This window comes from Micromonospora wenchangensis (assembly GCF_002210435.1).
GTDB lineage: Bacteria > Actinomycetota > Actinomycetes > Mycobacteriales > Micromonosporaceae > Micromonospora > Micromonospora wenchangensis.
The window spans coordinates 1-54,699 of sequence record NZ_MZMV01000048.1 but is presented as its reverse complement, the minus strand read 5'-3'; the positions used below and the strand labels follow the sequence as shown (position 1 = coordinate 54,699).

The 54,699-nt window shown below is 74.2% G+C and carries 51 protein-coding genes; 30 read left to right on the top strand and 21 right to left on the bottom strand.

The genetic code is table 11. From position 1 onward, the window contains the following. The first annotated feature begins 79 nt into the window (after positions 1–79). Entirely contained in the window at positions 80–1,351 is a 1,272-nt protein-coding gene (locus B5D80_RS24180; RefSeq protein ID WP_088646226.1) for a cupin domain-containing protein, read from the top strand. A gap of 59 nt (positions 1,352–1,410) precedes the next feature. On the opposite strand, the gene B5D80_RS24175 is transcribed toward B5D80_RS24180, so the two are convergent. The 5 genes from B5D80_RS24175 to B5D80_RS24155 form a co-directional block, all read right to left on the bottom strand. Then, positions 1,411–2,070, bottom strand: a complete 660-nt coding sequence (locus tag B5D80_RS24175) for a hypothetical protein (protein WP_088646225.1) — start codon at positions 2,068–2,070, stop codon at positions 1,411–1,413. Continuing rightward, positions 2,067–4,751, bottom strand: coding sequence for an FtsK/SpoIIIE domain-containing protein (locus B5D80_RS24170; RefSeq protein WP_088646229.1), 2,685 nt, complete (start codon positions 4,749–4,751; stop codon positions 2,067–2,069). The genes B5D80_RS24175 and B5D80_RS24170 overlap by 4 nt, the downstream gene beginning before the upstream one ends. Further along, positions 4,744–5,817, bottom strand: coding sequence for a hypothetical protein (locus tag B5D80_RS24165; RefSeq protein ID WP_245854944.1), 1,074 nt, complete (start codon positions 5,815–5,817; stop codon positions 4,744–4,746). Before B5D80_RS24165 ends, B5D80_RS24170 begins: the two co-directional genes overlap by 8 nt. A 9-nt stretch (positions 5,818–5,826) precedes the next feature. Further along, entirely contained in the window at positions 5,827–6,087 is a 261-nt protein-coding gene (locus tag B5D80_RS24160; RefSeq protein WP_088646224.1) for a hypothetical protein, read from the bottom strand. Positions 6,088–6,299: 212 nt separating this feature from the next. After that, a complete protein-coding gene (locus tag B5D80_RS24155; protein ID WP_088646223.1) occupies positions 6,300–6,677 on the bottom strand; it encodes a hypothetical protein in 378 nt (125 codons plus the stop codon). A 121-nt stretch (positions 6,678–6,798) separates the two neighbouring features. Here B5D80_RS24155 and B5D80_RS24150 point away from each other — a divergent pair, with 121 nt between their 5' ends. Genes B5D80_RS24150 through B5D80_RS24145 form a run of 3 tightly spaced genes read left to right on the top strand, consistent with a single transcriptional unit; the run spans position 6,799 to position 9,873 of the window. Next, positions 6,799–9,351 (top strand): ATP-dependent Clp protease ATP-binding subunit, encoded by a 2,553-nt coding sequence (locus B5D80_RS24150; protein ID WP_088646222.1) that lies wholly within the window; start codon positions 6,799–6,801, stop codon positions 9,349–9,351. A 13-nt stretch (positions 9,352–9,364) separates the two neighbouring features. Continuing rightward, positions 9,365–9,523, top strand: a complete 159-nt coding sequence (locus B5D80_RS33735; protein WP_169733098.1) for a hypothetical protein — start codon at positions 9,365–9,367, stop codon at positions 9,521–9,523. Then, the gene (locus B5D80_RS24145) at positions 9,523–9,873 is read left to right on the top strand and encodes a DUF3140 domain-containing protein (protein WP_088646221.1); all 351 of its coding nucleotides are present in this window, start codon (positions 9,523–9,525) and stop codon (positions 9,871–9,873) included. Before B5D80_RS33735 ends, B5D80_RS24145 begins: the two co-directional genes overlap by 1 nt. 91 nt (positions 9,874–9,964) lie before the next feature. Here the strand turns inward: B5D80_RS24145 and B5D80_RS24140 are convergent, their stop codons facing one another. From B5D80_RS24140 to B5D80_RS24130, 3 genes are all read right to left on the bottom strand, one after another. After that, the gene (locus B5D80_RS24140) at positions 9,965–10,201 is read right to left on the bottom strand and encodes a hypothetical protein (RefSeq protein WP_088646220.1); all 237 of its coding nucleotides are present in this window, start codon (positions 10,199–10,201) and stop codon (positions 9,965–9,967) included. A 19-nt stretch (positions 10,202–10,220) separates the two neighbouring features. Next, positions 10,221–11,219, bottom strand: coding sequence for a LysR family transcriptional regulator (locus B5D80_RS24135; protein WP_088646219.1), 999 nt, complete (start codon positions 11,217–11,219; stop codon positions 10,221–10,223). Positions 11,220–11,304: 85 nt separating this feature from the next. Continuing rightward, the gene (locus B5D80_RS24130; RefSeq protein WP_088646218.1) at positions 11,305–11,925 is read right to left on the bottom strand and encodes a hemerythrin domain-containing protein; all 621 of its coding nucleotides are present in this window, start codon (positions 11,923–11,925) and stop codon (positions 11,305–11,307) included. A 211-nt stretch (positions 11,926–12,136) separates the two neighbouring features. Here B5D80_RS24130 and B5D80_RS24125 point away from each other — a divergent pair, with 211 nt between their 5' ends. Both B5D80_RS24125 and B5D80_RS24120 read left to right on the top strand, forming a co-directional pair. Next, positions 12,137–13,465: a M20/M25/M40 family metallo-hydrolase gene (locus tag B5D80_RS24125; RefSeq protein ID WP_088646217.1), complete on the top strand. Its 1,329-nt coding sequence runs from the start codon at positions 12,137–12,139 to the stop codon at positions 13,463–13,465. Positions 13,466–13,511: 46 nt separating this feature from the next. Then, the gene (locus B5D80_RS24120; protein ID WP_088646216.1) at positions 13,512–14,174 is read left to right on the top strand and encodes a hypothetical protein; all 663 of its coding nucleotides are present in this window, start codon (positions 13,512–13,514) and stop codon (positions 14,172–14,174) included. Positions 14,175–14,286: 112 nt separating this feature from the next. Here the strand turns inward: B5D80_RS24120 and B5D80_RS24115 are convergent, their stop codons facing one another. The 6 genes from B5D80_RS24115 to B5D80_RS24095 all read right to left on the bottom strand — a co-directional run bounded on the left by B5D80_RS24115 (position 14,287) and on the right by B5D80_RS24095 (position 18,932). Continuing rightward, positions 14,287–14,478: a DUF5703 family protein gene (locus tag B5D80_RS24115; protein ID WP_088646215.1), complete on the bottom strand. Its 192-nt coding sequence runs from the start codon at positions 14,476–14,478 to the stop codon at positions 14,287–14,289. 75 nt (positions 14,479–14,553) lie between these two features. Next, positions 14,554–15,123: a thioredoxin-like domain-containing protein gene (locus B5D80_RS24110; protein WP_088646214.1), complete on the bottom strand. Its 570-nt coding sequence runs from the start codon at positions 15,121–15,123 to the stop codon at positions 14,554–14,556. After that, positions 15,120–16,334: a PqqD family protein gene (locus B5D80_RS24105; RefSeq protein WP_088646213.1), complete on the bottom strand. Its 1,215-nt coding sequence runs from the start codon at positions 16,332–16,334 to the stop codon at positions 15,120–15,122. The genes B5D80_RS24110 and B5D80_RS24105 overlap by 4 nt, the downstream gene beginning before the upstream one ends. Further along, entirely contained in the window at positions 16,331–17,434 is a 1,104-nt protein-coding gene (locus tag B5D80_RS24100; RefSeq protein ID WP_088646212.1) for a ThiF family adenylyltransferase, read from the bottom strand. Before B5D80_RS24100 ends, B5D80_RS24105 begins: the two co-directional genes overlap by 4 nt. Positions 17,435–17,503: 69 nt before the next feature. Continuing rightward, positions 17,504–17,626 carry a hypothetical protein gene (locus B5D80_RS34895; RefSeq protein WP_255470009.1) on the bottom strand — a complete coding sequence of 41 codons (123 nt, stop codon included), beginning with the start codon at positions 17,624–17,626 and terminating at the stop codon, positions 17,504–17,506. Positions 17,627–17,960: 334 nt separating this feature from the next. Then, positions 17,961–18,932, bottom strand: coding sequence for an aldo/keto reductase (locus tag B5D80_RS24095; RefSeq protein WP_088646211.1), 972 nt, complete (start codon positions 18,930–18,932; stop codon positions 17,961–17,963). A 278-nt stretch (positions 18,933–19,210) separates the two neighbouring features. On the opposite strand from B5D80_RS24095, the gene B5D80_RS24090 reads away from it, so the two are divergent. From B5D80_RS24090 to mshC, 6 genes are all read left to right on the top strand, one after another. Next, positions 19,211–20,263, top strand: coding sequence for an LLM class F420-dependent oxidoreductase (locus B5D80_RS24090; protein ID WP_088646210.1), 1,053 nt, complete (start codon positions 19,211–19,213; stop codon positions 20,261–20,263). Then, positions 20,260–21,096, top strand: a complete 837-nt coding sequence (locus B5D80_RS24085; RefSeq protein ID WP_088646209.1) for an undecaprenyl-diphosphate phosphatase — start codon at positions 20,260–20,262, stop codon at positions 21,094–21,096. Before B5D80_RS24090 ends, B5D80_RS24085 begins: the two co-directional genes overlap by 4 nt. 80 nt (positions 21,097–21,176) lie before the next feature. Then, the gene (locus B5D80_RS24080) at positions 21,177–21,881 is read left to right on the top strand and encodes a histidine phosphatase family protein (RefSeq protein ID WP_088646208.1); all 705 of its coding nucleotides are present in this window, start codon (positions 21,177–21,179) and stop codon (positions 21,879–21,881) included. A gap of 114 nt (positions 21,882–21,995) precedes the next feature. Further along, on the top strand, positions 21,996–22,574 hold the full coding sequence (locus tag B5D80_RS24075) for a DUF3090 domain-containing protein (protein ID WP_088646207.1): 579 nt from the start codon (positions 21,996–21,998) through the stop codon (positions 22,572–22,574). After that, positions 22,571–23,386, top strand: a complete 816-nt coding sequence (locus tag B5D80_RS24070) for an SCO1664 family protein (protein ID WP_088646206.1) — start codon at positions 22,571–22,573, stop codon at positions 23,384–23,386. Before B5D80_RS24075 ends, B5D80_RS24070 begins: the two co-directional genes overlap by 4 nt. Before the next feature lie 67 nt (positions 23,387–23,453). Then, positions 23,454–24,692, top strand: coding sequence for a cysteine--1-D-myo-inosityl 2-amino-2-deoxy-alpha-D-glucopyranoside ligase (mshC, locus tag B5D80_RS24065; protein WP_088646205.1), 1,239 nt, complete (start codon positions 23,454–23,456; stop codon positions 24,690–24,692). 167 nt (positions 24,693–24,859) lie between these two features. On the opposite strand, the gene B5D80_RS24060 is transcribed toward mshC, so the two are convergent. Then, positions 24,860–25,306, bottom strand: a complete 447-nt coding sequence (locus B5D80_RS24060; protein WP_088646204.1) for an Lrp/AsnC family transcriptional regulator — start codon at positions 25,304–25,306, stop codon at positions 24,860–24,862. 68 nt (positions 25,307–25,374) lie between these two features. Between B5D80_RS24060 and B5D80_RS24055 the strand changes: the two genes are divergently transcribed. Then, positions 25,375–26,091 carry a LysE family transporter gene (locus B5D80_RS24055; protein WP_088646203.1) on the top strand — a complete coding sequence of 239 codons (717 nt, stop codon included), beginning with the start codon at positions 25,375–25,377 and terminating at the stop codon, positions 26,089–26,091. 175 nt (positions 26,092–26,266) lie between these two features. Here the strand turns inward: B5D80_RS24055 and B5D80_RS24050 are convergent, their stop codons facing one another. Together B5D80_RS24050 and B5D80_RS24045 are read right to left on the bottom strand one after the other, a co-directional pair. Beyond that, positions 26,267–27,058 (bottom strand): GntR family transcriptional regulator, encoded by a 792-nt coding sequence (locus B5D80_RS24050; protein ID WP_088646202.1) that lies wholly within the window; start codon positions 27,056–27,058, stop codon positions 26,267–26,269. Between the two features lie 115 nt (positions 27,059–27,173). Beyond that, positions 27,174–28,043 carry a PAC2 family protein gene (locus tag B5D80_RS24045; protein WP_088646201.1) on the bottom strand — a complete coding sequence of 290 codons (870 nt, stop codon included), beginning with the start codon at positions 28,041–28,043 and terminating at the stop codon, positions 27,174–27,176. 271 nt (positions 28,044–28,314) lie between these two features. Here B5D80_RS24045 and metH point away from each other — a divergent pair, with 271 nt between their 5' ends. Together metH and B5D80_RS24035 are read left to right on the top strand one after the other, a co-directional pair. Next, positions 28,315–31,818, top strand: coding sequence for a methionine synthase (gene metH, locus B5D80_RS24040; protein WP_088646200.1), 3,504 nt, complete (start codon positions 28,315–28,317; stop codon positions 31,816–31,818). A 111-nt stretch (positions 31,819–31,929) separates the two neighbouring features. Continuing rightward, a complete protein-coding gene (locus B5D80_RS24035) occupies positions 31,930–32,238 on the top strand; it encodes a hypothetical protein (protein WP_088646199.1) in 309 nt (102 codons plus the stop codon). A gap of 26 nt (positions 32,239–32,264) precedes the next feature. Here B5D80_RS24035 and B5D80_RS24030 read toward each other — a convergent pair whose 3' ends face one another. Further along, entirely contained in the window at positions 32,265–32,639 is a 375-nt protein-coding gene (locus tag B5D80_RS24030) for a winged helix-turn-helix transcriptional regulator (protein WP_088646198.1), read from the bottom strand. 72 nt (positions 32,640–32,711) lie between these two features. On the opposite strand from B5D80_RS24030, the gene B5D80_RS24025 reads away from it, so the two are divergent. Then, positions 32,712–33,122 (top strand): RidA family protein, encoded by a 411-nt coding sequence (locus B5D80_RS24025; protein WP_088646197.1) that lies wholly within the window; start codon positions 32,712–32,714, stop codon positions 33,120–33,122. A gap of 135 nt (positions 33,123–33,257) precedes the next feature. Here the strand turns inward: B5D80_RS24025 and B5D80_RS24020 are convergent, their stop codons facing one another. Then, a complete protein-coding gene (locus tag B5D80_RS24020; protein ID WP_088646196.1) occupies positions 33,258–34,439 on the bottom strand; it encodes an ROK family protein in 1,182 nt (393 codons plus the stop codon). A gap of 80 nt (positions 34,440–34,519) precedes the next feature. On the opposite strand from B5D80_RS24020, the gene B5D80_RS24015 reads away from it, so the two are divergent. Continuing rightward, the gene (locus B5D80_RS24015; RefSeq protein ID WP_088646195.1) at positions 34,520–35,857 is read left to right on the top strand and encodes a glycoside hydrolase family 43 protein; all 1,338 of its coding nucleotides are present in this window, start codon (positions 34,520–34,522) and stop codon (positions 35,855–35,857) included. A 47-nt stretch (positions 35,858–35,904) separates the two neighbouring features. Here the strand turns inward: B5D80_RS24015 and B5D80_RS24010 are convergent, their stop codons facing one another. Beyond that, positions 35,905–36,942 carry a sigma-70 family RNA polymerase sigma factor gene (locus B5D80_RS24010; protein WP_088646194.1) on the bottom strand — a complete coding sequence of 346 codons (1,038 nt, stop codon included), beginning with the start codon at positions 36,940–36,942 and terminating at the stop codon, positions 35,905–35,907. A gap of 74 nt (positions 36,943–37,016) precedes the next feature. Here B5D80_RS24010 and B5D80_RS24005 point away from each other — a divergent pair, with 74 nt between their 5' ends. The 12 genes from B5D80_RS24005 to B5D80_RS23950 all read left to right on the top strand — a co-directional run bounded on the left by B5D80_RS24005 (position 37,017) and on the right by B5D80_RS23950 (position 52,706). Beyond that, on the top strand, positions 37,017–37,847 hold the full coding sequence (locus B5D80_RS24005; protein WP_088646193.1) for an alpha/beta fold hydrolase: 831 nt from the start codon (positions 37,017–37,019) through the stop codon (positions 37,845–37,847). A 116-nt stretch (positions 37,848–37,963) separates the two neighbouring features. Then, complete coding sequence (locus B5D80_RS24000; RefSeq protein WP_088646192.1) at positions 37,964–41,044, top strand: VWD domain-containing protein; 3,081 nt, start codon at positions 37,964–37,966, stop codon at positions 41,042–41,044. 317 nt (positions 41,045–41,361) lie between these two features. Further along, positions 41,362–41,901, top strand: a complete 540-nt coding sequence (locus tag B5D80_RS23995) for a flavin reductase family protein (protein ID WP_088646191.1) — start codon at positions 41,362–41,364, stop codon at positions 41,899–41,901. A 371-nt stretch (positions 41,902–42,272) separates the two neighbouring features. Next, positions 42,273–43,904 (top strand): ABC transporter substrate-binding protein, encoded by a 1,632-nt coding sequence (locus tag B5D80_RS23990; RefSeq protein WP_088646190.1) that lies wholly within the window; start codon positions 42,273–42,275, stop codon positions 43,902–43,904. Beyond that, a complete protein-coding gene (locus B5D80_RS23985; RefSeq protein ID WP_245854943.1) occupies positions 43,901–44,830 on the top strand; it encodes an ABC transporter permease in 930 nt (309 codons plus the stop codon). Before B5D80_RS23990 ends, B5D80_RS23985 begins: the two co-directional genes overlap by 4 nt. A gap of 2 nt (positions 44,831–44,832) precedes the next feature. Then, positions 44,833–45,726, top strand: a complete 894-nt coding sequence (locus B5D80_RS23980) for an ABC transporter permease (RefSeq protein WP_088646189.1) — start codon at positions 44,833–44,835, stop codon at positions 45,724–45,726. Continuing rightward, entirely contained in the window at positions 45,726–47,360 is a 1,635-nt protein-coding gene (locus B5D80_RS23975; protein WP_088646188.1) for a dipeptide ABC transporter ATP-binding protein, read from the top strand. The genes B5D80_RS23980 and B5D80_RS23975 overlap by 1 nt, the downstream gene beginning before the upstream one ends. A 16-nt stretch (positions 47,361–47,376) precedes the next feature. Next, the gene (locus tag B5D80_RS23970) at positions 47,377–48,585 is read left to right on the top strand and encodes an LLM class flavin-dependent oxidoreductase (RefSeq protein ID WP_088646187.1); all 1,209 of its coding nucleotides are present in this window, start codon (positions 47,377–47,379) and stop codon (positions 48,583–48,585) included. Positions 48,586–48,601: 16 nt separating this feature from the next. After that, complete coding sequence (locus B5D80_RS23965; RefSeq protein WP_088646186.1) at positions 48,602–49,957, top strand: NtaA/DmoA family FMN-dependent monooxygenase; 1,356 nt, start codon at positions 48,602–48,604, stop codon at positions 49,955–49,957. Continuing rightward, positions 49,954–50,475, top strand: coding sequence for a GNAT family N-acetyltransferase (locus B5D80_RS23960; RefSeq protein ID WP_211291626.1), 522 nt, complete (start codon positions 49,954–49,956; stop codon positions 50,473–50,475). The genes B5D80_RS23965 and B5D80_RS23960 overlap by 4 nt, the downstream gene beginning before the upstream one ends. Continuing rightward, the gene (locus B5D80_RS23955) at positions 50,472–51,539 is read left to right on the top strand and encodes an LLM class flavin-dependent oxidoreductase (RefSeq protein ID WP_088646185.1); all 1,068 of its coding nucleotides are present in this window, start codon (positions 50,472–50,474) and stop codon (positions 51,537–51,539) included. Before B5D80_RS23960 ends, B5D80_RS23955 begins: the two co-directional genes overlap by 4 nt. Before the next feature lie 18 nt (positions 51,540–51,557). Further along, entirely contained in the window at positions 51,558–52,706 is a 1,149-nt protein-coding gene (locus B5D80_RS23950) for an LLM class flavin-dependent oxidoreductase (protein WP_088646184.1), read from the top strand. Between the two features lie 67 nt (positions 52,707–52,773). Here B5D80_RS23950 and B5D80_RS23945 read toward each other — a convergent pair whose 3' ends face one another. Then, positions 52,774–53,340 (bottom strand): hypothetical protein, encoded by a 567-nt coding sequence (locus tag B5D80_RS23945; protein ID WP_088646183.1) that lies wholly within the window; start codon positions 53,338–53,340, stop codon positions 52,774–52,776. A 170-nt stretch (positions 53,341–53,510) separates the two neighbouring features. On the opposite strand from B5D80_RS23945, the gene B5D80_RS23940 reads away from it, so the two are divergent. Next, the coding region (locus B5D80_RS23940) for a PQQ-dependent sugar dehydrogenase (RefSeq protein ID WP_144081749.1) at positions 53,511–54,699 on the top strand (1,189 nt) is incomplete at its 3' end.

Here is a 54,699-nt window from a genome sequence, read left to right as displayed (position 1 = left end):
GGAGGGTCCGGCCGACGGTGGCGCGACGCCCGGTCAGCACGACGGTGGCGCCGACGGCAGCGCCCGCTGACCGACACCCATGACGACCATCGACCCGCCGGGCGGCCACGGCCGCCCGGCGGTCCCGTCGGCCGCGACGCGGGCGCTGGAGCGCTGCGTCAGCGTCGAACCGGCCAAGTTCGCCGCCGCCCACTGGGGCCGCGCGCCGCTGTTGTCGCGGGCCGCCGAGCTGCCCAACCCCGACGGGTTCACCGATCTGCTCAGCCCGGCCGACGCCGACGAGCTGCTCAGCCGGCGCGGGCTGCGTACCCCGTTCCTGCGGGTGGCCCGCGACGGCCAGTTGGTGCCGGCGGCCCGGTTCACCGGCGGCGGCGGCGCGGGCGCGGAGATCGGCGACCAGGTCCTCGACGAACGGGTCCTGGAGCTCTACGCCGGCGGCGCGACCCTGGTGCTGCAGGGGCTGCACCGGCTCTGGCCCGCCCTGATCGACTTCGCCCGTGACCTCGGCACCGCCCTGACGCAACCGTTGCAGGTCAACGCCTACCTCACCCCGCCGGGCAACCAGGGCTTCGCCACCCACTACGACACGCACGACGTCTTCGTGCTCCAGGTCGACGGCCGCAAGCACTGGCGGATCCACCCGCCGGTGCTCACCGACCCACTGGAGAGGCAGCCCTGGGGCGGCCGGGCCGACGAGGTGTCCGCCACCGCCGACGGGCCGGCGGCGCTGGACGTGGTCCTCGAACCGGGCGACGCGCTCTACCTGCCGCGCGGCTGGCTGCACAGCGCCCAGGCGCAGGAGACCAGCTCGCTGCACCTGACCGTCGGCATCCGCGCGTTGACCCGGTACGCCCTGGTGGAGGAGTTGCTGGCGCTGGCCGCCGAGGACCCCCGGCTGCGGGCCGGGCTGCCGTTCGGCACCGACGTCGCCGACCCGGACGCCATCGAGCCGGAGCTGACCGAGACGGTGGAGGCGCTGCGCGACTGGCTGCTGCGGGCCGACCCGGCCGCGGTGGCCGCCCGGCTGCGTGGCCGGGCCTGGCCGGCCGCCCGTCCGGCCCCGATCCGGCCGTTGGCGCAGGCCGCCGCGCTCACCGCGCTCACCGCCGACAGCCGGATCGCCCCCCGCCCGGGCCTGCGCTGGCAGCTCACCCCGACCACCGACGGCCGGATGGCGCTGCGGTTGGTCGACCGCACCGTCACCCTGCCCGAGCAGTGTGCGCCGGCCCTGCGCGCCCTGCTCGGCTCCACCGGGCTGCGGGTGGGCGACCTGCCCGGCCTGGACGACGACGCCGACCGGCTGGTGCTGGCCCGCCGGCTGCTGCGCGAGGCGGTCGCCGTACCGGCGTGATTCGCTGTGGCCGTACGGGCGTGAGCCAGGCTGACCGTCCCGGGCGACACCCGGGACGGTCAGCGGGCCGACACGAGCAGCAGCACCGTGGTCAGCACCCCGGCGGCCAGCACGATCGCCAGCGGGCGGGGGCCGAGCAGGGCGTGCCGGCGGTCCGCCAACCGTTTCGCCGGGGCCAGCCCGGCCACCGGGCCGAGCAACGTCACCACCAGCGCCAGCACCGGCATACCCACCGCCAGGTCACCGCCGTAGCGGTGGCCCACCGCGCGGGCGGCGGCCCCCAGGGCGTACGCGACGACCGCGCCGGCCACCCCGCACAGGGCGAGCAGCGGGTTCACCGATCCCGGCAGTTCACCGCGCTGGCCGGCCCGGTCCAGCAGTTCGCGTACCCCGCGCAGCAGCGGCACCGGGTCACCGGCGACGTCCCGGGCCGGCCCCGGCGGGTCGCCCGGCCGCCGGCTGCCCAGCCGGGACCGCAGCTCGGCCCAGAGGTGCCCCACCTCGGCGTCGACCCGCTCCAGCATCGACCGGGCGTCGACGACCTCCTGCTCGGCTTCGTGGAGCTGGGCGGTGGCCTGCGCGACGGCCCGCTCGGCGGCGGCGCACTGCTGGTCGTGCCAGGCCTGCGCCTCGGCCCGCTGGGCGGCCACCCGGCCGGTCAGCTCGGCGAGCCGGCGCACGTGCGTGGCGTAGGTGTCACTGGGGACCGGTTCGTTCATCGGGACGGACCATAAGGGATGATCACCTGTCCGGTGCGGTGCACCGCCCGGTCGAAGAACAGCCCCCGCCACGGACGCGGGTACCAGTCCGGCCCGCCGGAGCCCGGGTAGAGCGCCGAGCCCAGCTCGCCGCCCTGCACGTCCAGGGCCACCCAGGCGCCGATCTGGTCGGTGCGGGCGGCCGGCCCGCCCAGGTCGGCCCGCATCCGGGCCACCCCGCGCCACCAGGCCAGCACGTGGGTACGCCGTTCCGGCCCGTCGTGCAGGATGCGGCGCAGCCGGTCCAGGCCGGTCGAGCCGGGCGAGCCGGTCGCCAGCGCCCCGGCCGCCGCGTCGACGGCGAACAGCAGCAGGTAGTGCGGGGTGCCCGGGGTGCCGGGGCGGGTCAGCGCGGTGGCCGTCTCGGCCATCAGCTCGGCGACGGTCTCCTCGTCGTACCAGGCGGCGTCGTCGGCGAGGTCCTCGTAGAGGGCGCGGGCCGCCGGGTCGGCGTCCGGGTCGAGGCAGGCGATGGAGAACCGGGCGGTGCCGGGGCGGTGCTGCCGGGCCAGCGAGCGGGCGGCGGCGTCGAGCACCGCGCACGCCTCGTCGACCCGGGTGCCGAGGACCGCCAGGTTACGGCCGGGCGCCCGGGGCAGCCGCAGCGCCGCCGACCGGGACTGCACGTCGATGATCTCCCCGAGCACGGCCACCGGGCCGCGCGGCGCGGCGTCGCCCGGCGGTGGGGTGAGGGCCCGGAAGTCGGGGGCCTCGGTGAGGCGGGGGATGGCGTCACCGTCGAAGAGCCGCGCCGGGGCGGCGTCGGCCGGCCGCATCCGCCACAGCCGGTGCTGCAACTCGCTCCACGTCTCCCAGTCGCTGGCCGACGGGATGCGGGCCACCTCGTTGCCCTCGGTCAGGCCCGACTCGGCGTTGACCACCGCGTGGTAGCGGGGCAGCGCCTGTGCGGCGTCGTTGCGTTCGGCCAGGATGCGCAGCGCCTTGGGCAGCGCGATCCGCAGGGTGAACTGGGCGACCAGCGCGGGCCGGCCCCACAGCGCCTCGATGCCCCGGACGTCCTGTGAGGCGAGCACCAGGTGGATGCCCTGCGAGCGGCCCCGCCGGGCGAGGTCCTCCAGCAGGTCGGCGGCCTCCCGGGCCACCACGTCCCGGCCGGCGAGCAGCGCCTGGAACTCGTCGACCACCGCGACGATCCGGGGCCAGTGCCCGGCCGGGTCCACCGCCCGCAGCTCGGACAGCTTGGTGACCTCGTGTTTCTTGGCCGCGTCGGCCCGCCGGCGCAGCTCCTCGGCGAGGAACCGCAGCAGCGCCAGGCCGAACTCCCGGTCGGTGTTGACGTTGATGCCGACCAGCCGCATGTGCGGCAGCCAGCTCGGGTCGCGCCGGCCCTGGGCGAACCGGGCGAAGGACACCCCCTCCTTGAAGTCGAGCAGATAGAACTCCAGCTCGGCGGGGGAGTAGCGGGCGGCGAGCGCGCCGATCCAGGCGAAGATGAGGTTGGTCTTGCCGGTGCCCGACGGCCCGCCGATCAGCGCGTGCGGGGGATAGTCGCCGAGGGTCAGCAGCACCGGCCGCCCGTGCGGGCCCTCGCCGATCGGGGCGGTCAGCCCGTGTGCCGAGTCCTCCTTCCACATCTGCTCCGGCGGCGGCAGCAGGTCGGTGAAGGGCGTCGGCGGCGGGCCGGCGTTGACCCGGGCGGCGATCTCGCGGCAGGTCTCGGTGACCAGGGTGGCCGGCGGGGGCGGGTCGAGGCGTACCGGGGGACCGGGCGGGGTGCCGATCCGGGTCCCGTCCGCGTCGGTGCGGACCCGGGTCAGACTGGGGTCGTCGGGCAGGTCGATGCCGCGTACCACCAGGTGCACCCCGCAGGCCGCGCCGGTGCGCACCACCCGGTCGAGCTGGCCGCGCTCGTGCCGGGACAGCTCGTCCCCGCCCAGCAGCACCGCGACCCGCCACGGCTCGGGCCGCCGGCCGGTGGCCGCGGCCAGGGCCCGCAGCGAGCCGTACTCACCTGCCAGCACCGTCTCGTTGATCCGGCGGATCTGCTCGACGAGGTCGTCGAGGAGCCGGGCCAACCCGCCCGGCCCGACGAAGGTCAGCAGCCCGGCGGTGCCCAGCGGGGCGAAGCCGGCGAGCCCGCCGCCGAGGTGTTCGGGGTCGTACCCGTAGAGCCGGACCGTGCCCGGGTCGGTCCGGCCGACACCGCGCAGCAGCAGCGCCGACACCACCGCCTCGGCACCCGCCCGGTCGTCGCCGTGCAGCTGTACGTGACCGGCGTCGAGCAGCGGCACCAGCGCCGGGACCGGTTCGGCGTCGGCGACCCGCAGGGTGCCGACCCGCAGCGGGCCGGGGCTCTCGCCGCGTCCGGCCGGGGTGACCCGCCAGTGGGACCAGGGGGCGCTGGCTGCGCCGGGGGCCTCCCGGCGGGCCGCCTCGGCGGCCCGGTGGGCGAGTTCGGCGAGCCGCGCGGCGTGCCGTTTGTCGATCTCGACCAGCCGCCTGTCGCGTTCGACGCCGACCCGCTCCGGCACGCCGGCGGCGGCCCGTCGGACCCGGGCGAGCCGGTCCCGGGCGGCGGCCAGCTCCGACTCGGCCGTGGCGACCCGGGTACGGGTGACGCCGAGCGCCTCGGAGAGCATTCCGCGTACCCGCGTCGCCAGTTGGGCCCGCAGATCAGCCACGGGGCCCACCGTCCGCCCACGGGCTCCTCGGGCGGGGCGGGGCCGACCCGGCGGGCGGCGGCGGGGGCGTCGGCTCGGGCCGGCGGTGCGGGGTCGGCTCGGGACGCCGCGGCGGGTGCGGCCCGGTGCGCCGGTCGGCGGGCGGGCGGGGCGGCGACCGGTCGGGTTCCGGTGCCCGCTGCGGCGTCGGCTCCCGCTGCGGGTCGTGGTCCTCGCGGGGCAGGTCGCGGCCGAGCCGGGCCAGCAGCACGCCGGTCAGCACCCCGGCGGTGACGGCCGGGTCGGCGGCGTGCGGCTGCTCCTGCCCGTCCTCGCCCCGGCGGGGCGGGGGCATCCGGCAGACCCGGGTGAGCAGGGTGTGCAGCACCGGTGGTGGCAGGCCGGGCAGCAGGTCGCGGACCCGGCCGTCCAGTTCCCGGCGCAGCCGGGGCAGGTCGTCGGCGCGGGGCGGATGCCCGAGCAGTTCCCCGGCGAGGTCGCGCAGCAGCGGCGGGGCGATCGCGGCCAGTCCGAGGCCGACGTCGGCGTGCGCGGCCCGTAGCTCCCGGTGCAGCCGGTCCCGGTCGCCGGAGCGGATGCCGGCGACGACCCGGTGCAGCAGTTCCCGGGAGTCGGCGACCAGCTCGTCGGGCTGCTCGGGCGGGCCCTCCCGGCCGCCGGTCAGCTCGGCGACCCGGACCGCCCACCACCGCTTGACCGTCGGGTCCTCGTCGGCGGCCGGTGCCGGGGCGGCCGGCGGTGCGGTGGTGTCGCCCCGGGGACCGTCGTGGCGTGGCGCGGGGCCGTCGGCGCGGGGCGGGGGTGGGCCGTCGGGGGCCAGCCCGATGGCGGCCAGGTAGCCGGTGAGCTGTTCCTGGGCGACCCGCAGGGCGTGTCCGGCCGACTCGGCGTGTTCGGTGGCGGCGGCGAGTTCCGGCACCCCCATCGGGTTGGCCGACTCCTGGCGTACCCAGCGCAGCCGTTCGGTGGCCTGGCCGAACTTCTCCAGGGCCAGGGCGAGCTGGGCCAGGGGGAACTCCTCGGCGGCGGCCCGTACCTGGGCTCCGACGTCCTCGACGATCGACACGACGCCCCGCTACAGCGACGACACGTAGAGCTGCGCCTGTTCCACCGCGACGAGCGTCGCGGCGAGACATTCCTCCAGCTCCTGGCCGGCCTGGGTGAGGGAGGCCTGGGCGGCCTCGACGGTCTCGTGCCCGCTGCCCTCCAGCGCCCCGGCGAGGGTCTGCTGCGCCTCGGCGAGCTTCTCCCCGGCGGCCTGGACGGCGCTCTGCCCGTCACCGATCTGTTGGAGGGCGATGTCGATCGCGGCCTTCAGCTCGGCGACGCTCGCCACGGGTGACCTCCTGGGGGCGGGGAGATCTCCATTACAACGTATACCCGACGGGGAGAGAACATCCGCCCTGGCGGTGTTGCCGCCCCGTCGTCCGGTTACCGCCCTGACGTGCGGGAAGCCGCCGACCCCGTCCCGGTAGCGGGACACCGAATCCCGTCGACGGGACCGCTCCGGCGGGGTGCCGCGCCACCCGTCCGTGCGGCGGACGGGGGTCAGGAGGGCAACCAGCGTGGGCCGTACACCTCGGCGCCCAGCTCGCCCACCCGGCCGCGCAGCTCCCGGTCGGCGGTGACCACCAGCCGCCGCCGGTCCGCCGCCGCGCGGACCAGGTCGACGATGGTGTCGTCGCCGGAACCGGGGGCCGCGACGGTGCGTACCCCGGCCACGCCCGGCACGTCGCGGGCCGCGCCCTCCACCACCAGCACCACCTCGACGGGCGCCGGCAGCTCCGGTGGTACGCCGGTGTCGGCCACCGGGACCAGCCGGTCGCGCAGCCGGGCCGCCGCACCGGCCCGGTCGTGCCACCAGCCGTCCGGCCGGGAACCGACCACGTTCGCACCGTCGACGATCAGCAGCGGATGGGTGTCCATACCCCCACCCTGCCACCTGCCGGCGTTTGTCGGGGCGACCGTCGGGTAGCCACCGGCGATCGTGTCGCGCCTGCGTGTCGCCCTCGGCGGCCCGGTCGCGCCCGAGGAGCGGAGGACAGACATGATGGGACCCGGTGACTTCGGCTCCGACCCGTGGGACGAGTTCCTGGCCCGGTACTTCGGCCGGGGTGAGGGCGGACGCCGGCCGGCCCATCGGGTCGACATCACCCGGCTGATGACCGCCGACGCCCGGGAGATGCTGGCCGACGCCGCCCGGCGGGCCGCCCAGAAGCACAGCACCGACCTCGACACCGACCACCTGCTCTGGGCGGCGTTGCAGCGCGAACCGCTACGCGACCTGGTACGCCGTGCCGGCGCCGACCCGGACGCCCTGGTCAACGCGCTCGGCGGCCGGGCCGACGGCGCACCGCGCGGCGAGGTGCCGCCGAACCTCTCCCTCACCCCGGCGGCGAAACGGGCGTTGCTCGACGCCCACCAGCTCTCCCGGGCGATGGGGGCGAACTACATCGGCCCCGAGCACATCCTGATGGCGTTGCCGCTCAACCCCGAGTCGCCCGCCGGCCGGATGCTCGCCGCCGGCCGGATCCAGCCCGAGTCGTTGCAGGCGGCCGGGGCCGAACGCGGACCGATGGCCGGCCCGAAACCGGACCGGGGCACGCCCACCCTCGACCAGTACGGCCAGGACCTCACCGACCTGGCCCGCAACGACCAGATCGACCCGGTGATCGGCCGCGCCGACGAGATCGAACAGGCGGTCGAGATCCTGTCCCGGCGGACCAAGAACAACCCGGTGCTCATCGGCGAGGCCGGCGTCGGCAAGACCGCCATCGTGGAGGGCCTGGCCGAGCGGATCTGCGACGGCGACGTGCCGCAGACGCTGCTCGGCAAGCGGGTCGTCCAACTCGACCTGGCCGGCCTGGTCGCCGGCACCCGCTACCGGGGCGACTTCGAGGAGCGGCTCAAGAAGGTCATCGACGAGATCCGGGCCCACCGGGACGAGCTGATCATCTTCCTGGACGAGATCCACACCCTGGTCGGTGCGGGCGGCGCCGGTAGCGAGGGTGGCATGGACGCGTCCAACATGCTCAAACCGGCCCTGGCCCGGGGCGAGCTGCGGGTGATCGGGGCGACCACGCTGGACGAGTACCGGCGCAGCATCGAGAAGGACGCCGCCCTGGCCCGCCGGTTCCAGCCGGTGCTGGTGCCCGAGCCCGGCGTCGAGGACACCGTGGCCATCCTGCGCGGCCTGCGGGACCGCTACGAGGCCCACCACCAGGTCCGGTTCACCGACGAGGCGCTGGTCGCCGCCGCCGAACTGTCCGACCGGTACGTCACCGACCGGTTCCTGCCGGACAAGGCGATCGACCTGATCGACCAGGCCGGCGCGCGGGTCCGGCTGCGCACCCGCACCCCCGCCTCCGACGTGCGGGAGCTGGAACAGCAGCTGGAGGACGTCCGCCGGGACAAGGAACAGGCGGTCGCCGACGAGCAGTACGAGAAGGCGTCCGCGCTGCGCGACCGGCTCGCCGAGCTGGAGGCGCAGATCGGCCGGGCCCGGGGCGACGGCGGGGACACCCAGGTCCCGTCGGTCGGCACCACCGAGATCGCCGAGGTGGTCTCCCGGTCCACCGGCATCCCGATCAGCCAGCTCACCGAGGAGGAACGGGACCGGCTGCTGCGCCTGGAGGGGCAGCTGCACCAGAAGGTGATCGGCCAGGACGACGCGGTCAGCGCCATCGCCGAGGCGGTCCGCCGCTCCCGTACCGGGCTGGCCGATCCGAACCGGCCGATGGGCAGCTTCCTGTTCCTCGGACCGACCGGCGTCGGCAAGACCGAACTGGCCCGCGCCCTGGCCGAGGCGCTGTTCGGCGAGGCCGACCGGATGGTCCGGGTGGACATGAGCGAGTTCCAGGAACGGCACACGGTGGCCCGGCTGGTCGGCGCGCCCCCCGGCTACGTCGGCTACGAGGAGGCCGGCCAGCTCACCGAGGCGGTCCGCCGCCGCCCGTACGCGGTGGTGCTGCTCGACGAGATCGAGAAGGCCCACCCGGACGTGTTCAACATCCTGCTCCAGGTGCTCGACGACGGCCGGCTCACCGACAGCCAGGGCCGCACGGTCAACTTCAAGAACACCGTGCTGATCATGACGAGCAACCTGGGCTCGGAGCTGATCACCGGCGCCCAGCGGACGGTCGGGTTCGGCGTCGGCGCGCAGGGCGGCCAGCAGGAGGCCGACGAGCTGCGCGAGCGGCTGATGCGCCGGCTCCAGGAGAACTTCCGCCCGGAGTTCCTCAACCGGATCGACGAGACGATCATCTTCCAGCGGCTGGAGGCCGAGCAGCTACGCCAGATCACCGGGCTGCTGCTGGAGGAGACCCGCCGCCGGCTGCACGCCCAGGACATCCAGGTCGACGTCACCCCGGCCGGCACCGACTGGCTGGCCGAGCACGGCTACCAGCCGGAGTTCGGGGCCCGGCCGCTGCGCCGGGTGATCCAGCGGGAGGTGGACAACCGGCTGTCCCGGATGCTGCTGGAGAACCAGCTCTCCCCGGGCCAGCGGGTCACCGTCGACGCGCGCGACGGCGCGCTCGCCTTCGACGTGTCCGCCGGCGACCGGGACCACACCCCCGCCAGCACCTCGCATCCGCGATGACCGGAGGGCCGCGATGACCGAACCCGAGCAGGAGTACGCCGAGCAGACCGCACCCATCCTCGCGCCCCCGACGGCGAACCCGGCCCGGGTCCAGGTGCCGCCGGAGGGCCCGGGGCAGTGGACCGACGACGGCGACCCGGCACCACCCGGGCCACCGGAAGAGGAGGCGTGATGGCACGCGAACAGCGACTCGACCCCGAGGTCGAGCTGATCTGGGAGGACTTCCACGCCGAAGTGAACGTCCCCTCCGAACAACTGCGGCAGTGGCTGCTGACCCGGGGGTCGGGCGAGGAGGCGTTCGGCCCCGACCCGGACCTCGACCTGCCCGAGCCCGGCCGGCAGATCCTGGCGGTGCTGCGCAAGCGCAAGGTCGACCTCACCCCGGCCGACGTCGCGGTGATGCGGGCGGCGATCGACCGGATCCGGTCGCTGGTGGACGAGAAGCCCGGCGACGGCAACGCCGACGACGAGTGGCGGCACGCCCTGCTCGACCTGGGCCACGACGTCCTCGTCGAACGCTGACTGCCGACCGGGCCCGGACCGGCACCGCACCCGGACCGGCACGGCGTGGGCACCCGGGACGCCGTCCCGGGTGCCCGGCACGTCGGTGGGGCTACTCGGACTCCAGGCTGGGCAGTCGCAGGCCGGCGGCGTCGGCGGCGTCCTGCCGCTCGGTGCGGGTCTGCTCCTCCCGGCTGAGCAGCGTCGCGTACTCGGTGATGTCGGCCGGGTCGGGCACCTCGGGCAGCCGGCGCAGGAACGTCTCGACGTCGCGGGCGGCGGCGGTGTGCGCGCTGGCCGCCCGACGCAGCAGCTCCCGCTGGTCGGCGGCCGGATAGAGATCGGTCATGCAGGGCTGATACCCGTCGTCACGCCGTTCGCACCCGTGGGGCCGGGCGGGCCGTGCCGGTGTCCCGGGCCCCGAACTCGGGATGCCGCAGCAGCCAGGCCAGGTAGTCCGGGTGCGCGGCCAGCGAGTCGGTGTACGCGGCGACCGCGTCGTCCAGCACCGCCTCCGCGACCCGGGCCGCCGGGGACTCCGGGTGCCAGCCGAGCAGCAGCCGCCAGCGCAGCGGGGTGCCGGCCAGCCGCCGGGTCACCAACCCGGCGACCGGGCGGAAGGTGGCCTGGCACAACGCCACCGCCTCCCCGGCGTCGACCAGGTCCATGCAGCCGCGCACGTCGGTCTCGTACACCTTGCGGGGGGTGAACCCGGCGCGGGCGCAGGCGGCGGCGAAGCAGTCGCCGAAGCAGCCGTCGCCCGGCGCGGCCACCCACTGCTCGTGGCGCAGGTCGGCCAGGCCGACCTCGTCACGGTCGGCCAACGGGTGGGCGGACGGCAGCAGCACCAGCACCGGATCGACCGCCACCTCCCGCCAGGCCAGGCCGAACTCCGCAGGTGGGGTGGCGTCGCCGCACACGCCGGTCAGCGCGAAGTCCAGCCGGCCACCGGCGACCAGGGCGGCCAGCTCGTCGGCCGACCACGACGCGTACGTGGTGATCTGCGCGTGCGGCTGCTCGGCGGCGAGCCGGTGCACCAGCCGGCCCAGGATCGGGCTGTTCACCCCGCCGAACCGGTACCGGCCGAGGGCGTCGTCGGCCCCCGCCAGCCGGGCCGCCTCGTCCTGCAGGCCCTTCATCGCCGGCAGCAGCACCCGGGCCCGGGACAGCACCAGCTCGCCCAGCGCGGTCGGCCGGGCACCCCGCCTGTCGCGTTCGAACAGCGGACCGCCCAGCGCCCGCTCGATGCGCTGAAGCTGGGCGGTCAGGGCCGGCTGGGCCAGGCCGAGGGTGGACGCGGCCTTCGTCACGCTGCCCGTCTCGGCGATAGCGCAGACCACCCGGAGGTGACGCAGCTCCAGATTCATATGGTGACGGTATGGCCACACGTCGATAGACGGAAGGGCCCGGACCGAACCGGGCCGGTGAACCTGACGGATCGGGGCCGGACGATCACTGCCGCGGACGGCGGTTCAGGTCGGCCAGTTGGGTGCGCCGCCCGGTCACCGCGTCGCGCAGCTTGTCCACCACTCCGACGGCCGGTTCGACGATCCGGTTCCACGGCGGGGTCGCCGGGGTGCCCGGATGCGGCCGGGTCGGCGCCGCCTCCTCGGCGATCTCCCACCGGTTGCCCAGCCGGATCAGCTCCGCGTCGGAGGCCACCTCGCGCAGCGGGGTGACCAGCTCGGCCACCGCGGCGACGTGCCGACGCACCCGGGCGGCGACGTCGGCAAGCGTCGGGTCGTCCGGCCCGCCGAGGGCCTTCAGCGCGGTCAGCAGCGCCGCGTCCGCCGCGATCTCCTCGTCCACCCGGGCGGTCGCGTCGGGCAGCGCCGCGCGGACCGTGGGCAGCAGGTACTGCTCCTCGGCCGACAGGTGCCGCGACACCATGGCGGTGAGCACCTGGAGCACCTCCCGCCGCCGGCCGGGCGCCACCGTGGCGTCGGTGACCTCGTCGACCAGGGCGAGCAGCTGCCGGTGCTCGGTGTCGGCGAGGTCGGCCATGCTCCGCCCACCCGGACGGTAGGCGTCGTCGGCGGAGGGCGGCAGCGGTGGCAGGGGAACGGCGGACATGACGTCCTCCTCGGCGGGGCCGGCGCGGGTCGCCGGCCGGTGCGACTGGCGGAACGGGGACGCCAGCGCCGGTACCCGTACCCGGTGATCGGCAAACCGGGGCGGCGTCCGTGCCGCGTGCGGCCCCGCCGTCCGGCGGGTGGTCCCGGGTGGCCGCCGCCGGGGCGGCCGGGCCGTTCGCGGCCGGGCCGGCGACTGGTAGAAAGAGGCGATGACGAGCGATGCCGCCTCCGCCGCGCCCGACCCCACCGTCGAGGTCGTCGACCTCTGCCGTGACCTGCTGCGCATCGACACCACCAACACCGGCGACAACGACACCAGCGCGGGCGAGCGCCGGGCCGCCGAGTACGTCGCGGAGAAGCTCGCCGAGGTCGGCGTGGCCGCCGAGATCCACGAGTCCGCGCCGGGCCGGGCCAACCTGATCGCCCGTATCCCCGGCACGGACCCCGGGCGCGACGCTCTGCTCGTGCACGGCCACCTGGACGTGGTGCCCGCCGACGCCGACGAGTGGTCGGTGCACCCGTTCTCCGGGGAGGTCCGCGACGGCTACCTGTGGGGCCGGGGCGCGATCGACATGAAGGACTTCGACGCGATGGTGCTGGCGGTGGTACGGCACTGGCAGCGCACCGGCGTCCGCCCGCCCCGCGACATCGTGCTGGCCTACACCGCCGACGAGGAGGCGGGCAGCGACTACGGCGCGCACTTCCTCGTCCAGCAGCACCGGGACCTCTTCGACGGCTGCACCGAGGCGGTCGGCGAGGTCGGCGGCTTCTCCTACTCGATCAGCGACGCCCAGCGGCTCTACCTGATCGAGACGGCCGAGAAGGGGCTGGACTGGATGCGGCTGCACGCCAAGGGCCGCCCCGGGCACGGCTCGTTCGTCCACGACGACAACGCGGTCACCGCGCTGGCCGAGGCGGTGGCCCGGATCGGGCGGCACCGGTTCCCGCTCACCGTCACCCCGACCGTCCGGGCGTTCCTGACCGAGCTGTCCGACGTGCTCGGCGTCGAGCTGGACCCGGACGACCCGGAGACCGCCATCGCCAAGCTCGGCCCGATCGCCAACATCATCGGCGCGACCGTCCGCAGCACCGCCAACCCGACCCGGCTGGCCGCCGGCTACAAGGACAACGTCATCCCCGGCCGGGCCACCGCCACCATCGACTGCCGCAGCCTGCCCGGCCAGTCCGAGCTGCTGGAACGGCAACTGCGTGAGCTGGTCGGCCCGGACATCGAGATCGAGTACATCCAGCGCCAGCCCGCCCTGGAGACGACCTTCGACGGCGACCTGGTCGATGCGATGTCGGCGGCGTTGCGGGCCGAGGACCCGGGGGCCCGGCCGGTGCCGTACATGCTCTCCGGCGGCACCGACGCCAAGGCGTTCGCGCAGCTCGGGATGCGGTGCTTCGGTTTCGCCCCGCTGCGGCTGCCGGCGGATCTCAACTTCTCGGCGTTGTTCCACGGCATCGACGAGCGGGTACCGGTGGACGGACTACAGTTCGGCGTGCGGGTGCTCGACCGGTTCCTCCGCAACTGCTGACCGCACCGGTGCCGCACCTCCCCCCATGTCTCGAAGGGACAGCCTCATGACCGACCAGCACGGTGAGCTGGACGCCGCCCTGGAACGCGTGATCGACGCGGCCCGCGCCCACCTGACGGCCGTGCGGGCCGCGCAGGGTCGGATCGACGACGACGACGTGTGGCAGGCGTACGTGGCGTTGAACAACGCCTCCTTCGCCTACGACGAGCAGCTGCTCGACGCGTTCGGCGAGGTCACGCCCTGGGACGTCGAGTCGATCGATCCGGACGAGGCCGACGAGCGGTTCGGCGGGGCGGCCGGGGACAGCGAGGCCACCGACCCGCACCCGCAGGTGATCTCGGTGCGCCAGCGCCGCGACTACCGGGTGCCCAGCGTCTCGGCGCTGCTGCGGGTCGCCGAGGTGGCCCGCCGCGAGGGCACCCCCGAGGACGACGAGCCGGCACCGGTCGAGGGGGTCGGCGAGGCGGTGCTGGAGCTGTTGCAGAGCGGCGACGGATCGCTGTCCGCCCTGGACGTGCCGGAGCTGGAGCCGCTGGACGGGGTCGTGATGGTCAGCGAGGTCGGCACCCCGGTCGACCTGGAGTCGTTCGACGACGACGACCCGGTCGGCCCGTTCACCCCGGCCGCCGACGACCGGCTGGTGGGCCGGCTCGACGAGCACCCGTTCCTCGACGAGGACGACCACGACCACGCCGGGCACCAGCACTAGGCGGCGGCCGGGGTCGCCCGGCGGGCACCACCGGGGTCGACCGGCGCGGGCCGGCCGGCGGCCCCGGGCCGCCCGGCTGCTCCGTTGGTGACGGCCGGTGCCGCCGCCGCGGTCAGTAGGACAGGCCCGGTTGGGGTTGGTTGACCCGGCGGCGGCGCAACACCACCTTGCGGGTGCCGTCCCGGAACAGCTGCACCCGGGCCAACTCCCACCCGGAGAACTCCGCCTGGATCGCCAGCTGCGCCGCGGCGGTCAACCGGTCGACGTTCGGCGGCAACCGCAGTGGCGCGTATTCGTAGTCCATGGCACCTATGCTGCCCAGCCGGGCGGGCCCGCGCCACCCTTTGCCCGGTGCGCCGCGCCACCCCGGCACCGCCGGTCAGACCGCCGCGCAGTCGGTCGCCCCGTGCTGCCAGGAGTGGTCGTAGCGGCCGGCGAGCCGTTCGACGAACTCCTCGACCGCCCGCTCGTCGAGGGAGTCCAGCCGGTCCAGCCGCTGCCAGGCGGTCAACCCGAGGCCGTGGCCCAGCGCCGGGTAGGGGGCCACCACCACGTCCCGGGGATGGCGGCGGCCGATCCGCTCCAGCTTCTCGACGTCGCCGGGCGGAACGTCCGGGGCGTACTGCACCAGCACGTGCCCGTGTTCCAGGGCGTGCACCTGGAGTTCCTCGGGCACCGCGTCGCGGTAGACGCCGGGCACGACGACCCGGGGCGAGTGCGGTCCCGACGTGGGGGGCAGCGTCCGGTACGGCTCGTGCGGCGCCCCCTCGTACGCGATGTGCCGGTTGCCCTCGAACGGTTGCGCCGTGCCGGGCAGCCGGTCGCAGGGCAGCGCGGTGTCCCCGCCGACCAGGCCGACCAGCACCCCCACCCCGAGGCTGGACATGGTCGCCACACTGAGCACGGTGACCACCACACTGACCACCGGGCCGAGCCATCTGCGGTTCACGTGGCCAACCTTCCGGCGCGGTAACGATTACGCACGATCACCCCGACCGGAAGCAGCACGTTCAGTGAGGCAAATGCGGCCAACGCAATTCCCTCCCACCAGTAGGCACTGCCGAACGGTGCGCCGGTCAGCACTCCCGCGGCCCACCCCAGTGTCACTTTCGCCCCCGGTAGCAGAAAATGGATGGCGAACCAGACCATCCAGATGACCCCGGCGAGATACAACAACCGGTACCAGCGGGACACCCGCAGATCCCGGGCGTGCGCGTCGCGCAGCACGGCACGTTCGGCCGGGGTCAGCCGGCGGACCCATTTCTTGAGGCTGAGCCGGGTCACCTCGTGCAGGTTGCGGCAGCCGGTCGCCGTGGCCATCACCAGGTACATGTCGGTGCGCAGGTAGGCAAGCGTCTGGAAGGCCAGCTTCACGGCCTGGCTGAACACCACCATGGCCAGGAACCGCACCATTTCCGGCGGCAGTTCCAGCCAGCCCCGCGACCAGGCGAAACGTGGCGCGACGGCGGCGAACAGCAGGATCCCGTCGATGGCCATGCCGGCGAGGAAGGGGCCGTAGCGGCGTTCCGGCGGCAGCGCCCAGAGCCCGGTCAGGTCGGTCTCCAGCACCGGGAAGATCCCCCGGCGTTCCAGCCGCAGTTGCGACCGGACGCCGACGGCCGCCCCGGCGAACGCGTGCCACGCCTCGTGCACCACCGTGAGCAGGGCCACCGTGACGTTGGTGATCAGCAGGCTGAGCACCACGTCCGGGAAGATGAAGGTGTCCTCGTAGGTCGGCAGCAGGGACGGTTCGGCGACGAACATCACCAGCGTGGCGACCAGCGCGCCGACGTACACCGTCCAGGCCACCCGGCCGAACAGCGGCCGGACCAGCCGGGCCGGGATGCGGGACACCGACCAGGGGCGGGCCTGCGCCGGGGGCGGCCCGCCGTCGGACTGCGGCCGGATGATGCCCGCCTCGACGAGCACCTCGACGAAGTCCAGCGCGTCGACCGGCTCACCGGTCTCGCGTTCCACCTCGTCGGCGGCCTCGGCGATGCTGCGGCCGGCCGCCAACAGCGCGACCAGCCGCGCCCCCACCTCGGGCACCACCACGAAGTTCCCGCTGGCCAGGTCGCCGACGACGTACTCGTCGTCCTCCTCCTGGCGGACCACCAGGTGCGCCACCGCGGGGCGGCTGTCCAACCCGAGCACGGTCACCGTTCCTCCTGGAACCAGCCGCAGGTGTCGCACTTCGCGCCCGGCCGGGGCTCGACCACGTAGTGGTAGGTCAGGTCGGTCAGGCTCAGGTGGAACATCCGGCCCCGGGTGGTCGTCGGGATGCCGGCGAGGTGGTAGACGACGTCGAGGGCGGCCAGGTGCCCGGTGAGGTTGGCGGTGGGGGCGATCACCGCGTGCCCGGTGAATCCGAAGAGCTCCTCCGGCTCGGTGCCGTACTCCTCGCGCAGCCGGTCGGTGACGCTCGGCAGGCACGCCTCGCAGCAGGTCTGACCGGGCACGAACAGGCCGATCACCGCCATCGGGCCGGCGTACTGGGCGAGCATCCATGCCGTACCGGTGGCCAGGGCGGCCCGGTTGGTCCACTCCCGGATGGCGTGCCGGGGCTGGTCGGCGCAGAGCACCAGCAGGTCGCGGTCGCGCATCAACGCCGCCACGTCCGCCGTCGAGTCGACCCGGGCCTCCTCGCCGGTCACCGTGACGTGGGAGTTCATCCGGCGCAGCCGGGCCACCGCGGTGTCCACCTTGGCGGCGCCGATGTCGTCCTCGGTGTAGAGCAGTTGCCGGGTCAGGTTGCCCGCCTCGACCACGTCGAAGTCGACGCAGTGCACCGCGCCGACCCCGGCGGCCACCAGGGAGGCGGCCACCGCCGAACCGGAGCCGCCGAGCCCCAGCACCACCACCCGGCCCGCCTTGAGCCGGGCCTGCACCTCGTAGCGGGAGGTGCGCGGGGTGAGGTCCACCCACGCGTGGTACGTCAACGCCCGGTCGTACCGGTCGACCTCGGCGGGGCTCAGCTCGGGCGGGGGCGGCGCGGCGGCGTCCTCGACGTACCCGGCGTCGATGATCGTCTGCAGCGCGTCGGTGGCGTCCTCGGCGGCCATCTCCGGGCGTACGGCGAGCAGCGCGGCGACGATCTCCGCCCGGGTCCGGGTGCCGTCCATCAGGCGGAGCAGCTCCCAGAGGCTGCCGTCCTCGTCGTCGATCTCCGCGCCGATCCCCAGCTGTCGACCGCCGATGTTGATCAGGGTCGGGTGGAGCCGTACCGGCTTGTGGATGCCCTTGATCCGGGGCCGCTGCATCGGGCGAAGACCTCCTGGAGATGGCCGACCGGGGCGCGGCACGCCGCGCCCCGGCCGAAACGGGGTGGGTCAGCCGCAGACGTCGTTGCGGCAGCCCGGCTCGCTGATGATGGCGACGGTCGTCTCGAGCCGCTCGAGCTTGCGCACGACGACCTTGGCGGGCTTGCGCTTGACGTCGGTCTTACGGTCCACGGGTCCTCCAACGAAATGGGAGAAACGACGCGGCGGGGGTCGCTCACGCCGCAATCATTAGAGCACCGTCATTGGTCCGCCACAATGTTTACGGCGGCCGGATCGGACAGTTTCCGTCGGCTCGAATCGCTTTCCGGACAGGCCCGCCGAAAAGCGGACGCCGAAACCCGGGCCAACAACGCCAGGAGGTTCGAAGCCGCCTATTCGGACGGAACAGCGCAAGCGGCCTGAACCAATTATGGGGGAGTGCCAGTTGGTAACGGACGATCGGTGGAATTGACACGCACCGGTGTGCTTTTGGTCCGGTCCGCCACCTTGTGCGCCGGCGGTGGGCTCAGCCCTCGCGCTCCGGGTAGCCGACCGGCACGGCGGACACGTCGTCCAGCGCCGTGGTGATCTCCTCCGGCAGGGTCATCCGCTCCACCTGCAACGCGCCGAGCAACTGCCCCACCGTGCGGGCGCCCAGCACCGGCGCGGTCACCCCCGGCCGGTCCCTGATCCAGGCCAGCGCCACCTCCAGCGGCGACACGCCCAACCCGCCGGCGGCGATGCTCACCGCCTCGACGATGCTGGAGCAGCGCGGCTCCAGGTAGGTGGCGACGAACGCCTCGAAGTGGGCCGAGGCCGCCCGCGAGTCCGCCGGCCGGCCGTTGCGGTACTTGCCGGTCAGCACCCCCCGCCCCAGCGGAGACCACGGCAGCACGCCCAGGCCCAACGCGGCGCAGGCCGGCAGCACCTCCCGCTCCACCCCCCGCTCCAGCAGCGAGTACTCCACCTGGGCGGCGACCACCGGGGCCCGCCCCGGCCAGGCCGCCTGCCAGGCGGCGGCGCGGGCGGTCTGCCAGCCGGAGAAGTTCGACACCCCGACGTAGCGGACCCGGCCCGAGGCGACCGCGTGGTCCAGCGCCGCCAGCGTCTCCTCCAGCGGGGTGTCCGGGTCGTAGCCGTGCACCTGCCACAGGTCGACGTGGTCGGTGCCGAGCCGGCGCAACGAGGCGTCCAGCGTACGCAGCAGGTGCCCGCGCGAGCCGTCCCGCCGACGGCCGCTGCCCGGCCGCAGCCCCGCCTTCGTGGCGATCAGCACGTCCTCGCGGGGGACCAGGGTGCCCAGCAGCGACCCGAGCACCGACTCGGCGTCGCCGTCGGCGAACACGTCGGCGGTGTCGACCAGGTTGCCCCCCGCGTCGAGGAAACTCTTCAGCTGGGCCGCCGCGTCGTCGGCGTCGGTGTCCCGGCCCCAGGTCATGGTGCCGAGCGCGAGCCGGGAAACCGCCAGCCCGCTTCGGCCGAGCGGTCGCTGTTGCATGGGTGAACCTTATTTCGAACGCGGCGCAACCGATATCCTCGCTCCCGGCATCTCTGCCTGTCGCGTCGCCGATCCGACCGTCACCGCCGCCCGCGACGCCACGGTGTGCACCGGATGCGCCGGTCCGGTCGCTGGCTGTCCACCCGCCCCCTCCCGGTCCGACCGCCGTGGCCCGTCCGGGGTCCGGACGGCCGGCGTCCGGTGGCGAGCCGGTGGGCGGCGGGCCCCGGGGCATTGCGTAACCTGATGCGACCTGTGGTGCGGGATGGGGAGGATCAGTGCGACTCGGGCTCAGCCTCGGATATCAGACAGCGTGGAGTACGCCGGCGGACCACCTGGCGCTCGCCCAGGAAGCGGACCGCCTCGGCTACTCGGTGGTGTGGGCGGCGGAGGCGTACGGCTCGGACTCCCCGAGCATGCTCGCCTGGATGGCCGGGCAGACCGAACGGATCGACGTGGGCAGCGCGGTGATGCAGATCCCCGCCCGTACCCCGGCGATGACCGCGATGACCGCGGCCACCATCGACGCGCTCTCCGGCGGCCGGTTCCGGCTCGGCCTGGGCGTCTCCGGGCCGCAGGTCTCCGAGGGTTGGCACGGCGTCCGGTTCGGCAAGCCGCTCGCCCGCACCCGCGAGTACGTCGACATCGTCAAGCTGGCGGTGGCCCGCAAGGAGGTCGCCTACGCCGGCGAGCACTACACCCTGCCGCTGCCCGACGGCCCCGGCAAGGCGCTGCGGCTGGGCTTCCACCCGCCGCGCGACCACATCCCGATCTACCTGGCCGCCGTCGGCCCGAAGAACCTGGAGTTGGCCGGGGAGATCGCCGACGGCTGGCTGGCCGTGTTCTACGCCCCCGAGTTCGCCGACGAGCAGCTCTCCTCCGTCAGCGCCGGACGGGCGAAGGCCGGCAGGGAACTGGCCGGGTTCGACGTGGTGCCCTCGGTGCCGGTGGTGGTCGGCGACGACGTGGCCACCTGCGCCGAACTGGTCCGCTGGTACGCCGCCCTCTACGTCGGCGGCATGGGCAGCCGGCAGCAGAACTTCTACAACCAGCTCGCCACCCGGATGGGCTACGCCGACGCCGCCCGCGAGGTGCAGGACCTCTACCTGGCCAAGCGGCAGCGCGACGCGGCGGCGGCGGTGCCGATGGAGTTCATCGACCGGACCTCGCTGCTCGGCCCCAAGGAACGCATCGCCGAGCGGATGCGGGAGTACGCGGCCGCCGGGGTGACCACCCTGTCGGTCACCCTGTTCGTGGCCGACCGGGACAGCGGCGTGCAGACCCTGCGCACCGTCGCCGAGGCCCTCGACCTCTCGGGAGTCGGCGAGTGACCTGGGTCGAGGCCATCGTCCTGGGCATCGTCCAGGGGCTCACCGAGTTCCTTCCGGTGAGTTCGTCGGGGCATCTGCGGATCACCTCGGCGATCTTCTTCGACCGGGACGCGGGCGCGTCCTTCACCGCGGTCACCCAGTTGGGCACCGAGGCGGCCGTGCTCATCTACTTCGCCAAGGACATCTGGCGGATCACCCGTACCTGGCTGGTGGGGTTGCGGGACCGCTCGGTGCGTTCCAGCCTCGACTACCGGATGGGCTGGTACGTGATCGTCGGCTCGATCCCGATCGGGCTGTTCGGTTTCCTGTTCAAGGACCAGATCCGCACCGCCGGCCGCAACCTGTGGGTGGTCTCCACCACGCTGATCGTGTTCGCCTTCGTGCTGGCCTTCGCCGAGTACTGGGGGCGGCAGACCCGCACCCTGGTGAACTTCCGGATGCGCGACGGCATCGTGATGGGCTTCGCCCAGGCGATGGCGCTGGTCCCCGGGGTGTCCCGCTCCGGCGGCACGCTCACCGCCGGCCTGCTGCTCAACCTGACCCGGGAGGCCGCCGCCCGGTACTCGTTCCTGCTGGCCATCCCGGCGGTGGTGATGTCCGGCATCTTCAGCGTCGGGGACGTCTTCGAGCCGGCCGCCCCGGGCACCTCGGTGCCCTCGCTGGCGCAGATGGTGGTCGCCACGATCATCGCGTTCGGCATCGGCTACGCGGCCATCGCCTGGCTGCTGCGCTACGTGGCGCACCACACCCTGTACGTCTTCGTGCTCTACCGGGTGGCGCTCGGCACCCTGGTGCTGGCGCTGCTGCTCACCGGCACGATCAGCGCCACCTGACCCCACGTCGACCCGCGGCCCCCGGCACCACCTCCGGTGTCGGGGGCCGGCTGCGGTCCGGCTGCCCCTAGGGTGGTGGCGTGGCGACCCTTCTGCTTCTGCGACACGGCCGGACGACCGCGAACGCCGACGGTGGGCTGGCCGGCCGCCAACCGGTCGAGCTGGACGACACCGGGCGGGCCCAGGCGGACGCGGTCGGCCAGCGGCTGCGCGGCCTGCCGCTTTCGGCGGTGGTGACCAGCCCGCTGATCCGCTGCCGGCAGACCTTGGAGCTGGCCCTTCCGCAGGCCACCCCGGTGGTCGAGGAGGGGCTGATCGAGTGCGGCTACGGTGCCTGGGAGGGCCAGCCGCTGAAGAAGCTGGCCAAGGAGAAGCTCTGGCCGGTGGTGCAGCAGCACCCCAGCGCCGCGGTCTTCCCCGAGGGGGAGTCGATGGCGCAGATGTCGGCCCGCGCGGTCGCCGCGGTCCGCGCCTGGGACGCCCGGATCACCGCCGAGCACGGACCGGAGGCGGTCTGGCTGGCATGTAGCCACGGCGATGTGATCAAGGCCATCGTCGCCGACGCCCTCGGGATGCACCTCGACCTGTTCCAACGCATCGTCGCCGACCCGGCCTCGGTCACCGCGATCCGCTACACCCCGCTGCGGCCGTTCCTGGTCCGGCTCAACGACACCGGCGGTGACCTGGCCTCCCTGGTGCCGCCACCGGCCAAGCGCCGGCGTCGGGCGACCCGGCCGGCCGACTCCGACGCGGCCGTCGGCGGGGGCGCGGGGGCCACCGGCTGAACCGGCCAGCCTGGGGCCGTCGGCCGCCGGGCGCGGGCCGCGCCGTTTCGCCCTCGGCTGATTCGACGTCGGTGCCTTGCGCGACCGTTCCACGCTCCGGATAGGGTCGTGGGTATGACCCACCAGGTGCACGCCTTCGAGCCGCCCGAGCGGTTCGTCGCCGGGACCGTCGGGCCGCCCGGGGAGCGCACGTTCTTCCTCCAGGCCCGCGGTGGCGGCCGGCTGGTCAGCGTCGCGCTGGAGAAGGTGCAGGTGTCCCTGCTCGCCGAGAAGCTGGAGGAACTGCTCTCCGAGGCGCAGCGCCGCTTCGGCGTCGAGCTGCCGGAGTCGTCGGTGTCCGTCGGCGACAACGACCCGCTGGACAATCCGGTCGACGAGGAGTTCCGGGTCGGCACCCTCGGGCTCGCCTTCGACGTGGACTCCGCCACGGTGGTGATCGAGGCGATCGCCGCCGGTGAGGCGGAGGCCGAGGTCGAGCTGGGCGACGACGAGGTCGACGAGGACGACGACGATGACGAGCCGGACGAGGACCTCGACCGGCTGCGGGTCCGGCTGACCCCCGAGGCGACCCGCGAGTTCATCGAACGGGCCCGCCGGGTGGTCAACGCCGGCCGCCCGCCCTGCCCGCTGTGCGGCCAGCCGCTCGACCCGGCCGGGCACCTCTGCCCCCGGCACAACGGCTACCACCGGTGACCTCGTCGGAGGTGCAGCGCCAGGACGCCAGCGCCGCGCTCCGGCTGTTGTGCGACGGTGAACTGGAGCTGGAGGGTCGGCTGGTCGACGCCTCCAACACCACCCTGCGGGCGACCCTGGCCCTGGACGGCCGTACCGCCAGGTGCGTCTACAAGCCGGTGCGCGGCGAGCGTCCGCTCTGGGACTTCCCCGACGGCACCCTCGCCGGCCGGGAGGTCTCGGCCTACCTCGTCTCCCGGGCCACCGGCTGGGACCTGGTCCCGCCGACGGTGCTGCGCGACGGGCCGCTCGGGCCCGGGTCGTGTCAGCTCTGGATCGACGAGCCGGACGACGCCGAGCCGCTGGTCGGGTTCGTGCCGGCCGAGGCGGTGCCGCCGCGCTGGTTCGCGGTGGCCGCCGCCCGCGACGACGACGGCGCGGCGTACGCCCTGGCGCACGCCGACGACCCCCGGCTGGCCCGGTTGGCCGTGCTGGACGCGGTCATCAACAACGCCGACCGCAAGGGCGGGCACGTGCTGGCCGGCGCGGACGACCGGATCTACGGGGTGGACCACGGGGTCTGCTTCCACGTCGAGGAGAAACTGCGGACCGTGCTGTGGGGGTGGGCCGGCCGGCAGCTCCCCCCGGACGCGGTGCAGGTGCTCGACGCCCTCGACGGCCAGCTCACCGGCGAGCTGGGGGAGGAACTGGCCGAGCACCTGACCCTCGGCGAGGTCGCCGAGGTGGCCGCCCGGGTGCGGCGGCTGCGCGACACCGGCAGGTACCCGCTGCCGCCGCAGGAGTGGCCGGCGATGCCGTGGCCGCCGATCTGAGCCGTTGTCGTGTTGATCACCCGGGCGGTTCCTCCCGGCGGCCGGGCGGCTCGTTAGGCTGGCGGTCATGGAGTCTTGGGCGGGACACGAGGTGCCACGGCTGCCGGGTGACGGCGGGCCCCTGAGCTTGTACGACTCGGCGCGGCGCGGTCTCCACCCGAGCCGCCCCACCGGCCCCGCCACCATGTACGTCTGTGGCATCACCCCGTACGACGCCACCCACCTGGGCCACGCCGCAACCATGATCACCTTTGATCTGGTGCAGCGGATGTGGCGCGACGCCGGCCTGACCGTCCGGTACGTGCAGAACGTCACCGACATCGACGACCCGCTGCTGGAACGCGCCGAGCGCGACGGCGAGGACTGGAAGGTCCTGGCGATGCGGGAGACGGCGCTGTTCCGCGAGGACATGGAGGCGCTGCGGATCATCCCGCCGGCGCACTACGTCGGCGCGGTGGAGTCGATCCCGCACATCGCCGACCGGGTGCAGGAACTGCTCAAGGACGGTGCCGCCTACCGGCTCGACGACGGCACCGGCGACGTCTACTTCGACATCGCCGCCGCCCCGGCGTTCGGCTACGAGTCGAACCTGACCCGGGAGCAGATGCTGGAGATCTTCCCCGAGCGCGGTGGCGACCCGCAGCGGGCCGGCAAGCGCGACCCGCTGGACCCGCTGCTGTGGCGTGGCGCCCGCGACGGCGAGCCGTCCTGGCCGGGCGGCGAGCTGGGCCCCGGCCGGCCCGGCTGGCACATCGAGTGCACGGTGATCGCGCTGAACCTGCTCGGCGACCGGCTCGACGTGCAGGGCGGCGGCAACGACCTGATCTTCCCGCACCACGAGTGCTCCGCCGCGCACGCCGAGCGGCTCACCGGCACGGCCCCCTTCGCCGACCACTACGTGCACGCCGGCATGATCGGCCTGGACGGCGAGAAGATGTCGAAGTCCAAGGGCAACCTGGTCTTCGTCTCCCGGCTGCGCGCCGACCAGGTGGACCCGATGGCCGTCCGGCTCGGCCTGATGTCCGGCCACTACCGGGACGACCGGGCCTGGACGGACGAGGTGCTGACCGCCGCGCAGCAGCGGCTGGACCGTTGGCGGCGGGCCGCCGCCGCGCCGTCCGGGCCGTCCGGCGCGGACTTCCTGGCCGGGGTACGCGAGCGCCTCGGCGACGACCTGGACACCCCGGGCGCCCTCGCCCTGGCCGACGACTGGGCCGGGGCGGCCCTGGCCGGCACCGGCGACGACCCCCAGGCCCCGGCACTCTTCACCAGCACCGTAGACGCCCTCCTCGGCATCCGCCTCTAACCCCCACCCGCCCGGGTCCGCCCGGGTCCGCGCCCCCCTTACGGCTCGTCGATCATGGAGTTGTGGTGGGGGTTGAACCCCCGTATGCGACGTATGTGGAGCCCCACAACTCCATGATCGACGCAGGGGCCTGGGCCGGGGCGCGGCTGGTGGGGGCTGGGGGGCTGTTAGTGGGGGCGGGGATGGGGGGTGGGTTGGCGTAGGGCGACGCGGGTCTGGGTCTGCACGACACCGCAGCTCTTCTTGAGCCGACGCAGCAACGCGTCCAGGGCGGCGGTGTCCCGTAGCCGGGCCCGCAGCAGGTAGTCGTACGGCCCGGTCATGTGCACCGCGTCGACGATCTGCTCGATCGGGGCGATGGCGTCGACGAACGTCTCGTAGTCGGTCCCGGCGTCGAGGCGTACGTCGATGAACACCTCCAACCCGCCCCGGAGCTGCGGCGCGTCGTGACCGGTGACGACGGTGTACCCGAGGATGACGCCGTCGGCTTCCAACCGGCGGACCCGGGCGGCGGTGGCGTTCGTGCTCAGGCCGACCCGTCGACCGATCTCACTGAACGAACACCTCGCATTCTCCTGCAGGATGCCGAGAATCTGCTCGTCCAGCCGGTCCACACCGATAATCGTACGCCGGCACCGCTCGTCTCTCGGTCGGGCCCGTCGGGGTGACCCAGACTCGGCGGATGGCTGATGGAATCGTGTTCCTGGCGGTCGCCGGGTTCGCCGCCGGGCTGGGGGTGGCGATGCCCCTGGGGGCGATCGGGGTGCTGATCGTCCGGGAGGGGATGCTTGGCGGTCACCGCCGCGGCCTGGCCGCCGCGTCCGGCGTCGCCACCGTCGACACCCTCTACTGCCTCGGCGCGCTGCTGACCGGGGCGGCGCTCGCGCCGGTGGTCGCCTCGTGGGGGGACGCCCCCCGTTACCTGTCCGGCCTGGTGATCGTCGGGTTGGGCTGCCACCAACTGGTCACCCTGCGCCGCGCCCCGGCACGCCCCGCCGGGGACGGCCCCGACACCGCCGAGCCCGGTGCCGGTGGGAGCCCCACGGAAACCGCCGGTGCCGGGAGGAAGCGCACCGGCGGGGGACGTCCGGCCCGGACCTCCGCCGGACCGGTCTACGTCCGCTTCGTGCTGCTCACCGCGGTCAACCCGTTGACATTGGTGTACTTCTTCGCCCTGGCCGGGACGGTGAGCGCCGTGCCGGGCAACTGGACCGGGCCCGGGGTGTTCGTCGTCGCCGCCGGGCTGGCCTCCCTGCTCTGGCAGACCGGGCTCGCCACGGTCGGCGCGGCCCTGGGCGCCACCGTCCCGGTACGGGTCGCCGACCTGCTCGGGGTGGTCGCCTCCTTGATCGTCGTCGCGCTCGGAGCGACCGTCGTCGTGGTCACCGCGGTCACCTGAGGCACGGTTGGCCGCCTGCGCCCGGTGCGTCCCGCCGGCTACGCGGTGGCTGACCCCGGTGACCAGGTGGTTCGGGCCGCCGCCAGGCCCCAGTACAGTGGGCCGGCCCCGCTGCGGAGGCCGGCCCGGCCCAGGTGCGCGAGGCCGGGCCGGGGCCGGCGGTGCCCGACCGGGGTCAGCCGAGGACCAGGCCGGGATCGGGGTCGGGGTCCGGCGCGGGGGCGGGGACCTGGTACTCCTCGGTCAGCGTGGTCATCGGGCCGGGCCAGGTGGCCTGGGCGACCTCGATCGGCTTGCGGTGGGCGTCGTAGGCGACGTGCAGCAGGTGCAGCACAGGCGTGTCGGGGCGGATCTGGAGCGTCTCGGCCTCCTCCCGGCTGGGTTGGCGGGCGCTGATGGTGTCGGCGGCGGTGGTGTACCGCCGGCCGGTCACCTCCTCGGCCTCCTGGTAGAGCGGCCGGCCGAACGCCTCGGCCCGCTCCAGGGAGGTGCCGGCGGTGTCCTTCGGCAGGAACCAGGACGCGCCCACCTCCACCGGGGAGTCGTCGGTACGTACCAGGTGCCGGCGGCAGAGCAGTTCGGTGCCGTCGGCGACCCCGAACGCGTCGGCCACCTCGGGCGGGGCGGGTGCCCGGCCGACCGAGACGAGTTGCTGGCGGTACCGCGCGGCGAGGTCGGCGTGGTAGCCGCGGAAACCGCCGTACCGGCCCCGGGAGAGCCGGTTGAGTCGCCGCCGGGTGCCCCGCACGTACGTACCGGAGCCGGGTTTGGTGATCAGGATGCCCTCGACCCGCAGTTGGTCGACGGCGCGTTGCACGGTCTGCTTCGCCACCCCGAACATCTCGGCGATGGCCGGGATGGACGGCAGCCGTTCGCCAGGCCCCCAGTCACCCCGCCGCACCTGGGCCTTGAGCTGCGCGGCGATCTGCCGGTGCGGGAACTCGGCGGCTCCCGGGTTGATCTGCACGCCCGCCTCCTCCTGACAGCTAGGTTCCTAGGATGCCCTAGACGGGGTGACGGCGCCACCCCGGACACGCCGAAAAGCCCCGGACGCCGCGACGCCCGGGGCCCTGCGGGAACGACTACCAGGAGCCGGCGGTGGGGCCGGCGGAACCGCCCCGGCGGCGCAGGTACTTCTCGAACTCCTGGGCGATCTCGTCACCTGTCAACGGGGTGATGCCCGCGTCGCCGACGCGTTCCTCCAACTCCCGCACGTACTCACCCAGCTCGGCGTCCTGCTCGGCGGCGCCGCGCACCCGCTGCTCCCACTCGGCGGCCTCCTCGGCCAGGTCGGCCATCGGCACGGGCAGGTCGAGCACCTCCTCGACCCGGTGCAGCAGGGCCAGGGTGGCCTTGGGGCAGGGCGGGTTGTTGGCGTAGTGCGGCACGTGCACCCAGAACGACACCGCGTCGACCTCGGCCCGGGTGCAGGCGTCCTGGAGCACCCCGACGATGCCGGTGGGCCCGTCGTACCGGGTGGGGGTGAGCTGGTAACGCTGGGCCGCCTGGGCGTCCGAGGCGCTGCCGCTGATCGGCAACGGCCTGGTGTACGGCACGTCGGCCAGCAACGCGCCGAGCAGCACCACCCGTTCGACCTCCAGGCTGTGGCAGATCTCCAGCACCTGCTCGCAGAACGTGCGCCAGCGCATGCTCGGCTCGATGCCCCGGATCAGCACCACGTCACGGTCGGTGCCCTCGGGGCTGGCCACCATGAACTTCGTGGTGGGCCACTCCACCCGGCGGGTCTCGCCGTCGGACATCGTGATCGTCGGGCGGCTGACCTGGAAGTCGTAGAACTCCTCCGGGTCGATCTCGGTGATCTGGCGGGCCTGCCAGACCTGTTCCAGGTGTTCCACGGCGGCGGTGGAGGCGTCCGCGGCGTCGTTCCAGCCCTCGAAGGCGGCGATCGCCACCGGGGACCGCAACACCGGCAGCCCGTCGAACTCGGTCACGCCGTCACCTCGCCCCGCTCGTCGCCGACGGTGCCGGGGGTCGGCCCGGTCACCCGCCCGCCGTGCACGGTGGCGTCCCTGATGTCCTTCACGTCCGCAAGCCTACGTCCCGGCGCGGCGCGCGGCCCGTCGGCCGCGCCGGCACACCGCCCCACCCCGCCGCCGAACCGGTACGAACCGGGACGCGGAGCGGATGGACACATAGTGGGACGCCCCCGGGCGTCGACAGTCACCGGATCGACCGCACTAACCTGATGTGGTGCGGACTTCGTTGCGGGATGTGCTGGCCGACCGGATCCTCATCGCCGACGGCGCGATGGGGACAATGCTCCAGGCTGCCGACCTGAGCCTCGACGACTTCGAGGGGCTGGAGGGCTGCAACGAGATCCTCAACGTGACCCGGCCCGACGTGGTGCGCGGTGTGCACGAGGCCTACCTGGCGGCCGGCGCGGACTGCGTCGAGACGAACACCTTCGGCGCGAACCTCGCCAACCTCGCCGAGTACGACATCCCGCAGCGCATCCGGGAGCTCTCCGAGGCCGGCGCGCGGATCGCCCGGGAGGCCGCCGACGCGTACGCCACGGCGGAGCGCCCCCGATTCGTGCTCGGCTCGATCGGCCCCGGCACCAAGCTGCCCACCCTCGGCCACGCCCCGTACGCGACGCTGCGGGACGCGTACCAGGAGAACGCGGCCGGGCTCATCGCCGGCGGGTCGGACGCGCTGATCATCGAGACCTGTCAGGACCTGCTCCAGGTCAAGGCGGCCGTGGTCGGGTCGAAGCGGGCGATGGCCGAGCTGGGCCAGCAGGTGCCGATCATCTGTCACGTGGCGGTGGAGACCACCGGCACCATGCTCGTGGGCAGCGAGATCGGGGCGGCGCTGGCGGCCATCGAGCCGCTGGGGGTGGACCTGATCGGGCTCAACTGCTCCACCGGCCCGGCCGAGATGGGCGAGCACCTGCGCTACCTGTCGCAGCACTCCCGCATCCCGCTGTCGGTGATGCCGAACGCCGGCCTGCCGGTGCTGACCGCCGACGGGGCGTACTTCCCGCTGAGCCCGGCCGAGCTGGCCGACGCCCTGGAGCGGTTCGTCGCCGACTACGGCGTCGGGCTGATCGGCGGCTGCTGCGGCACCACCCCGGAGCACATCCGGGCGCTGGCCGAGCGGTTGCACGGCGCGACCCCGGCGGCCCGGGAGCCCCGGCACGAGGCGGGCGTCTCGTCGATCTACCACCCGGTGCCGTTCGCCCAGGACGCCTCGGTGCTGATGGTGGGGGAGCGGACCAACGCCAACGGCTCCAAGGCGTTCCGCGAGTCGATGCTCGCCGCCGACTGGCAGGCGTGCGTCGAGGTGGCCCGCAGCCAGGCCCGCGACGGCTCGCACCTGCTGGACCTCTGCGTCGACTACGTCGGCCGGGACGGCACGCAGGACATGCGGGAGTTGGCCGGCCGGTTCGCCACCGCGTCCACCCTGCCGATCATGCTGGACTCCACCGAGCCGGCGGTGATCGAGGCCGGGTTGGAGATGCTCGGTGGGCGTTGCGTGGTCAACTCGGTCAACTTCGAGGACGGCGACGGCCCCGACTCCCGCTACGCGCGGATGATGCCGGTGATCGCCGAGCACGGGGCGGCCGTGGTGGCGCTGCTCATCGACGAGGAGGGGCAGGCCCGTACCCGGGAGTGGAAGGTCCGGGTGGCGGCCCGGCTGATCGACGACCTGACCGGGCGTTGGGGGATGGACCGGTCGGACATCCTCATCGACGCGCTGACCTTCCCGATCGCCACCGGCCAGGAGGAGACCCGGCGCGACGGCATCGAGACGATCGAGGCGATCCGGGAGATCGCCGCCCGCTACCCGGGGGTCAACTTCACCCTGGGCATCTCGAACGTCTCGTTCGGGCTGAACCCGGCGGCCCGGCAGGTGCTCAACTCGGTGTTCCTGCACGAGTGCGTGCAGGCCGGGCTGACCTCGGCGATCGTGCACGCCAGCAAGATCCTGCCGATGTCGAAGATCCCCGAGGCGCAGCGCGAGGTCGCCCTCGACCTGATCTACGACCGGCGGCGCGAGGGCTACGACCCGGTGCAGCGGTTCATCGAGGCGTTCGAGGGTGTCGACGCCGCGTCGGCGCGGGCCACCCGGGCCGAGGAACTGGCGGGGCTGCCGTTGGACGAGCGGCTCAAGCGGCGGATCATCGACGGCGAGCGCAACGGCCTGGAGGCCGACCTGGACGCCGCGATGGTGCAGGGCCGGTCCCCGCTGTCCATCATCAACGACATCCTGCTGGACGGGATGAAGGTCGTCGGTGAGCTGTTCGGCTCCGGGCAGATGCAGTTGCCGTTCGTGCTCCAGTCCGCCGAGGTGATGAAGACGGCGGTGGCCTACCTGGAGCCGCACATGGAGGCCGTCGAGGACGGCGGCAAGGGCCGGATCGTGCTGGCCACCGTGCGTGGCGACGTGCACGACATCGGCAAGAACCTGGTCGACATCATCCTGTCCAACAACGGCTACGAGGTCGTCAACATCGGCATCAAGCAGCCGATCAGCGCGATCCTCGACGCCGCCGAGGAGCACCGGGCCGACGCGATCGGCATGTCCGGGCTGCTGGTCAAGAGCACGGTCATCATGAAGGAGAACCTCGCCGAGATGGCCTCGCGCGGGGTCGCCGAGCGGTGGCCGGTGCTGCTGGGCGGGGCGGCGCTGACCCGCGCGTACGTCGAGGACGACCTGCGGGCGATGTTCCCCGGCCAGGTGCACTACGCCCGGGACGCCTTCGAGGGGTTGGCCCTGATGGACCGGGTGATGACCGCCAAGCGTGGCGGCGCACCCGTGGTCGACCCGGAGCGGGAGGCGGCGCTCGCGGCCCGGCGGGCCCGCCGGGAGAAGCAGCGCACCCTGGTCACCGAGGTGCTGCCGGAGCTGAACGACTCTTCGGTCCGCTCCGACGTGGCCACCGACGTGGCGGTGCCCACCCCGCCGTTCTTCGGCACCCGGGTGGTCAAGGGGGTGCCGCTGGCCGACTACGCGGCGCTGCTGGACGAGCGGGCCACGTTCCTCGGCCAGTGGGGACTGCGCGGGTCGCGGGGCGGCCAGGGCCCGTCGTACGAGGAACTGGTGGAGACCGAGGGGCGGCCCCGGCTGCGGTACTGGCTGGACCGGCTCATCGCCGACCAGGTGCTGGAGGCGGCCGTGGTGTACGGCTACTTCCCGGCGTACTCCGAGGGCAACGACCTGGTGGTGCTGGACGAGAACGGCGCCAGCGAGCGGGCCCGGTTCTCGTTCCCCCGGCAGCGGCAGGAGCGGCGGCTCTGCCTGGCCGACTTCTTCCGTCCGAAGGACGACGGGCTGGACGTGGTGGCGTTGCAGCTGGTCACCGTCGGGCAGCCGATCAGCGAGTACACCGCGAAGATGTTCGCCGCCAACGAGTACCGCGACTACCTGGAGGTGCACGGGTTGTCCGTGCAGCTCACCGAGGCGCTCGCCGAGTACTGGCACCGGCGGATCCGCTCCGAGCTGACCCTGCCGGGCGGCGGCACGGTCGCCACCGGCGACCCGACCGACCTGGCCGGCCTGCTGCGCAACGACTACCGGGGCTGCCGGTACGCGTTCGGCTACCCGGCCTGCCCGGACCTGGAGGACCGGGCCAAGATCGTGGAGCTGCTGGGGGCGGAGCGGATCGGGGTGCAGTTGTCGGAGGAGTTCCAGCTGGTGCCGGAGCAGGCCACCGACGCGATCGTGGTGCACCACCCGGAGGCCAACTACTTCAACGCCAAGTGAGGTCATGGTCCTGTACCTACCTCGATCTGGGCACGGTGGCGTCGAGGCGACGGTGGTGGCTCCGGGAGAGATGATCCGCTCTGGTGACGTCGACGCCTGGCGATAGTCGCGGTGATTCCCTACGCGGTGTGGCTGGACGGGACGCTGCTCGGTGAGCGCCTGTGGTTTCGGACGCGATGGGTCGATCTGTCCACGGCGGACATCGACGCCGAGGATGACCGCCGGCGAGACATCGTGTCGTTGCTGGTCAGGACTGGGCATCCGGTGTTCGAGGTGAGGTTGCCGCTGCACGGGATGAAAAGCCGGCGGCCGGAACAGCTTGTCGCGCTTGCCGACGCGATCACCGGCACCAGGGTCCGTCAGGGTGCTGAGGATGCCGCCTTCGTCGTCGCCGAACGGATACGCCGCCTGGCCTCCTGACTTCGGTTCCGGCGGGCCCGGTGACCTCACCCGGTCCCGTCGTACGTCCGTCGGGCGGCCTCGATCGCGGGCAGGTGCCGCCCGGCCCAGTCGAGCAGGACGTCGACCGGGTGCCGGAGCGTCTTGCCCAGCGGGGTGATGCGGTACTCGACGGCGACCGGCCGCGAGGCCAGGACGTGCCGCGCGACGATGCCGTTGCGTTCGAGCCGGCGCAGGGTGGCGCTCAGTGACTTCTGGGACACGGCGGGGATGGCGTGGCGCAGCTCGTTGAACCGGCAGGGCCGTTCGCAGAGCTGGTTGAGCACCTCCAACGACCACTTGTCGAGCACCTGGTCCAGCAGCTCGCGGTGCGGCGGGGTGATCTGGAGGGCTTCAGACGGCGGGGGTGTGGTTTCCGGCATGACACCTAGTCTCGTTGAAGTTCCCTCGGTACACCAGGTATCCATGAGATACCACCGAGGAAAGGAAGTCAGATGGGTGTCCAGCTCTTCTCCGCACCGGGCATGACGCAGCCCGTTCCCTACCACCACGTCGCGGTGGCGTCGGGGTCGCGCCACGTCCACGTGGCCGGTCAGATCAGCCGGGACGGGGCCGGCCGTCCGGTCGCCATCGGCGACCTGCGGGGTCAGGTCGCCCAGGCGCTGCGCAACACGGGGTACGGGCTGGCCGGTGCCGGCGCGGGCTTCGCCGACGTCGTCCGCCTGACGTTCTACGTGACGAACTGGTCGCCGGAGCGGATCGGTGACTTCATGGCCGGGGTGGAGGACGTGGCGGGGGAACTTGGCCTGCCGCAGCCGTTGCCGCCGTCGTCGCTCATCGGCGTCGATTATCTCTTCGAGCCGGACGTTCTCGTCGAGGTCGAGGCGACGGCGATCCTGGACTGATGTCCCGGCCCGGCACGACCTGTGTCGGCGATCCAGCGGTATCCGAGCGCTCCGATACCGCTAAATCGGCCAAATAGCGCCGATCAGGCCGGGCCGGGTCGGGGCGGGGCGGGGCGGGGGCGGACGGGGTGGGGGCTAGCGTCCCTGGGTGAGGAAGCCCTCCAGGGCGAGGGTGGCCGCGCCGAGGCTGACCGGGTTGCCGGCGACGGGGGAGCGGACGATCCCGGTGGCGACGAGCGGGCGACGCAGCGCGTGCTGGGCGACCACGGCGCGGACCTCGTCGCGCAGCCGGTCGCCGAGCCGGTCGGCGACCCAGCTACTGAGCACCACGACCTCCGGGTTGAGCAGGTTGACCAGGTCGGCGACGGCGACGCCGAGGTAGCGGGCGGTCTCGGCGACCACCTTCGCGGCGGTGGGGTCGTCGGCGGCCAGGCCGGCGGCGAGGGCGTCGAGGGTGGCGGTCTGGTCCTCGGGGTGCAGCAGCGGGCTGGTCGGGGCCAGGTCGCGCAGGGTCTGCATGATGCCGGGCGCGCCGACGTACGCCTCGACGCAGCCCCGGCTGCCGCACCGGCAGAGCCGGCCGTCGAGGACCAGGGTGGTGTGCCCCCACTCGCCGGCGCTGTTGCTGCTGCCCCGGTAGAGGATGCCGCCGAAGGCGAGGCCCGCGCCGACGCCGGTGCCCAGATTGATCACGGCGACGTCGTCGCGGCCCCGGGCGGCCCCGGCCCACAGTTCGGCGAGCACCGCCGCGCGCAGCGGGTTGTCCAGGTGCAGCGGCAGCGGCAGGTGGTCGGCGAGCAGGTCCCGCAGCGGTACGTCGTGCCAGTTCCAGTTGGGCGCGAACACCGACACGCCGCCCTCCCGGTCGACCTGACCGGGGACGCTGACCCCGACGCCCAGCACCCGGGCCCCGGTGCCGGCCAGGACGGTGTCGATGCCGCTGACGATGTGCCGGACCACCTGGTGGGGGCGGCGTTCCAGGGGGCGTAGCGCCTCCTCGGCTCCGGCCAGCCGGGTCAGCGTGGTGTCGAAGAGGTCGACGTGCACGTACGTCTCGGCGACGTCGACGCCGACCAGCAGGCCGCCGTGCGGGTCGGCGGTGACCAGGCCGCGGGGTCGCCCGCCGCCGGAGTCCTCTTGGCCGGCCTCGGTGAGCAGCCCGAGGTCGGTGAGTTCGGCGACCAGGGTGGCGACGGTGCCGAGGCTGAGCCCGGTGTCGACGGCGAGGCGTTGCCGGCTGGTGGTGCCGGCGGCGACGACCTGCTGGACGACGGTGAGCCGGTTGGCGGAACGAATGTCGCGGGAGGTCCGGGCCATGGGGCTTATCGCAACACTTACGAAAACCATTGGCAATAGTGCAGGATGACAACCATCGATTTATAGAGAGAGGTGTGTCGATGGGACGTCTCCGCTACGGCGCCCTGGCGGCGGTGCTCTGCGTGCTCGGTGGCCTGCTGGTCGCCGGGCCGGCGCGGGCCAACGCCGCCGGGCCGGTCCCGCACTACCTGATGACCGCGTTCACCAACAGCAGCGAATCCAACATGTACGTCTACGACTCGGCCGACGCCACCCGGTTCACCCTGCAACGGGCCAACGCCTACACCCCGCCGTCCGGGCTGGTCCGCGACCCGAGCGTCATCCGGCACACCGACGGCTACTACTACCTCGTCTACACCACCGGCTGGACCGGCAACACCATCGGCATCGCCCGCAGCGCCGACTACCTGAGCTGGACCTTCCAGCGCAACGTCACCGTGCCCGTCGCGCCGGCCAACGGGAGCACCTGGGCACCGGAGTGGTTCGTCGACAGCGACGGCAGCGTGCACATCGTCGTCTCCGTGTCGCAGACCGGCACCGCCGGGCAGTTCCAGCCCTACCGGATCACCGCGACGAACTCCGCGCTGTCGGCGTGGAGCGCCCCGGCGGCGCTCAACGGCATCGGCACCAACCACATCGACAGCTTCATCGTCAAGGTCGGCAACACCTACCACAACTTCATGAAGAACGAGACCACCAAGTACATCGAGCACGCCACCGCGACCGCGCTGACCGGGCCGTGGAGCTGGGTCGGCACCGGCAACTGGGCCGGCTGGGGTTCCGGCCTCGAAGGCCCGGCCCTGGTCCGGCTGCCCGACAACCGCTGGCGGATCTACTTCGACCAGTACGGCGCCGGCCGCTACTACTCCGCCGACAGCAGCGACCTGTACGGCTTCACCGGCAAGACCGAACTGGCCGGGCTGTCCGGCACGGTGCGCCACTTCACCGTGCTGCGGGAGAGCGTCGGGGACTCCTCCGCCCCGCCCACCGGCAGCCGCTCGCTGCGCTCGGCGAACTTCCCCGACCGGTACGTCCGCCACCGCGACAACGTGGCCCGCATCGACGTGCTGGGCAGCGGCAGCCCGCTGGCCGACCGGCAGGACGCCACCTTCCAGATCGTCCCCGGCCTGGCCAACTCCTCCTGCTACTCGTTCCGCGCGGTCAACGGCTCCTACCTGCGGCACTGGGACTTCACGATCCGGCTCGCCGGCAACGACGGCAGCGCCGTCTTCGCCGGGGACGCCACCTTCTGCAGCCGGACCGGGCTGGCCGGGGGCGGCAGCTACTCGTTCGAGTCGTGGAACCATCCCGGCCGCTACCTGCGCCACTACGACTACGTGCTGCGGGTCGACCCGTACGCCGCCGGCAGCACCTTCGCCGGGGACGCCTCGTACACCCTCACCGCGCCGCTGGCCTGAGCGGACCGACGCGTCGGCCGGTGGGCGGGAGGCCCGCCCACCGGCCGTCAGCGGGTGGCCGGTAGGCCGAACGTCGGGAACAGGGTGTCGTCGAGGAACGAGACGAGGTCGGCGATCAGGCCGTCGCGCACCGTCAGCACCGTGATCGACCACGGCAGGTAGGGTCCGGTGCCACCCGCGCGCAGGTAGTTGGCCACCGCCGGCTGGCCGTTGGCGGCCACCGGCAGGTGCCGCCATCCGCCGCAGCTGCCCAGCGGCATCGCCCGCGCGAAGTCCAGCACCGCGTCCCGGCCGGCGTACCAGTGCGGCAGCGGCGGCATCGACCAGGTGACGTCCTCGGTGAGCAGGGCGACCAGGGCGTCGGCGTCGCCGTTCTCCAGGGCGGTGGCGTAGCCGGCGGCGACCTCGCGCAGCCGGGCGTCGCCGAGGGTCCGCAGCGCCTGCTGCTGGCTGCGGGCGGGCACCCGCTCGGCGACGACCCGACGGGCCCGCGCCAGCGCCGAGTTGACCGACCCGGCGGAGGTGCCCGTCATGGCGGCGATCTCGGCGGCGGTGAAGCCGAGCACGTCGAACAGCAGCAGCGCGGCCCGCTGGTTGCCGGGCAGGTGTTGCAACGCGGCGACGAACGCCAGCTCGACGGCCTCCCGCTGCTCGTAACGGGCGTCGGGGGTGGCCGGGCCGGCGGCCAGGGCGGCGTCGGGGTACGGGCCGAGCCACCGCACGTGGTCGGCGGCGACGCTGCCCGGCACGGCGTGTTCGCTGGCCGGCCCCAGGTCGACGGGCAGCGCCCGCCGCCCCCGCCCGCTGGCCAGGTCCAGGCAGGTGCGGGTGGCGACGGTGTAGAGCCAGGTTCGCAGGGAGCTGCGCCCCTCGAACCGGGGCAGCGCCCGCCAGGCCCGCAGCAGGGCCTCCTGCAACGCGTCGTCGGCGTCGTGCGGGGAGCCGAGCATCCGGTAGCAGTGCGCGTGCAGTTCCGGCCGCAGCGGCGCGACCAGCGCGGTGAACGCGGCGTCGTCCCCGCTCCGGGCCCGGGTCAGCGTCGCGTCGTGGTCGTCGGCCGTGATCTCGGTGGAAATCCTGCTCACGACCGACGATTCTGCCCCACGCCGGGAGTCTGTACCGGGTACGAGCCGCACGTCACGACCCGGAGGACCCGATCATGAGCAGTTCCACCACCGTCCCGGTGACCACCGCCACCCTGGCCGTCCCCGACGGCACCCTGTACTTCGAGGTACGCGGTCAGGGGCCCCTGGTGGCGCTGGTCGCCGCCCCGATGGACGCCCGGGCGTTCGCCCCGCTGGCCGACCTGCTCGCCACCGACCACACGGTGCTCACCACCGACCCGCGGGGCATCCGCCGCAGCCGGCTGCACGACCCCGAGCAGGACTCCACCCCCGAACTGCGCGCCGACGACCTGGCCCGACTGCTGGCCCACCTCGACGCCGGCCCGGCGACGGTGCTCGGCTCCAGCGGTGGCGCGGTCACCGTCCTGGCGCTCGCCCAGGCGCACCCGCGGGCGGCGCACACCGTGATCGCCCACGAGCCGCCGCTGGTGCTGCTGCTCGACGACCGTGACGACCTGCTCGCCCGGGAGGACGACATGGTCGCCACCTACCGGCGTGGGGACCGGCTGGGGGCCTGGCGGAAGTTCCTCGCCATCGCCAACATCGTCATGCCCGAGGAGATGGTCCAGGGCATGTTCGGCCAGGAACCCGACCCGCAGGACGCCGCCGACGAGCGCTACCAGTACCTGCACACCCTGCGCGGCACCACCCGCCACCAGCCGGACATCGCCGCCCTGCGCGACGGCCCGACCCGGGTGCTGGTCGGTCTCGGTGCGGAGTCGGCGGGGGAACTGTGCGACCGCAGCTCCCGCGCGCTGGCCGCCGCGCTGGGCGTGCCACCCACCATGTTCCCCGGCGGGCACCTCGGCTTCGCCGACGACCCGGCCGGCTTCGCCGTCCGGCTGCGGGAGGTCATCGCCGGGTGACGGCGGGGCGACGGCGGGCGGCCGGGGTGGCCCGCGTACCGGGGTGGTCGCGGTGGTGGCGACCGATGCGCGACAGTCGAGCGGAGCACGGGCGTCCCGGCCCTAGAGTGCCGCGCATGACGCTGATCGTGCGACTCGTCGGCGGGTGCGCCGTCCTCGCGGCGGCGCTGGCGGCGGGGCCGGTGCCGGCCTCGGCCGCCCCGCCCGCCGGGGGCCTCGGGCTGGACCTGCGGACCAGCACGCCCCGGCTCGCCCCGGGCGAACCGGTCCGGTTGACGCTCGCCGTCACCAACGACACCGGCGCGGCCTGCGCGCTGGCCACCGTGGCCGACGGCACCGTGCAGGTGACCTCGGTCCGCCGGGACGGGCGGGAGCTGACCCCGGCCCTGGGGCGCAGCTTCTACGGCGACGGCATCGCCGCCGCCGCCACCGCCGGCACGGTCACCCTGGCACCCGGGCAGAGCGTGACCGTGCCACTGGTCGGCGTCCGGGTGCACGACGGCGACGGCGACGACGCCGTGGTGCTGCGGTCGGTGACGGCGACCCCGGACGGCGGCGGGTTGGACACCCTCTGGCCGGTCGGGTCACCCGGCAGCTATCAGGTGACGGCGAGTTGGACGACGCTGCCGGTGACCGGACTGACCGACCCCTGCACGGGGACGACGGCACTGCGCACGGTCGGGTTCACCGTCGGCGACGGCACCCCCGGCGGGCGGTGGTGGCGCTGGCTGCTCGGCGGGGCGGTGCTGCTGCTGACGGTGCTGGTCGGTGGGCTGGCGCTGCTGCTCCTGCGGCGGACCCGCCGTCGCCCGGCCGCCGCCGTCGCGCTGCTGCTGGTCGCCGCCGGCGCGGTCGTCGGCGGGGGCGTCCGGCCGGCACGGGCCGACTACCAGGTCGACCCGGGTGCCGGGGTGCCGGTCCCCGGCGTCGACTTCCAGGCCGCCGTCGACGGCTGCCTCCAGGGGTTCGCGGCGGCCGGCGGCGACCCGGCGGGCATCCTGCCCCGGCTCAGGGACGGCAAGAGCCCCCGGGTGCGGATCGTCCCCACCCCGGGCGGGTCGGGCTCGTTCGAGACCCCGGACAGCAAGGACGGCAAGGGTTCCTCCACGGTGACCTGGAACCCGACCTCGGTCGACCCGTACGGCGACGGGGTCGCCCGGGACCCGTGCGCGGCGCTGTACCACGAGCTGAACCACTCCGACGACATCTCCCGCGACGCCGTGCCGCAGGGCGACTGCGGGGGCACCGGGATCAAGACCGCCGAGGTCAAGGCGACCCTGGCGGAGAACAGGTACCGGGCCGCGAAGGGCCTGCCGCCGCGCACCGAGTACGCCGGCAAGACCCTGCCCAAGAGCCTCGACGAGTGCAAGAAGCCCAAGAAGAAGACCCCGCCGCCCAAGGGGCCGGTGAAACTCTGCGAGGACGGGGGCGACTGCGGCGGCACCAACGGCGACCCGCACCTGGTCACCTTCGACCGGCACTACTACGACTTCCAGGCCGTCGGCGAGTTCGTGCTGGTCGCCGCCACCTCAGGTGACCCGCTGGCGGTGCAGGTCCGGCAGACGCCGATGGGTGACTCGCGGACGGTGTCGGTCAACTCCGCCGTCGCGTTCCGCCTCGGCGCGCACCGGGCCGCCCTCACCCTGGTCGACGGCCACACCGAGGTCCGCGTCGACGGCACGGCCCGGGACGTGCCGCCGGGCGCGACGGCTCTGCCCGGCGGGGGCCGGCTCACCCGCCGCGACTCCGACACCGGTGCCGCCGACGGCTACGACCTGCGCTGGCCCGACGGTTCCGCCGCCGCCGTCGACCCGATCGGCCCGTACGGCTACCGGGTGCTGGTGAAGCTGGCGGCGGGCCGGGCCGGGAAGGTCCACGGGCTGCTCGGCGACTTCGACGGTGACCCGGCCGACGACGTCGCCGCCCCCTCCGGGGCCGCCCTGCGCCAGCCCGTGCCGTTCGAACAGCTCTACCCGTCCTACGCCGACGGTTGGCGGGTCACCGGGGACACCTCCCTGTTCAGCTACGCCGACGGGCAGGACACCGGCTCGTTCACCGACCGGGAGTTCCCGCAGCGGGAGGTGACCGTCGACGACCTCGACCCGAACCGGCGGGCCCGCGCCGAGCAGGTGTGCCGGTGGGCCGGCATCACCGACGCCCGGCAGCTCGCCGAGTGCGTCCTCGACGTGGGGGTGACCGGCCGCCCCGAGTTCGCGGTCAGCGGCGTCGGCACCGAGCGGATCGTCCCGCCGGCCCCCGCGCCGATCGCCGCGACCCCGCTCGCCACCGGGTCGCTGACCCCGGGCGGTGCGCCGCTGACCTTCCCCGCCCGGGCCGGGGACGCCGTGTTCGTCGACGTCGGCGCGCCCGGCCTCACCGACGGCTGTTCCCCGTTGCGGCTGCTCGACCCGACCGGGACGGAGGTGGCCAGCGGCTGCACCGTCGGCGGCCTCGGCCACATCGACCGCACCGACCTCACCCGCGACGGCAGGTACGCGGTGGTGGTCGACGCCGGCGCCGGCACCGGTCGGGCCGCCGTGCGGGTCTACGCGGCCCGGGACACCACAGGCACCCTGCGACCGGACGCGCCGGTGGTCACCGCGACGCTCGACGCGCCGGGCAGCCGGGCCCGGTACCGGTTCACCGGCCGGGCCGGCCAGCGGGTCTTAGTCGAGGTGCCGCAGAGCACCCTGCCCGACCAGTGCTCCCCGCTGGACCTGCTCGACCCTGACGGGCAGCGGCTCGACGGCGGCTGCGTCGTCGGCGGCGTCGGCGAGATCGACGGCACGCTGCTGCCCGCCGACGGGACGTACACCGTGTCGGTGGACCCGGTGGACCGTACCGTCGGCACCGTGGCGCTGCGGCTGTTCGCCACCGCCGACCGGGTCGGTGCGATCACCGTCGACGGTCCGCCGGTCGTCGCCACCGTCGACCGGCCCGGCGCGGTGCTCGGCTACCGGTTCACCGGCACGGCCGGCACGTCGGTGACCGTCACGGCCAGCGACGCCACCCTGCCGGACCAGTGCTCCCCGTTGACCCTGCGCGACGCCGACGGTGCGACGGTGGCCGCCGGCTGCGTGGTCGCCGGCGGCGGTGGCATCGGTGCGACCGTCCTGCCGGGCACCGGCGACTACACCGTTGTGGTGGACCCGTCGGGCGCGGCCACCGGCGCGGTCACCCTCACCCTGCGCCGGTGACCGTCGCCGGTCGGCCCGCGCTGACCCGTGGATCAGCGGGGGAGGGGCCGGCGACGGCCGGGGGCTTGAAATCCTATCGATTCGATAGGAAACTGGTCCGGTGCTGCTCGTCCGGCTGTTCACCTCCCGCCGGGTCGTCGACCTGATGCGGGTCGCCGCCCAGCGGTGTCCCGGGCCGTCCCCCGCCGCCTGACCGGCTGCGGTCGCCGCATCGCGGCGTCGACCGCCGTCGCCGCCGGCAGGGACGATTCCGTAGGCCCGCGCGGCGTCCGCCGTGCCGCCGTGACCCTTCGACCCCCGTGCGGGAGGCCCCTGCGATGACCGACTCCGACCATCGTCCACCGCCGGTCGAGGCCGACGCCGACACCCTGCGTACGCTGCTGCGCCACCAGGCCAGCACGGTCGTGGTGGTCACCGCCCCCGGTGCCCCGGCGGTCGGCTTCACCGCCACCTCGTTCACCTCGGTGTCGCTGGCCCCGCCGATCGTCTCGTTCTGCCTGAACCTCGGCGCGTCGAGCTGGCCCACGGTGGCCCGCAGCCGGCACGTGGCGGTGCACCTGCTCGCCCACCACCAGCAGGACCTGGCGCGTACGTTCGCGACCAGCGGCATCGACCGGTTCGCCGCGCCGACCCGGTGGCAGGCCGGACCGGAGGGGGTGCCGATCCTCGACGACACCCTGGCCTGGCTGCTCTGCCGGGTGGTCGAGCGGGTGCCGGTCGGCGACCACGCGATCGTGCTCGCCGAGCCGGAGCTGATCCGGCACGCCGACGTGGGGTCGCCGTTGCTCTACCACCGGGGCCGCTACGCCGGCCTGGCCGGCGGCCCGGAGGGCGTCACCCGCCGCCCCGCCGCCTGACGGACGCAATCTCTGTAAATCCTATAGCCTTAGTAGGTATTGCGTCAACGGATCGACACCCCTCGGTGCGATAGCCGACATCCGTCGCGCGTTCCGTTGACACCTCCGGCACCCCGAGGTGGACTCGACCCATGTCCAGCGAGCTGCGGCTGACGATCCGCGGCCACATCGACTTCGGTCGGGTGTGGTCGAGTTCCTGTCTGGCCTGACCCGGCACCCACACCCGGATTCGACGCGCCACCCCGGCCCGTCGAGGTGGGGCTCACCGCCGAGCTGACCGCCGCACCCTTCCCGACACCGCACCGGCCCGCGCCCCGCGCCCGGCCGGGTGTCGGCGTACCCGATCGCCTGCCTGGACAGGAGAACCCGCCATGCCCGTCCGCCCGCTGCGGACCCTCGCCGTCGCCGCCGTGCTCGCCCTCGCCGGCTGCGCCACCGCCACCACCCCGGCCGCCGAAGCCGCCGGGCGACCCCGCCCCGGCGGCGCGCTCACCTGGGCCGTCGAGACCGAACCGATCACCCTCAACCCGCACCAGTACGCGCAGGCCAAGGCCCGCCTGCTGGTCTGGAACAGCTTCGAGTCACTGCTCACCTACGACGCGCAGGGCCGACCCGTGCCCTGGCTGGCGACCGGCTGGCAGACCACCCCCGACGGCCTGACCTACACCCTCCCGCTACGCACCGGAGTGACCTTCACCGACGGCACCCCGTTCGACGCCGCCGCCGTCAAGGCCAACCTCGACAAACTCCGCGAGCCCGGGTACGCCCCCGCCGTCGCCGCCGTGCAACTGCGCCACCTCAAGACCGTCGAGGTCGTCGACCCGCACACCGTACGGCTCACCCTGACCGCCCCCGACGTGCTCATCCTCGACTTCCTCGCCTCCCCGCAGGGCGCCCAGGTGTCCCCGAGGTCGCTGCGGGAGGCCAGGAACCTCAAGGCCGGCGGCGTCGACGTCGTCGGCACCGGACCGTTCGTGCTCGACCGCTACGTCCCCGGTCAGGAACTGCACTACCGGCGCAACCCCGGCTACGACTGGGCCCCGCCCACCGCCACCCACACCGGCCCCGCCCACCTCGACGAGATCACCTACCGGTTCCTCAAGGAGTCCGCGGTCAGGGTCGGTGCCCTCACCGCGCAGCAGGTGCAGCTCATCGAGGGGGTGCCCGCCACCGACCAGCCACTGATCACCGGCAACCCGCGGCTGCGGCTGACCCGCGAGCTGAACTCCGGCTCCGCCTACACGTACTACCTCAACGTCTCCCACGCCCCCTTCGACGACCTGCGGGTCCGGCAGGCGTTCCGGGAGGCCCTCGACGTCGACACCGTGCTGGCCTCGGTCTACCGGGACACCGCGACCCGGGCGTGGAGCGTGGTCAGCCCGTCCAGCCCGCTCTACGACAAGCGGCTGGAGGGCAGCTACGGCGGTGACACCGCAGCGGCCAACCGCCTGCTCGACCAGGCCGGCTGGACCGGCCGCGACGCCGACGGCTACCGCACCCGCGACGGCCGGCGGCTCACCGTACGGCTGGTGCAGGCCGCCCCGTACGTGCGGGACCGCCGCGACGTGCTCGCCCAGGCCGTGCAGGCGGCGGTGAAACAGAGCGCCGGCATCGACCTGAAGGTCTCCGTGGTCGACCAGGGCACCGCCCAGCAGGCGTTCGACCGCAACGAGTACGAGGTCTTCGACAACTCCCGCGCCGACACCGACGCCGGAGCGGCGCTGAACCTGCTGCTGCACTCCGCCGGCGGCATCAACCGCACCCGGGTCGCCGACCCGCAGCTCGACCGGCTCCTGGAGGCCGGGCAGGCCGCCACCGACCCCGCGCGGCGGGCCGAGAGCTACGCCGCCCTGCAACAGCGGGTCGTGGCCGGGCAGGCGCTCGCCCTGCCGCTCTACGCCCCGGCCGACCAGATCGCCGCCAGCACCGCCGTCGGCGGGGTGCGGTTCGAGCCCACCGCCGGGGTGCCGGCCAGCGCGTACGACCTGTGGATCGCGCGGTGAGCCTGCTGCGGGCGGTGGCCCGTCGGGTCGCCGCCGGACTCGTCGTGCTGTGGGCCGCCGCCACCGCCGCCTACCTGGCGCTGCTGGCCGCGCCCGGGAACACCGTGGACAGCATCGTGGGCGACGGCGCGGACACCCCGCAGATCCGGGCCCAGATCGTCACCGAGTGGGGCCTGGACCGGCCGCCGGTCGTGCAGTACCTCGACTACCTGTGGCGGTTGGCCGGGGGTGACCTGGGCCGCTCCTACCTGCTGCAACGCCCGGTCGCCGAGGTCATCGGCGAGCAGCTCGCCCCCACCGCGACGCTCGCCGTCGCCGCCGCCGGCCTCGGGGTGCTGCTGGCCGTGGTGGTGGCGGTCGGCACCACCGGCCGTCGCCGCCGGTGGCCGCGCCGGGTCAGCTCCGCAGCCGAGCTGCTGCTGGTCTCGACCCCGCCGTTCCTCATCGGCATCGTGCTGCTCAGCGTGCTCTCCTTCCGGTACGGGCTGTTCCCCGTCGCCGGCGACCAGGGGCCCGCCGCCCTGGTCCTGCCGACGCTCACCCTCGCCCTGCCCATCGCCGGCCTGCTCGCCCAGGTGCTGCGCGACGGCCTGGACCGGGCGCTGGACGAGCCGTTCGTGCTGACCGCCCGCGCCCGGGGTGTCCGCGAGCGGGCGGTGCTGCTGCGCCACGCCCTGCGGCACGCGCTGCTGCCGACGGTCACCCTCGCCGGCTGGTTGTTCGGCGTCCTGCTCGGCGGCGCGGTCGTCGTCGAGCAGGTGTTCGGCCGCCCCGGCCTCGGCCAGGTCACCCTGAGCGCGGTGACCAGCAAGGACATGCCGGTGGTGCTGGCCGTGGTGACGCTCTCCGCCGCCGTCTACGTGCTGGTCAACACCGCCGCCGACCTGACCTGCCTGCTCGTCGACCCGCGCCTGCGAAGGAGCTGACGATGACCGTCACCCTGGGGCCCACGCCCACCGCCGGCGCGGCGGTCCCGCTCGCCACCGACCCGTCCACCCCCGCCGGCCGACGCCGCACCCGGCCGCGACCCGGCCTGCTCGTCGCCGGGGCGTACCTCGTCCTGCTGGTCGTCGCGGCGGTCCTCCCGGCGCTGCTGGCCCCCGGTGACCCGCTCGCCGCCGACCCGCGTGCCACGCTCGCCGCACCCGACCCGGCGCACTGGTTCGGCACCGACCAGCTCGGCCGTGACGTCTGGACCCGGGTGGTGCACGGCGCGGGGCACTCGCTGACCATCGGCCTCGCCGCGACCGGGATCGCGGTCACCGGCGGGGTGCTGCTCGGGCTGCTCGCCGGGCTGGCCCACCGGTTCGCCGACGAGACACTCAGCCGGTCCTTCGACGCGTTGTCGGCGTTCCCGCTGCTGCTGCTGGCGTTGCTGTTCATCACGGTCACCGGCCCCGGCACCGCCAGCCTGCTCGTCGCCATCGGCATCGCCACCCTCCCGCACCACGCCCGGGTGGTACGCGGGCAGACCCTGCTGGTCCGCCGGGCCGGCTACGTCGAACAGGCGGTCAGCTTCGGCCTGTCCCGACCCCGGCTGGTGTGGCGGCACGTGCTGCCCAACGTGCTCGGCCCGGTACCGGTACTCGCCGTGATCGGGCTCGGCGAGGCGGTGCTGGCCGCCGCCGGGCTCAGTTTCCTCGGCCTCGGCCCGCAACCACCGTCGCCGGAGTGGGGCGCGATGCTCTCCGAGGGGCGCAACTACCTCCAGGTGGCCTGGTGGATGACGGTGCTGCCCGGTGCGGCGGTCACCGCGACGGTGGTCGCGCTGACCGTCGTCGGTCGGCACTGGCAGGCCCGCTTCGACGGGCGGCGTCCCTGATGGGCCCGCTGCTCGCCGTCGAGGACCTGCACGTCACCTTCGACACCCCGAGCGGCCCGGTGGCGGCGGTCCGGGGCATCGACCTCACCGTCGGGGTCGGCGAGTGCGTCGCGATCGTGGGGGAGTCCGGCTCGGGCAAGAGCGTCACCGCCCGTGCCCTGGTCGGCCTGGCCGGCGTCGACGCCCGGGTCCGCGCCGGCCGGCTCGACCTCGCCGGCCGGGACGTGCGGGCGTACCGACCCAGGGACTGGCGGCGGGTGCGGGGCCGGCTCGCCGGGCTGGTGGTGCAGGACGCGCTGGTCTCCCTCGACCCGCTGCGCACCGTCGGTGCGGAGATCGGCGAGGTGCTCGCCGCGCACGACATCGTCGGCCGGCGGGAACGCGCCGGCCGGGTCACCCACCTCCTCGACCAGGTGCACGTGCCCGAACCCGCCCGGCGGGCCCGGCAGTACCCGCACCAGCTCTCCGGCGGGTTGCGGCAGCGGGCGCTGATCGCCTCGGCGATCGCCGGGGAACCCGTGCTGCTCGTCGCCGACGAACCGACCACCGCGCTGGACGTCACCGTGCAGGCGCAGGTCCTGCGGCTGCTCGCCGAACGCCGGGCCGCCGGGGTCGGTCTGCTGCTGATCAGCCACGACCTGGCGGTGGTCGCCCAGGTGGCCGACCGGGTCCTGGTGATGCGGGACGGCCGGATCGTCGAAGAGGGGCCGACCGGCCGGCTGTTGCAGGCGCCGCAGCACCCGTACACCCGGCAGTTGCTCGCGGCGGTGCCGTCGGCCTCGTCCCGGGGACGTCGGCTCAGCGAACCGGCCCGGGTCCGCGACGGTTGCGCGGTGCCGGCACTGGCGCGGACCCCGCTGCCGGCGCGGCCCGCCGTCCGCCCGGACGACACCGTGCTCGACGCGGTCGGCCTGACCCGACGGTACGGCCCGCACACCGTCGTGCGGGACGTGTCGTTCAGCGTGGCCCGGGGCGAGACGCTGGGGCTGGTCGGTGAGTCCGGGTCCGGCAAGAGCACCGTCGCCCGGCTCGTCGCCGGCCTGCTCGCCGCCGACGCCGGCACCGTCACCTTCGAGTCGACCCGGTGGTCCGGGGTGCCGGAGCGGGCCCGCCGTCCGCTGCGCCGCCGACTGCAACTGATCTCCCAGGACCCGCTGGGCTCCTTCGACCCCCGGTACACCGTGGGCCGGCTCGTCGCCGAGAACCTCGACCCGGGACCGGACCGCACCGAGCGGGTGGTCGCCCTGCTGCGCCGGGTCGGCCTCGGCCCCGACCTGCTCGACCGGCACCCCCGGTCGCTGTCCGGCGGGCAACGGCAACGGGTCGCCATCGCCCGTGCCGTCGCCCCCCGGCCCAGCCTGATCATCTGCGACGAACCGGTCTCCGCCCTCGACGTCCGCGTCCAGGCCCAGGTCCTCGACCTGCTGGCCGACCTGCGGGCCGCCGACGGCACCGCCCTGCTGTTCATCTCCCACGACCTGGGCGTGGTGCACCACCTCGCCGACCGGGTGCTGGTGCTGCACGACGGCGCGGTGGTCGAGCAGGGCCCCGTCGGCGACGTCTTCAGCTACCCCCGGCACGACCACACCCGGTCCCTGCTCGACGCGCTGCCCACGCTGGTCACCGCCGGCTGACCGAGGAGGAGAACCCATGCCCGAACCCACCCTGCACCTGGCCGTCGCCCTCGACGGCCTCGGCTGGCATCCCGCCGCCTGGCGGTTGTCCCACGCCGACCCGGCGGCACCGCTGTTCCCCCGCTGGTGGGCCGCCCTGGTCGGGCAGGCCGAACAGGCCGCGCTGGACCTGGTCACCATCGAGGACTCGCTGGACCTCCAGTCGTCCCTGCCCGACGGGCCGGACGGCCGGGTCGACCAGCTCCGGGGCCGGCTCGACGCGCTGCTGGTCGCGGCCCGGATCGCCCCGCTGACCCGGCACATCGGGCTGGTCCCGACCACCAGCGTCACCCACACCGAGCCGTTCCACGTCTCGACCGCGGTGGCCACCCTCGACCACGTCAGCGGCGGCCGGGCCGGCTGGCGGCCCCGGATCTCCGCCCGCCGGGCCGAGGCCGGGCACTTCGGTCGGCGGGAGCTGCCCCCGCCGGACCCGACCCGACTGGCCGAACCCGAGCGGGCCCGACTCGTCGGTGACCTGTTCGCCGAGGCCGCCGACGCCGTCGAGGTGGTCCGCCGGCTCTGGGACAGCTGGCAGGACGACGCGGAGATCAGGGACGCCCCGACCGGACGGTTCGTCGACCGGGACCGGCTGCACTACACCGACTTCACCGGCCGGTGGTTCTCGGTCAAGGGCCCGTCGATCGTGCCCCGGCCACCGCAGGGGCAACCGGTGGTCGCCGTGCTGGCCCACGCGACGGTGCCGTACACGTTCGCCGCCCGGCACGCCGACGTCGTGTTCGTCACCCCCACCGACGCCGCGCACGCCGAGACCGTCGTCGCCGAGGTCCGGGCGGTCGAGGAGACCATCGGCCGCGGCGGGCCGCCCCTGCGGATCCTCGCCGACCTGCAGGTGCTGCTCGACGACACCCCGGCGGCGGCCCGACGGCGTCGGGACCGGCTGGACGAGCTGCACGGGACGGCGCACACCTGTGACGCGGCCACCTTCACCGGCAGCCCCGCGCAGCTCGCCGACCTGCTCGCCGGGTGGCGGCGGGCCGGGGTGGACGGGTTCCGGCTGCGTCCCGCCGTGCTGCCCGACGACCTGACCACGATCACCCGGGCGGTGGTGCCCGCGCTGCGGGACCGGGGCCTGTTCCGCGCCGGCTACCCCGGTGGCACGCTGCGCGACCTGCTCGGGCTGCCCCGCCCGGCCAACCGGTACGCCGTCGCGGGCCCCCGCTGACCCCCGGAGAGGACCCATGCCCAAGCAGATCATCCTGGCCGCGCACTTCCCCGGCGTGAACAACACCACCGTGTGGAGCGACCCGGCCTCCGGCAGCCACATCGACTTCGCCTCCTTCGTCCACCTGGCCCGCACCGCCGAACGCGGCCGGTTCGACTTCTTCTTCCTGGCCGAGGGCCTGCGGCTGCGGGAACAGCGCGGCCGGATCCACGACCTGGACGTGGTGGGCCGGCCGGACACCCTCACCGTGCTGGCCGCGCTCGCCGCCGTCACCACCCACCTGGGGCTGGCCGGCACCCTGAACACCACCTTCCGGGAGCCGTACGAGCTGGCCCGGCAGCTGGCCACCCTGGACCATCTCAGCGCCGGGCGGGCCGCCTGGAACGTGGTGACCACCTCCGACGCGTTCACCGGGGAGAACTTCCGCCGGGGCGGCTACCTCGACCGGTCGCTGCGCTACCAGCGGGCCGCCGAGTTCGTCCGGGTCGCCCGCCGGCTGTGGGAGTCGTGGCCGGCGGACGCGATCGTCGGTGACCGCGCCGACGGCAGGTACGTCCGTGAGGCCGACCCGGGGGTCTTCGCCCACCACGGCGACCAGTTCGACATCGCCGGGCACTTCACCGTGCCGCGCAGCCCGCAACTGCACCCGGTGATCCTGCAGGCCGGCGACTCGCCCGAGGGCCGGGAGTTCGCCGCGTCCAGCGCCGACGCCATCTTCTCCCGGCACGGCACCCTGGCCGAGGGGCGGGAGTTCTACCGGGACGTCAAGGCCCGGCTGGCCCGGTACGGCCGCACCCCGGACGAACTGAAGATCATTCCCGGGGCGACCTTCGTGCTCGGCGACACCGACGCCGAGGCGCAGGAACGGGCCCACCACATCCGTCGCCAGCAGGTCAGCCCGCAGACCGCGATCCTGCTGCTGGAGCAGCTGTGGAACCGGGACCTGTCCGGGTACGACCCGGACGGTCCGCTGCCGGTGGAGGACCCCGACGTCGACGCCGCCACGATCAGCCGGGGCCGGGCCGGCATGTACCCGGACCCGGTCGGCACCGCCCGGCGCTGGCGGGCGCTGGCGCGGGAGAAGGGGCTCGGGATCCGCGACCTGGTCATCGAGGTCACCGGCCGGCAGTCGTTCGTCGGCACCCCGCAGCGGGTCGCCGAGCAGATGGACCACTTCGTGCAGTCCGACGCCGCCGACGGGTTCATCCTGGTGCCGCACCTGACCCCGGGCGGGCTCGACGAGTTCGTCGACCGGGTCGTCCCGCTACTGCAGGAACGTGGCGTGTTCCGCACCGAGTACACCGGCACCACCCTGCGGGAGCATCTCGGCCTGCGGGCCGCCCGCCCGGTCACCCGGGTCGGTGCGGCGTGACCGCCGCGCAGGCGACTCCGGTCACCGTCTGCCGGCTGCGCCCGGACGACCCGGACGCGGTGGCCCTGCGGGCCGCGATGACCGGGGAGCTGCGCCAGCGGTACGCCGACCGCCCGTACGACCCGATCCACCTGCCCCCGGAACGGGTGTTCGCGCCGGGCTCGGTGGCCTGGACGGGGGTGGCCTACACCGCCGACGCCACCCCGGTCGGGCACGCCGCGCTGCGCTGGCACGGCTGCGACCTGGAACTCAAACGGATGTACGTGGCACCCGCCCACCGGGGGCGGGGCATCGCCGACCAGCTCCTGGACGCCGCCCGGGAGGCGGCCGGGCAGCTCGGCGCGGGCCGGATCGTCCTGCAGACAGGTGACCGTCAGCCCGACGCGGTCCGCCGCTACGAACGCGCCGGCTACCGGCCGATCGCGGTCTTCCCGCCGTACGATGCGTTGCCCTACTCCCGGTGCTTCGCGCTGGTGATCCAGCCCGGCACCCGACGGAAGGCTCCGGTCCCGGTATGAAGGTCCTGCTGGTCACGCTGATCACCCACCTGCCCGACCCGGTCACCGGGCGGCTGCGGAGCACCACCGGACGGTTCCGGGAGGTGGTCGAGGCCGCCGTGCTCGCCGAGGAACTCGGGTTCGACGGCTTCGGCGTCGGCGAACGCCACGAACGCCCCTTCATCTCCTCCGCGCCGCCGGTGGTGCTCAGCCACATCGCGGCCCGGACCCGCACCATCCGGCTGTTCACCGCGGTCACCACGCTGAGCCTGCTCGACCCGGTCCGCGCCTACGAGGACTACGCCACCCTCGACCACCTCTCCGACGGCCGGCTGGAACTGATCATCGGCAAGGGCAACGGCGCCGCCCAGGCCCGGCTCTTCGGCGTCACCGCCGAGGACCAGTGGGACCGCAGCCGGGAGGGCTACGAGCTGTTCCGCCGGCTCTGGCGGGAGGAGCGGGTCACCTGGTCGGGCCGGTACCGGCCGGCGCTGACCGAGGCCGAGACCTGGCCCCGCCCGCTGCAGGAGACCATCCGGATCTGGCACGGCAGCGCCACCAGCCGGGACTCGGTCGACCTGGCCGCCCGCCACGGCGACCCGATCTTCTCCGCCAACGTCGTCAACCCGATCGAGCCGTACGCGGAGCTGGTCCGGTACTACCGGCAACGGTGGGTGCACCACGGCCACGACCCGGCGGACGCCCTCGTCGGGGCCGGCACCGCCGGCTTCTACGCCGCCCGCACCTCGCAGGAGGCGGTCGAGACGTACCGGCCGATCTTCGACGCCCGGGTCGCCGCGTCCCGCCGGCTCGGCGTGGAGCCGGTCTTCCCCACCATCGAGGACGCCGTGGCCCGCAGCTCCCTGCTGGTGGGCAGCCCGCAGCAGATCGTCGACAAGGTGCTGCGCCAGCACGGGCAGCTCGGCCACGAGGTGATGCACCTGCGGGCCGACCAGGACGGGCTGACCGCCGAGGCACACCGGCGGAGCCTGGAGCTGTTCCAGGCGGAGGTGGCACCCGTGCTGCGCCGGGAGATCCCCAGCCGTCCCTTCCGTCCGCCGGCGTCCGCCGCCGCGCCGCTCTGAGCAGAAACGGGGTCACCCATGCCATCGACCGCGCTGTCCGTGCTCGACCTGTCGCCGGTGCCCGCCGGTGGCACCGTCGCCGACGCGCTGCGGCACACCGTCGACCTGGCCCGCCGGGTCGAGCAGTTCGGCTACCGCCGCTACTGGGTGGCCGAACACCACCTGGCCGCCGGGGTGGCCAGCGCCGCTCCGGCCGTGCTGATCGGGCAGGTCGCCGCGGCCACCAGCGTGCTGCGGGTCGGCTCCGGCGCGCTGCTGGTGGGGCACCGTACCGCCCTGTCGGTGGTGGAGGAGTTCGGCACCCTCGCCACCCTCCACCCGGGCCGCATCGACCTCGGCATCGGCCGGTCCGGACCGCCCCGCACGGACGCCGCCCGGGAACCCGCCGCGCCCGTCGCACCGCCGGCCGGGGCCCGGGTGGTCGACGGGCTGCTGATCCCCGCCCCGTTCTCCTACGCCCACCTCGCCGCCGCACCCCGGTACGCCCTCGCCGCCGCGCTGCTGCACCAGGCCGGCGCGCGACCGCCCGGGTTCGCCGGGCAGCTCGACGACATCCTCGCGCTGCTGCGCGGCGACTACCGGGACGCCGACGGCCTCGACGCGCACGCCGTACCGGGGGAGGGGGCGGACCTGCAGGTGTGGCTGCTGGGCAGCAGTGGCGGGGAGAGCGCCCGACTCGCCGGGGCGCGGGGCCTGCCGTTCGCCGCCAACTACCACGTCAGCCCCGCGACGGTGCTCGACGCGGTCACCGCGTACCGGGCGGCGTTCCGGCCGTCGGCGGTGCTGGCGAAGCCCTACCTGGTGGTCTCCGCCGACGTGGTCGTCGCCGACACCGACGCCGAGGCGCGTCGGCTGGCCACCCCGTACGGGCACTGGGTGAACAGCATCCGCAGCGGTGTGGGCGCGATCCCGTACCCCAGCCCCGAGCAGGCCGCCGCCCTGCCGTGGACCGACGCCGACCGGGAACTCGTCGCCGACCGGCTGGACACCAGGTTCGTCGGCACGCCGGACACGGTCGCCGAGCGGCTGCGCACCCTGCGGGACGTCACCGACGCCGACGAACTGCTGGTCACCACGATCACCCACGACCACGCCGACCGGGTGCGGTCCTACCAGCTGCTGGCCAAGGAGTGGGCCCAGTCCGGCGACACCGGTCGGGCCCGCTAGCGGGAGGCGTGCCCACCCCGGCCCGGCCGGCGGCACGGATCGGGGGTGTCCGGGTCGGGGTGGCGCGTCACGGCATCGTGCTGAGCAGCCCGACCTCGGGGCGCAGGACGCCGTCCTGGCCCAGCGATCGGAAGTCGGGCTCGACGGCGGCCCGATCCAGCCGGCCCGCCCGCACCGCGTGGTAGCGCACGACCGACCAGAGGAAGACGTCGAGGGTGTCGAAACGGGTGCCGCCCTCGACGACCTCCTCCTCGTGGAACCAGAGGCCGACCTGCCCGCTGGCGAGGACCACGTGCAGGTTGCCGCCGCCGTCGGCGCCGATCGAGTAGACGTCGTCGTCGGTGAGCGTCGGCCGGTAGTCGGCGTCGAGGAGCTGGCAGTCGTTGGCGGCGAAGTCGAAGCCGTAGGACCAGTCGTGGATGTCGAGAAACCGGGGCATCCGCCCGGACCGGACGCGGCGGTCGAACGCCGCCAACGCCGTGGCGGCCGGCGGTGGCAGCCGGTCGAGCATCGGCGTCACCGGCCGGGTCGACGCGGGCACGACGACGGGTGGGCGGTCGGCGAACCAGCGGGCGAGATCGGCGTCGAGGTCACGCTCGACGTAGCCGGTCAGGTCGTCAGGGGTGAGGGTCACCGGCGGATGCTAGCCGCCGCCCCCGACAGGGCCGCCGTGCCGGTCGGCGTCGGCGGGAGGACCGCCGGCGGGCGTCGGTTTCGTCCACCGCTGCGGCTTTCACCGAGGTCAGGATATATTGACGCAAGTCACTTACTGCTTCGGAGGTGCCCGACGTGAGAGTCCGTTCGATGGTGGCGGCAGCGGTCGTGGCGGGGCTTGCCGCCACCGGCGTCGGCACCGCCACGCTCGCCGGGGCCGCGCCGGCCGACCCGGCCCCGGCCGCCACGACCCTGGCCGTCGGCGACTTCGACTTCACCCGGCCCCAGGTGGTCGCCACCGGCCTGACCGTGCCCTGGGGGATGGACTTCCTGCCCGACGGCAGCGCCCTGACCGCGCTGCGCAACTCCGGCCAGGTGGTGCGGGTCCGCCCCGGGCAGACCCCGGAGCAGGTGGCGCAGATCGCCGGGGTGACCGCGACCGGCGAGGGCGGCCTGCTCGGCCTCGCGGTCTCCCCGGGGTACGCCCAGGACGGCTACGTCTACGTCTACCTCAGCACCGCGACGGACAACCGGATCGTCCGGTTCCGGCTCAGCGCCCCGCAGAACCAGGAGCCGATCCTCACCGGCCTGGCCCGCTCCACCATCCACAACGGCGGCCGGATCGCCTTCGGCCCGGACGGGATGCTCTACGCCGGGGTAGGTGACGCGGGGCAGACCGCCAACGCGCAGAACCCGCAGAGCCGCAACGGCAAGATCCTCCGGATGCGGCCGGACGGGTCGACGCCGTCGGACAACCCGACGGCCGGCTCCCTGGTCTACAGCCTCGGACACCGCAACGTGCAGGGCCTGACCTGGGACGCCCAGGGCAGGCTCTACGCCGCCGAGTTCGGGCAGAACACCTGGGACGAGGTCAACCTCATCGTGCCCGGCGGCAACTACGGCTGGCCCACGGTCGAGGGCCGGGCCAACGACCCCCGGTTCCGGGACCCGCTGCTGGTCTGGACGACCGCCGAGGCGTCCCCGAGCGGCGCGGCGGTCGCCGGCAACCGGCTCTTCGTCGCCGCCCTGCGCGGCACCCGGCTGTGGACCGTGCCGCTCACCGGCACCGGCGGGGTCGGCACCCCGACCGCCGAGCTGACCGGGGCCTACGGCCGCCTGCGCACCGTCGAGTACGGGCCGGACGGCTGGCTCTGGGTCACCACCAGCAACCGGGACGGGCGGGGCACCCCGGCGTCGACCGACGACCGCATCCTGCGCTTCCCGCCGAAGGACACCACCCCGCCGCCCACCACCACCCCGCCGCCGACGACGACGCCGCCGCCGACGACGCCGCCGCCGACGACGCCGCCGCCGACGACGCCGCCGCCGACGACGCCGC

Coding starts and splice junctions, on each gene's coding strand:
- B5D80_RS24135 (WP_088646219.1), bottom strand. CDS start 11,219: ATGAATCTGGAGCTGCGTCACCTCCGGGTGGTCTGCGCTATCGCCGAG.
- B5D80_RS24020 (WP_088646196.1), bottom strand. CDS start 34,439: ATGGCCCGGACCTCCCGCGACATTCGTTCCGCCAACCGGCTCACCGTC.
- B5D80_RS24075 (WP_088646207.1), top strand. CDS start 21,996: ATGACCCACCAGGTGCACGCCTTCGAGCCGCCCGAGCGGTTCGTCGCC.
- B5D80_RS24025 (WP_088646197.1), top strand. CDS start 32,712: ATGGGTGTCCAGCTCTTCTCCGCACCGGGCATGACGCAGCCCGTTCCC.
- B5D80_RS24015 (WP_088646195.1), top strand. CDS start 34,520: ATGGGACGTCTCCGCTACGGCGCCCTGGCGGCGGTGCTCTGCGTGCTC.
- B5D80_RS24175 (WP_088646225.1), bottom strand. CDS start 2,070: ATGAACGAACCGGTCCCCAGTGACACCTACGCCACGCACGTGCGCCGG.
- B5D80_RS23965 (WP_088646186.1), top strand. CDS start 48,602: ATGCCCAAGCAGATCATCCTGGCCGCGCACTTCCCCGGCGTGAACAAC.
- B5D80_RS24155 (WP_088646223.1), bottom strand. CDS start 6,677: ATGGACACCCATCCGCTGCTGATCGTCGACGGTGCGAACGTGGTCGGT.
- B5D80_RS24120 (WP_088646216.1), top strand. CDS start 13,512: ATGACCGACCAGCACGGTGAGCTGGACGCCGCCCTGGAACGCGTGATC.
- B5D80_RS33735 (WP_169733098.1), top strand. CDS start 9,365: ATGACCGAACCCGAGCAGGAGTACGCCGAGCAGACCGCACCCATCCTC.
- B5D80_RS23955 (WP_088646185.1), top strand. CDS start 50,472: ATGAAGGTCCTGCTGGTCACGCTGATCACCCACCTGCCCGACCCGGTC.
- B5D80_RS24125 (WP_088646217.1), top strand. CDS start 12,137: ATGACGAGCGATGCCGCCTCCGCCGCGCCCGACCCCACCGTCGAGGTC.
- B5D80_RS23990 (WP_088646190.1), top strand. CDS start 42,273: ATGCCCGTCCGCCCGCTGCGGACCCTCGCCGTCGCCGCCGTGCTCGCC.
- B5D80_RS24000 (WP_088646192.1), top strand. CDS start 37,964: ATGACGCTGATCGTGCGACTCGTCGGCGGGTGCGCCGTCCTCGCGGCG.
- B5D80_RS23950 (WP_088646184.1), top strand. CDS start 51,558: ATGCCATCGACCGCGCTGTCCGTGCTCGACCTGTCGCCGGTGCCCGCC.
- B5D80_RS24095 (WP_088646211.1), bottom strand. CDS start 18,932: ATGCAACAGCGACCGCTCGGCCGAAGCGGGCTGGCGGTTTCCCGGCTC.
- B5D80_RS24130 (WP_088646218.1), bottom strand. CDS start 11,925: ATGTCCGCCGTTCCCCTGCCACCGCTGCCGCCCTCCGCCGACGACGCC.
- B5D80_RS23995 (WP_088646191.1), top strand. CDS start 41,362: ATGACCGACTCCGACCATCGTCCACCGCCGGTCGAGGCCGACGCCGAC.
- B5D80_RS24145 (WP_088646221.1), top strand. CDS start 9,523: ATGGCACGCGAACAGCGACTCGACCCCGAGGTCGAGCTGATCTGGGAG.
- B5D80_RS23970 (WP_088646187.1), top strand. CDS start 47,377: ATGCCCGAACCCACCCTGCACCTGGCCGTCGCCCTCGACGGCCTCGGC.
- B5D80_RS24055 (WP_088646203.1), top strand. CDS start 25,375: ATGGCTGATGGAATCGTGTTCCTGGCGGTCGCCGGGTTCGCCGCCGGG.
- mshC (WP_088646205.1), top strand. CDS start 23,454: ATGGAGTCTTGGGCGGGACACGAGGTGCCACGGCTGCCGGGTGACGGC.
- B5D80_RS24005 (WP_088646193.1), top strand. CDS start 37,017: ATGAGCAGTTCCACCACCGTCCCGGTGACCACCGCCACCCTGGCCGTC.
- B5D80_RS24100 (WP_088646212.1), bottom strand. CDS start 17,434: ATGCAGCGGCCCCGGATCAAGGGCATCCACAAGCCGGTACGGCTCCAC.
- B5D80_RS24180 (WP_088646226.1), top strand. CDS start 80: ATGACGACCATCGACCCGCCGGGCGGCCACGGCCGCCCGGCGGTCCCG.
- B5D80_RS24115 (WP_088646215.1), bottom strand. CDS start 14,478: ATGGACTACGAATACGCGCCACTGCGGTTGCCGCCGAACGTCGACCGG.
- B5D80_RS24150 (WP_088646222.1), top strand. CDS start 6,799: ATGATGGGACCCGGTGACTTCGGCTCCGACCCGTGGGACGAGTTCCTG.
- B5D80_RS23975 (WP_088646188.1), top strand. CDS start 45,726: ATGGGCCCGCTGCTCGCCGTCGAGGACCTGCACGTCACCTTCGACACC.
- B5D80_RS24140 (WP_088646220.1), bottom strand. CDS start 10,201: ATGACCGATCTCTATCCGGCCGCCGACCAGCGGGAGCTGCTGCGTCGG.
- B5D80_RS24030 (WP_088646198.1), bottom strand. CDS start 32,639: ATGCCGGAAACCACACCCCCGCCGTCTGAAGCCCTCCAGATCACCCCG.
- B5D80_RS23980 (WP_088646189.1), top strand. CDS start 44,833: ATGACCGTCACCCTGGGGCCCACGCCCACCGCCGGCGCGGCGGTCCCG.